This is a genomic window from Streptomyces sp. NPDC007905, from assembly GCF_042959345.1.
GTDB lineage: Bacteria > Actinomycetota > Actinomycetes > Streptomycetales > Streptomycetaceae > Streptomyces.
This window is the reverse complement of record NZ_JBIBKS010000038.1, coordinates 1-55223: the sequence shown is the minus strand read 5'-3', so window position 1 is coordinate 55223 and position 55223 is coordinate 1. Positions and strand designations below refer to the sequence as shown.

Genomic DNA, 55223 nt, shown 5'->3' with positions numbered 1-55223 from the left:
TCGCGGAGCGGCTGCTCGTCCACAGCCCGCACCTGGACCGGGTGTTCTTCGGCAACAGCGGCACCGAGGCGGTCGAGACCGCCCTGAAGTTCGCCCGCTACGCCACCGGCAGACCGCGGATCCTGTACTGCGACCACGCCTTCCACGGTCTGACCACCGGCTCCCTGTCGGTCAACGGCGAGGACGGCTTCCGCGACGGCTTCGCCCCGCTGCTGCCCGACACCGCAGTACCCCTCGGCGATCTCGACGCGCTGGCGAGGGAGTTGAAGAAGGGCGATGTCGCCGCGCTGATCGTCGAGCCGATCCAGGGCAAGGGTGTGCACGAGGCCCCACCCGGCTATCTGCGCGCCGCCCAGGAGCTGCTGCACCGGCACAAGGCGCTGCTCATCGCGGACGAGGTGCAGACCGGCCTCGGCCGCACCGGCGACTTCTACGCCTACCAGCACGAGGACGGCGTCGAACCGGACCTGGTGTGCGTGGCGAAGGCGCTGTCCGGCGGCTACGTCCCCGTCGGCGCCACCCTCGGCAAGGACTGGATCTTCAAGAAGGTCTACTCGTCCATGGACCGCGTGCTGGTCCACTCGGCGAGCTTCGGGTCCAACGCCCAGGCGATGGCGGCGGGTCTTGCCGTGCTGTCGGTCATGGAGAACGAGCAGATCGTCGCCGGAGTGCGCAGGACGGGCGAGCTGCTGAAGTCCCGGCTCACCGCGCTGATCGACACGTACGAGCTGCTCGCCGACGTCCGCGGCCGGGGCCTGATGATCGGCATCGAGTTCGGAAAGCCCAGCTCGCTGAAGCTGCGCGGCCGCTGGACCATGCTCCAGGCCGCGCGCAAGGGCCTGTTCGCCCAGATGGTGGTCGTACCGCTGCTGCAACGCCACCGGATCCTCACCCAGGTCTCCGGCGACCACCTGGAGGTGATCAAGCTCATTCCGCCGCTGGTGGTCGACGAGGCGGACGTGGACCGGTTCGTGGACGCCTTCACGGCGGTGATGGACGACGCCCACACCGGCGGCGGACTGATGTGGGACTTCGGCAAGACCCTGATCAAGCAGGCGGTGGCCAACCGCTAGCGCGACCCCCCGTCCTTTGCCTCTGAGGCAATAAATTTGCCGCAGAGGCAAATGCCCGGCTCAATGGAGACATGAACGCTCCTCCCGAGCCGGAGCCCGGCGACGAGCTGCCCGCCGTCGCCCCGCAGCTCCGCGCCCTGCGCCGACGCGCCGGCCTCACCCTGGAGGCCGCCGCCCGGTCCGCCGGGCTCTCGGCCGCCCACCTCTCCCGGCTGGAGACCGGGCAGCGTCAGCCCTCCCTGCCGATGCTGCTCGCGCTCGCCCGTATCTACGGTACGACCGTCTCGGAGCTGCTCGGCGAGACGGTCGCCGACCGGGACGCGATCGTGCGCGCCGCCGACATGGAACCGACCCACGCGGGTGGCTGGACCTACGTCCAGGCCGGAGCCCCCGGGCGCGGCATGCAGGCGCTGCGCGTCCGGGTGCCGTACGGCACCCAGGGCGACATCGTGCGCGTCCACCCCGGCGAGGAGTGGCTCTATGTGCTGAAGGGACGGCTCAGACTGCGCCTGGGGGACGCCGCGCATCTGCTCGCGCCCGGCGACAGCGCGCACTTCGACTCGCTCACCCCGCACCGCCTCGCCGCCGAGGATCACGACGGCGTGGAGCTGCTGTTCGTTCACACCCTGCTGCAGAGTCCCACGGCCACGCTGTGCCTGGGCCCCCTGACTGGAGAGCTGCCATGAGCAACTTCGAGGAGAAGTTCCCCCGCTCGCTGTGGATCCGGCTGATCATCTACATCGCGGTCGGCCACCTTTTCGCCGCGTTCCTCTACCTGCTGTTCACGGTGGGCGCCAAGGGCTGAGGGCCCTCAGTCCACAAGGCGCTCGCGCAGCCGCTCCCGGGTCTCGGGGCTGAGCCCGAGACCCTGTTCGAAGTAGGCGTCGACCCCGCCCCACGTGTCCTCGATGCTCTGGAACGCCGCCGACAGGTACTCGGCCCGCGCGTCGAAGAGCGGGCTCAGCAGTTCCATGACCTCCGGCGTGTACGCGGTGTCCGGGTTGCCGTTGCGGCGCACCTTGTAGCGGCGGTGCTTGGCGTTGGACTCCAGGTAGTCGGCGATGATCGCCTCACGTTCCACGCCCACGGCGAGGAGCGTGACGGCTATGGAGATGCCCGCGCGGTCCTTGCCGGCCGCGCAGTGCATCAGCGCCGGCACGCTGTCCCCGGCCAGCGCGTGCAGCACCCGGGAGTGCTCGGCGGTGCGCTCCGTGACGATCGTCCGGTACGAGGCGACCATCCGGCCCGCCCCCTTGCCGTCCGCGAGGATCGAGCGAAGCTGGTCGAGGTCGCCGTCGCGGACCATCTTCCAGAACTCGGCGCCGTCCGCCGGGTCGCTCAGCGGCAGGTTCACGTTCCGCACGCCGGGCAGCTCGACGTCCGGGCCCTCCAGCTTCTGGTCGGCCGCGTTGCGGAAGTCGAAGACCGTGTGCAGGCCCAGGGAGGCGAGGAAGGCCGCGTCCTTCTCGGTCGCGTGCGCGAGGTGGCCGCTGCGGAACAGCACTCCGTGGCGCACCCGCCGTCCGTCCACGGTCGGCAGCCCGCCCACGTCACGGAAATTGCGGACTCCGGCCAGCTCGGGTTCGGTCGACGGGACCTGCTGCGTCACGGGTGCTCCTTTCAGTCGGCCCCGCCGGCGCGGCTCGTCGACGGGCGCTGCGTCGACCATACGACATCGATTTCCTCGGGCAATGAGTTGTCCACAGGCGTTGCCACCAGGGGGCGACGGGCCTAATGATGTTCGCACTTGAGCGGATCTGTTGGCACCTGTGAGGTTCTCGATGGTGGACATCGCCGAAAACGGTCGTACGTGGCTCCTGTCGGGGCCCACCAGCAGCTATGCGCTGCATCTGACCGATACGGACGAGCTGCTGCACCTCCACTGGGGGCCACGGATCGCGCTCGCCGACGCCGAGGCGCTCGCGGTGAACCCGCTGCCCGCCTACTGGCCCTTCGAGTCCCCGCTCGACGGCCGCGAGGAGTACCCCGTCGAGGGCGGTCCCCGCTTCGTCCGCCCCGCCCTGTCCGTGCGCACCGAGGAGCGGCGCGGCACCGAGTGGCGCCTCGTGTCGTACGACACCGAGGGCGGCGCCGACGGCGACCAGCTGCGGCTGCGCTTCGACGACGACGGCATGGCGGTCACCCTGCACTACCGGATGCGCGGGGACGTCGTGGAGCGCTGGGTGACCGTGGCCAACGGCGGGCACGCGCGCGTGGAGCTGCTGCGCGCCGACGCCGCCACCTGGACCCTGCCCGACCGCGAGGGCTGGCGGCTGTCCCAGCTGCACGGCCGCTGGGCCGCCGAGTCCCTGCTCACCACCGCCCCCCTCACCCACGGTGAGAAGGTCATCGGCAGCCGCCGCGGCCACACCGGCCACCAGCACCTGCCCTGGGTCGCGCTGGACACCGACGCGACCGAGGAGCGCGGCGAGGTCTACGGCTGCGCGCTCGGCTGGTCCGGCTCCTGGCGCATCGCCGTCGCCCAACTCCCGGACGCGCGCGTGCAGATCACCGGCGGCGCGGGCTACGACGACTCGGGCCTGCTGCTCCTGGAGCCGGGGCAGTCGTACACCACACCCGTCTTCGCGGGCCTGTGGAGCGACGGCGGCTTCGGTGGGGCCAGCCGCACCTGGCACGCCTACCAGCGGGCGTACGTCATCCCGGACGCGGACCGGGACCGGCCGGTGCTGTTCAACTCCTGGGAGGCGACCAACTTCGACATCTCCGAGCAGCAGCAGACCGCCCTCGCCCGGCGGGCCGCCGCGATCGGCGTCGAGCTGTTCGTGGTGGACGACGGCTGGTTCGGCGCCCGCACCAGCGACCGGGCCGGTCTCGGCGACTGGACGCCCAACCCCGACCGCTTCCCGCACGGCCTCAAGCCCCTCGCGGACCAGGTGCACGGCCTCGGCATGCAGTTCGGCATCTGGGTCGAGCCCGAGATGGTCAACCCCGACAGCGAGCTCTACCGCGCCCACCCCGACTGGGTGCAGCACCAACCGGGGCGAAAGCGGACGGAACTGCGCAACCAGCTCGTCCTCAACCTCGCTCGCGAGGACGTTCAGGAATACCTCTGGAGGCAGCTGGACACCCTCCTGTCCAGCGCCCCGATCGACTACGTGAAGTGGGACTTCAACCGCTGCTTCACCGACGCCGGCTGGCCCGGGGAGCCGTACCCGCAGCGCCTGTGGGTCGACCACGTCCGCGCCCTGTACGCCCTGCTGGACCGGCTGCGCACCGCCCACCCCCAGGTCGCCTTCGAGTCCTGCTCGGGTGGCGGCGGCCGGATCGACCTCGGCGTGCTCAGCCGCACCGACCAGGTGTGGACCTCCGACAACACCGACCCGCTCGACCGGCTCGCCATCCAGCACGGCTTCAGCCAGATCCACCCCGCGCGGGTCATGGCCGCCTGGGTCACCGACAGCCCGAACACCCAGCTCAACGGGCGGGTCAGCCCGTTGCGGTTCCGCTTCGTCAGCTCGATGGCCGGGGTGCTCGGCGTCGGCGGCGACCTCACCGAGTGGACCGAGGAGGAGCTGTCCGAGGCCCGGCAGTGGGTGGAGCTCTACAAGGAGATCCGTCCGGTCGTCCAGCGCGGCGAGCTGTACCGGCTGCGGCCCCCGACGGGTGGCCTGAGCGCCGTCCAGTACGTGCTCGGGGGTGAGACCGCGGTCCTCGTCTGCCTCCAGGCGCAGAGCTACGGTGAGCCGGTGCCGGCGCTGCGGCTGCGCGGACTCGACCCGGCAGAAGCGTACGAATGCCGCGAAACGGGCGAGGTCCACCGGGGAGCGGTCCTGCTGCACCACGGTCTGCGCACCGGACTGAAGGGTGACCTGGATGCGAAAGTTATCCGGCTGCGCCGTATCTGAGGCTTCTGACCGAATTGCAGCCTTCATTGCAACTCGCTCTGGAATAGCACGGCATGGGGAGGCGGTGCGTGAGGAGCGTCATATTCGTGACCGTGTGTCGCGCGTCATGTGCACGTAATTCCCGTGGCGGCGGGGGTAATTGAAAGGGTGCAGGATTCGGGTATTCACGGAGGGTGACCGTACATTCCCGAATTCGATCAGCTGGAGCACTCACGCCGGGAAACTGCTGCTTGTCCGGGTGCGTCTCGCTCGCTTACGTTCGCCACCAATCCGGACGGAACGCCGAATCCTGCCGCCGCCCGGAGTCCCCACACACTTGACCCGTGTTCGGCAGGAGCGGGGGACCCACCAGGTATGACTGCCTGTCCCGGTCTCCGGGGCACAGGCTCGGGGTGCAGCCGCGCGTGGCGGCCGGGCAGCTCCAGCCCGAACCCGACAGCTCACCTCGCAGGCGCCGGAGAGGAACGAGCCATGCCCGCGAAGGGTAAGCACCGACGCCCGAAGACCCGGCGTCTCACCCGCTCGATCGCCGTCGCCGGGACCGGCGGTGCCGCATTGGCCCTGCCGCTCGTCGCAGCCGCCGGAGCGCACGCCGCCACCACGCAGTCCGTTGCCGGTAAGGCCGCGCAGTCCCTTCCGGCCGTGGACAAGACGGCTGAGAAGAAGGCCACCGCGCAGTCGAACGCGGGCGTGCGCAGCTACACGGTGAAATCCGGTGACTGCCTGGCGGCGATCGCCGACGAGCAGAACGTCAGCGGCGGCTGGCACCGGCTCTACGAGGACAACCGGCAGGCCGTCGGCGCCGACCCGTCGCTGATCCACCCGGGTCTGAAGCTGTCCCTCGGCGCGAAGGCGGCGACGACGCACACCGAGTCCGCCGAGCCCTCGCGGGCCTCCCGGAAGCCGCAGGCGACCCCGTCGGCCCCGGCGACCACCGCGACCGCGGCGGCGCAGACCCCCGCCCCCTCCACCGGCTACACCCTCCCGGTCACCGGCGCCACCATCGGCACCGGCTACCACGTGGCAGGCAGCATGTGGTCCAGCGGCTACCACACCGGCGTCGACTTCGTCGTGCCGACCGGCACCCCCGTCAAGGCCGTTGCCGCCGGCACCGTCGTCTCCGCCGGGTGGGGCGGCGCGTACGGCAACCAGGTCGTCATCAAGCTGAACGACGGCTACTACGCCCAGTACGGCCACCTCTCCCAGCTCTCCGTCTCGGCCGGCCAGACCGTGACCGAGGGCGGCCGGCTCGGTCTGTCCGGTGCCACCGGCAACGTGACCGGACCGCACCTGCACTTCGAGATCCGCACCACGCCCGACTACGGGTCGGACATCGACCCGGTCGGCTACCTCCGCTCGCACGGCGTCGCCGTCGGCTGACGACCACGCCGTAAACCTCTTGCCTGACACGCCGCCGACGGCCGGACCCCGATCCCCGGGTCCGGCCGTCGGCGTGTCGGGCCGGCTGGCGTATTCCCGGCCGAGGGTGTTGGGGAAGTGGCTTATCTCACCGTCCGTCAACCCTGAATTACGGTCGCGTAGGTCACATCCGAAGGTGAATCATGGTCCGACGTGGCAGACGATTCGAAGAATGACAGCAGATCAGTGATCGGGTCGTACGTGGCGGTGGGGGACAGCTTCACCGAGGGCGTCGGCGACCCCGGCCCCGACGGGGCCTTCGTGGGCTGGGCCGACCGGTTCGCGGTACTGCTCGCCGACCGGCGGCCCGAGGGCGACTTCGCGTACACGAACCTGGCGGTGCGTGGAAAGCTGCTCGACCAGATCGTGGCCGACCAGGTCCCCAAGGCCGTCGAAATGGCCCCGGACCTCGTCTCCTTCTGCGCGGGCGGCAACGACATCATCCGGCCCGGCACCGACCCGGACGAGGTGGCCGAGCGCTTCGAGCGCGCCGTGGCCCGGCTCACCGGGGCCGCGGGCTCGGTCCTGGTGACGACCGGCTTCGACACCCGTGGCGTTCCCCTGCTCAAGCACCTGCGCGGCAAGATCGCCACCTACAACGGGCACGTCCGCGCCATCGCCGACCGGTACGGCTGTCCCGTGCTCGACCTGTGGTCCCTGAAGTCCGTCCAGGACCGCAGGGCCTGGGACCACGACCGGCTGCACCTCTCACCCGAGGGCCACACGCGCGTGGCGCTGCGCGCCGGCCAGGCCCTCGGCCTGGACGTCCCGGCCGACCCGGAGCAGCCCTGGCCGCCGCTCCCGCCCCGGGGCACCCTGGAGGTCCGCCGCGACGACGTCCACTGGGCCCGCGAGTACCTCGTCCCGTGGATCGGCCGCCGGCTGCGCGGCGAGTCCTCCGGCGACCATGTGACGGCCAAGGGCACGCTGTCCCCGGACGACATCAAGCTGTGGATCGCGTCGGTGGCGTGAGGACCGCCATGGCCCCGTACCGCGAACCCGGCGGTGCGGGGCAGGCTCACGGGAGCGCCCCGGCAGGACGGCTCAGCGCACCCGCTCGGTCAACGCCTCCCGCGGCAGCCCGAGTTCCCGGGCCAGGGCGTCGTCCACCCACTGCTGGGCCCGGGACCGCGGCACCGCGCCCGGGTACGACGTCAGCTGCACCGCGAGCCCGTCGAGGAGCGCGGTGAGCCGCAGAGCCGCCCCCGCCGGGTCGGCGCACTCGAACTCGCCCGCTGCCACGCCCTCGGCGACGACCTCGGCGATCGCCGCCTTCCACTGTTTGTCCAAATCCCGGGTGACCTCGCGGAGAGCGGGTTCGCGCAGGGCCACCGCCCAGCCCTCGATCCACAGCCGCCAGCCCTTGGCCTGGCCCGTGGGCGCGTACCAGCGCACCGCCGCCCGCAGCCGGCGCAACGCCGAGGTGCGCCGGCCCAGCAGCGCCCGCAGACGCGCGAGATCGTCCTCGGCCGCATAGGTGAACGCGGCGGCGACCAGCTTCTCCTTCGTCGAGAAGTGATACAGCACCAGCGCGTTGCTCACACCGAGCGCGGAGGCCACGTCGGCGATCCTGACCGCCGCCACGCCCCGCGCCTCGATCTGCTCGATGGCGGACCGCAGCAGCTCCTCCCGCCGCTCCGCCACGCTCAACCGCACTCTCGCCACGCGGTCACCCTAATGCGTCGGTCAGAGCCCCGCCGAAGGGGCCTGCTTGCTCCGGCCACTTCGCGTGCCACCGGCCGGGCCGCCGTCAGCGGTACCAGCCGAAGCGCTCCGCGATCACCGGCAGGCGGTCCGTGACCAGGGCGTGGGCGGCGGCGCGCGGTGTCGTCCGGTCGGTCTCCGCGCGGGCGAGCACCAGATCGATCAGGGCGCGCATCGAGCGGCGGATGTGGGCGAACGCCTCGTCGGCGTCCGGGCCGATGTCACCGAAGAGCGTCCACCACCACCAGGCGTTCGTCGCGGAGTTGACCACCACGTCCGGCAGCACGGTCACCCCGCGGGCGGCCAGCAGCGCCTCCGCCTCGGGCAGCACGGGCATGTTGGCGGCCTCGACGATCCAGCGGGCGGTGATCCGCTCCTGCTCGGCCGTGCCGATCGCGTACGACACCGCCGCGGGCACCAGCACCTCCGCGTCGGCGGACAGCCAGGCGTCACCGGGCAGTTCACGGTCGCCGGGGCGCAGCGCTGAGCGGTCGACGGTGCCGTACCCGTCCCGCGCCGCGAGCAGCGCGTCCACGTCGAGGCCCTCCGGGTTGGCCATGGTCCCCTTGACGTCGGCCACGGCCACCACCGTGAGGCCCGCGCGCGCCAGGAAGCGCGCCGTGGCCCCGCCCATGGTGCCCAGCCCCTGCACGGCCACGCGGGTGCCCCGGTACGGCACCGACGCCCGGTCCAGGGCCGCCAGCACCGACTCGGCGACCCCGCAGCCGCCCGCCAGCTCGTCCAGGCCGATGCCGTCCACCTCGACGGCGAAGGCGTCCGCGAGCCGCCTCCTGGCCGCCGTCTCGTCGTCCAGCAGCGGGTACACCGCCTGGACGGAGGAGACCAGACCCGCCTCCGCCGCCGCGCGCTCCACCAGGTCCTGGGTGAGCCCCAGGTCCTCGCCGGTGGTCCAGAAGCTCTCGATGTACGGCCGCATGGCGCGCAGGTAGCGCACGAGCACCCCGTAGGCCCGAGGGTCCTGCGGGTCGCAGTCGATGCCGCCCTTGGCACCGCCGAGCGGGATGTAGCGGCCCTCGGGGTTGTAGTGCAGGGCCTCCTTCATCGTCATGCCGCGGGCGAGTCCGGCGACCTCCTCCAGCGTGCAGCCGGGCCGCATGCGCAGTCCGCCGCTGGCCACGCCCCGCACCAGCCGGTCGACGACCAGAAAGCCCCGGTGGCCGGTGATGTGGTCGGTCCACACGAGCGACATCAGGGGGGCGGTCATGGGATCTCCCGGAGGTTTGTTACTGAATCGTCGGTCAGTATTCGGAGGGGGCGGACGCTCTGTCAAAGCGCTGGAGCGATCTTGGAGGTGTGCGCGGGCACCGGCCCGCGGCCCGGACGGTCCGGGTCGGTCGGAGGGGCCGACCATAATGGAGGGCCTCAGCGACTCCACCTGGAGGTACCGTGACCGGTTTGCGTTCCCAGAGCTTCGGGCTCAGCGTGCTGCGGCCCGCGGCCTTCGGCGCGGATCCGGGTGGTGAGCGCCTCGCGCGCATCCGCCGTTCCCCCCACTTCAAGGACGGCGTCTTCCAGAACCCCGGCGGCACCGCCCGCACCCGGCCCTCCGGTTCCACGCTGGACTTCGCCAAGGTGTTCTTCGACAAGGACACCCGGCCCCTGCGCGCTCCCCGCGGCACCGTCCCGGTGCACGCCACCACCTTCGCAGACCTCGCCAAGCCGCCCACCACCGGGCTGCGGGTGACCTGGATGGGCCACTCCAGCGTGCTCGCGGAGATCGACGGACACCGCGTCCTGTTCGATCCCGTCTGGGGTGAGCGCTGCTCCCCGTTCCCCTTCGCCGGGCCCAAGCGGCTGCACCCGGTGCCGCTGCCACTGGCCGCGCTCGGCCCGGTCGACGTGGTGGTCGTCTCGCACGACCACTACGACCACCTGGACATGCCCACGATCAAGGCGCTGGCCGGCACGGACACGGTGTTCGCCGTGCCGCTCGGCGTCGGCGCACACCTCGAGCACTGGGGCGTGTCCCCGGACCGGCTGCGCGAACTCGACTGGCACGAGGCCACCAAGATCGGCGGGCTCACCCTCACCGCCACCCCGGCCCGCCACTTCTGCGGCCGCGGCCTGCGCAACACCCAGCACACCCTGTGGGCGTCCTGGGTCGTCGCCGGCGAGGAGCACCGGATCTACCACAGCGGCGACACCGGCTACTTCGACGGCTTCAGGGACATCGGCGCGGCCCACGGCCCGTTCGACGCCACGATGATCCAGATCGGCGCGTACAGCGAGTTCTGGCCCGACATCCACATGACCCCCGAGGAGGGCCTGCGCGCCCATCTCGACCTCCAGGGCGGAGCCCCGTACGGCGTGCTGCTGCCGATCCACTGGGGCACCTTCAGCCTCGCCCCGCATGCCTGGGCCGAACCGGGCGAGTGGACCAAGGAGGCCGCCGAGGAGGCCGGCCAGGCCGTGGCGCTGCCGCGCCCGGGCGAGCCCTTCGAGCCCGCGGGCAAGCTCCCCGCCGAGCCCTGGTGGCGTGGCGTGTCGGGAACCGTCCGCCGCACCTGGCGCGCACTCGGGGCGCTGGCCGCCGAGCCCGGCGTCCGTACCGGACTCGACCTGGAGGGCTGACGGCGCAGAGGACCTGCGCCGCACGACCTCGGTCCGGGGGGCGACGAGAACCAGTCCGCCGACCCGAACCAGACCTTCCTCAACCCGACTCCGTCGTACTCGCCGAACAGTTCTGCGCGCGCTGCACGGCGTACGTGGTCGCACCTGCACCGCGACGACCGCCTTCCACCCGTGTCCGACCTGCGGAACCAGCGACGACTACGCCTACTCCCGGCACCGCGTCGACGGGGCGAGGGCCAAGATCCTCGGCTTCACGCGAGTGGGGCGACGAGCCCGGCGGCTTCCGTCCGCCGTGGTCGGAGATGAAGCGGATCGTCCTGGACGTCGACGCCGGGCGGGTCCAGTTCCGCCTCACGACCCTCTGACAGCGTCCGACCAAGACCAGGCCAACGCTGACACTCTCCGTGACAATTGCAGGGAGGGGTGGGCCCTCACTCGGCGCGGGTGTCGGGTGGATCGCCGTACGGCTCGGGGGTGCGGGGGAGTCGGATGGGTCGTGGGCTCCTGGGGCGACGTCTCCCCGCCTGACCGCTTTTGACCAGGTCGTATCGATCTCTTTCGGGTCACTGTCATCGTCGTGGCGCGGTTATCGGTCTGTCGTACGAAGCCTCATACCAGAGCGGGACCCTGTCCGGGGGACTTTGTCAACTGCCCCCCGCACATGATGCGCAGGCGACTACGGTGAGTGTCCGGATGGCAGCCCGACGGACCAGTACGAGGACGCAGATGTCTCACCTCCGCGAACCGGCCGCCCGCGCCGACCGCCGCGAGGGCGGTCGACACGGACGACCGGTCGCCCGACCCGCTCCCGCACTGCCCGAGACACACATACGGCCCCAACTCATGCGGCTCGCCGTGCTCCCGCCCCTCGCGGTGGCGCTCAGCGCCAGCGCGGCCGTCCTGTTCAGCATCCGCTCCACCGGCGCACGCCCCGGGCCCACCCTGTGGGCCGTGCTCACCGGCGCGGTCGCCGTGACCGTCGCGGGCATCCTGATCGCCGCCGTCGCCGCGGACCGCGCCGCCCGCCTCGTGAGCGACCGTGTCGGCGCCCTGCGGCGCAGCGCCGCCCGGGTCGAGGCCGACCTGCGCGCCCTCGTCGAGGCGCTGCGCCACGGCGAGACCCCGCCGCAGCGGGGCCCGCGCCGCGGGCCGCCCGACGACGCCGACGACTTCGAGCTGCTCGCCGCCGACTTGGCCCGCGCGTACGACGGCGCCGTCACCGCCGTCGTGCAGGCGGCCCAGCTCTCCAGCCAGGCGGGCAGCGAGCAGAAGCTCGAGGTCTTCGTCAACCTCGCACGGCGGCTGCAGTCCCTGGTGCACCGTGAGATCTCGATCCTGGACGACCTGGAGAACGAGATCGAGGACCCCGACCTGCTCAAGGGTCTGTTCCACGTCGACCACCTGGCCACCCGTATCCGGCGGCACGCCGAGAACCTCGCCGTGCTCGGGGGCGCCGTCTCCCGCCGGCAGTGGAGCAACCCGGTGTCCATGACCGAGGTGCTGCGCTCGGCCATCGCCGAGGTCGAGCAGTACTCCCGGGTAAAACTGGTGCCGCCCATCGACGGCGAACTGCGCGGGCACGCCGTGGCCGACTTCATCCACCTGCTCGCCGAACTCGTGGAGAACGCCACGGTGTTCTCCGCCCCGCACACCCAGGTGCTGCTCCGCGCCAACCTCGTCACCTCCGGGCTCGCCGTGGAGGTCGAGGACCGCGGACTCGGCATGCCGGTCGGGGAGCAGACCAAGATGAACGCCCTGCTCGCCGACCCCGACCAGGTCAATGTCGCGAGCCTGCTGGCCGACGGCCGCATCGGCCTCTACGTCGTCTCCCAGCTCGCCCGCCGCCACGGCATCACCGTGCGCCTGCAGACCAACATCTACGGCGGGGTGCAGGCCGTACTCGTCGTGCCGCAGGCCTTGCTGGGTACGGCGCCGGGCCTGCCCGGTGCCGTACCGCAGCGTCAGGGCCCGGCGGGGACCGGCCCGTTGCCAGGGCCGCCGCCCCCACCACCGCACGCGCCCGGGGAGGTCCGGGCCGGCGGCGGAATCCCCCCGCAGAGCGGCGGGGCGGGCCAAGCGCCGGGTGTCACCACCGACTCCGGCACCGGAGAGGGGTGCCCTGGGACCGGGGAGGGGCGCCCTGGGACCAGGGAGGGGCGCCCAGTGATCAGAGAGGCGCGCCCCGGGTCCACCGAGAACCGTCCCGTAGCCGCGGCCGGCGCGCCGGGCGAAGGGCAGGACGGGACCGGCCAGGCCGCGGCCGGCGGCAGGCGGCGGCACGCGCAGCGCGGGTCAGGACGGAGCGGCGCCGCCCGGAACGGGGCCGCGCAGACCGGGGATACCCAGGAGCAGGGCCCGCCGCCCCCGCTCCCCGTGCGCGGCACCCACGAGCAGCGGCCCGACCCGGCCGAGGCCGTGCCCGGCGTCAGCGCGGAGGACCGGCCGGTGGTCGAGGCCCACGCGGGCACCCTGCCCACCCCGCGCGGCGCCGCCGTGCGCGGCACCATGGGCCGGCCTCAACTGCCCCGCCGCCGCGCCCAGGAGCACATCGTCCCCCAACTGCGCGGGGGCCCGGTTCCCCGCCAGGACGGCGACACCGTGCCGGGGCACGACCCCGGCCTGATGGCGGCCTTCCAGCGTGGGATCGGGCTCGCCGAGGCACAGCAGAAGATGGAGCCGACGCACGCGAATCCACCCGACGTGGATTGCGCACACACGGTGTCCGGACACCTTGATGGCGCCCCCATGGGCCTCGCCCACAGGGAATCCGTCGCCCCCGCCCACATGACACCGGCCACCATCTCGCCCCATGGGCGGTCCACACCCGCGGACGCCCGCCCCATGGACGCGAGCCCCTTGGAGTCGGCGCCCATACCCCCGACGCACGCGCACGCGCACGCGCCCGCGTCCGAGGGCACCGGCCGCCCCGACGGGAGCGCACCGGCCGGATGACCGCCCTCTTCAGTCCCGTACCCACCCTCACCCCCAGCGCTCCCGCAGACCTTCGTACCCCAAGGAGTCGATCCACCATGGCGAGCGATGCGCCGACCACGCAGGCATCCGACCTCGACTGGCTGCTGAGCGGCCTCGTGCAACGCGTACCGCACACCACCAGCGCGGTGCTCCTGTCCTGCGACGGGCTGGTGAAATCCGTGCACGGCCTCGACGCCGACAGCGCCGATCACATGGCGGCGCTGGCCTCCGGCCTGTACTCCCTCGGCCGCAGCGCCGGCGTCCGGTTCGGCGACGGCGGGGACGTCCGCCAGGTCGTCGTGGAACTCGCCTCGACGCTGCTGTTCGTCACCACCGCCGGTTCCGGCACCTGCCTCGCCGTGCTCGCCGGCCGGGAGGCCGACGCCGCCGTGCTCGGCTACGAGATGGCGATGCTGGTCAAGAGCGTCCGTCCGTACCTGGTGACAGCGCCCCGGCAGCACGCCGTCGAATCCACGGCGATGAGGCCTTGAGCGTGGCCGCAGTCGGCGACGGGCCCTGGCTGGACGACGCGGCCGGACGGCTGGTGCGCCCGTTCACGGTCAGCAACGGCCGTACCAGGCCCAGCATCGCCCTCGATCTGATGTCACAGGTGATGGCCACCGGTGTCACCCCGCTCGGCTACCTCGGCCCCGAGCACGCCCAGGCACTCGACCTGTGCCGTGCGCCCGTGTCGGTGGCCGAGATCGCCGCGCACCTGAAACTGCCCGCGGTGGTCACCAAGGTGCTGCTCTCGGACCTCGTCGACTGCGGGGCGCTGACCACCAAGCCCCCCGTCTTCCACCACACACCCACTGACCGGTCTCTGCTGGAGGCAGTGCTCGATGGACTACGACGACAGCTCTGACCCGTTTCCCACCGCGCTGAAGATCCTGGTGGCGGGTGGGTTCGGGGTGGGCAAGACGACCTTCGTGGGAGCGGTCAGCGAGATCGCCCCGCTCAGCACCGAGGAGCTGCTCACCACGGTCAGCGCCGCCACGGACAACCTCGACGGCATCGAGAACAAGGTCGAGACGACGGTCGCCATGGACTTCGGCCGGATCACCCTCGATCCGCAGCACGTCCTGTACCTGTTCGGTACGCCGGGGCAGGAGCGGTTCTGGTTCATGTGGGACGAGCTGTCGGAAGGGGCGCTCGGCGCGGTCATCCTCGCCGACACCCGCCGGCTGGAGGAGTGCTTCGCGGCCGTGGACTTCTTCGAGGAGCGCGGCCTCGCCTTCATCATCGCCATCAACGAGTTCGACGGCGCCTACCGCTACAACCCGGACGAGGTGCGCGCCGCCCTCGACCTCGACGCAGGGATCCCGGTCGTCCGCTGCGACGCCCGCATCTCCAGCTCCGGTGTGCAGACCCTGCTCACCCTCGTACGCCACCTGATCGCCCACGCCCCGGCGCCCGCGCCGAGCCACGGCGCCCACATGTGAACCAGCCATACCGCACACGGAGCCGCCATATGAGGTATGCCCACAGCGACGGAGTCCGGCCATGAGCTACGAGCCGCCCCGTCCGGTCCGGGGTCTGCTGCTCACCCCCGAGGACAAGGAGGCACCCGCCCGCATCTCCCGGCTGCGCCGACTCGGCCTGGGGAGTCGGCCCGAGCCCGCTCTCGACGCCTTCGCGGACCATCTCGCCCGGCTCACGGGGGCGCCGTACGCCATGGTCAACTTCGTCGGCGCGGACCACCAGTTCTTCGCCGGCCTGTGCACGCCGGTGATGGCGCCGGTGGTCCGGGAGGACGGCAGCAGGCCCGAGGTCGGCCGGGTCCTGCCGCGCGACCACGGCTTCTGCCCCCATGTGGTGGTCCGCCGCAAGGCCCTGGTGCTGGAGGACGTCCGCGACTACCCGCGCTTCGCCGGCAACCCGGTCGTGGACGAGTACGGCATCCGCTCCTATCTCGGTGCCCCGCTCATCGACAGCTCCGGCATGGCGCTCGGCACCGTGTGCGCCTTCGACGTCGCGCCCCGGGCCTGGGGGCGGTCGGGGCTGGAGACCATCAAGGCGCTGGCCGCCGACCTCGTCGTACACCTCGACCGGTCCGCGGACGACGGGCTGCCGATCTGAGCGACGGGGGCGTCACGCGACGGCTGAGGGGCGTGAAGGAAAGCTGAGGCGGCGGTTAAGAAAAGCTCGATGGACCCCGGCCCGCGCGTACGGCAGATTGCGGGGTGATTCCACCCCTCTCACCCGGTGCGGGCGCCTTCGGCATGCCCACGGCCGGGACCTCACCCACAGGAGCCGTAGCGTTGAAGGCGCTGGTCAAGGAGAAGGCGGAGCCCGGGCTCTGGCTCGCGGACGTCCCGGAACCCGCCCTCGGTCCCGGTGACGTGCTGATCAAGGTCATGCGGACCGGTATCTGCGGCACCGACCTGCACATCCGGGCCTGGGACGGCTGGGCGCAGCAGGCCATCCGCACCCCGCTGGTCCTCGGGCACGAGTTCGTCGGGCAGGTCGTGGAGACCGGCCGGGACGTCACCGACATCCGGGTCGGCGACCGGGTGAGCGGTGAGGGCCATCTGGTGTGCGGCAAGTGCCGCAACTGCCTGGCCGGCCGGCGCCACCTGTGCCGGGCCACCATCGGCCTCGGCGTCGGCCGGGACGGCGCGTTCGCCGAGTACGTCGCGCTGCCCGCGTCCAACGTCTGGGTGCACCGCGTCCCCGTCGACCTCGACGTCGCCGCGATCTTCGACCCGTTCGGCAACGCCGTGCACACCGCACTGTCCTTCCCGCTGGTCGGCGAGGACGTCCTGATCACCGGCGCGGGCCCGATCGGCCTGATGGCCGCCGCCGTGGCGCGGCACGCCGGCGCCCGCAACGTCGTCATCACCGACGTCAGCGAGGAGCGCCTGGACCTCGCCCGCAAGATCGGTGTGAGCCTCGCCCTGAACGTCTCCCGGTCCACGATCGCCGACGGACAGCGGGAGCTGGGCCTGCGCGAGGGCTTCGACATCGGCCTGGAGATGTCCGGCCGCCCCGAGGCCATGCGGGACATGATCGCCAACATGACGCACGGCGGCCGGATCGCCGTGCTCGGCCTGGCCGCCGAGGAGTTCCCGGTGGACTGGGCCCGCGTCGTCACCTCGATGATCACCATCAAGGGCATCTACGGCCGCGAGATGTTCGAGACCTGGTACGCGATGTCGGTCCTGCTGGAGGGCGGCCTCGACCTCGCCCCGGTGATCACCGGCCGGTACGGCTACCGCGACTATGAGGCGGCCTTCGCCGACGCGGCGAGCGGCACGGGCGGCAAGGTCATCCTCGACTGGACCGCGTAACTCCTCATACCCGCCGGCACTTTCAGGAGCCCCCCATGTTCGATTCCGTACGCGACGACCTGCGCGCCACCCTCGACGACATCCGCGCCGCCGGTCTGCACAAGCCCGAGCGAGTCATCGACACCCCGCAGTCAGCGACCGTCAACGTCAGCGCCGGCGGCCGCCCCGGCGAGGTCCTCAACTTCTGCGCCAACAACTACCTCGGCCTCGCCGACCACCCCGAGGTGATCGCCGCTGCCCACCACGCCCTGGACCGCTGGGGCTACGGCATGGCCTCCGTGCGCTTCATCTGCGGCACCCAGGAGGTGCACAAGGAGCTGGAGGCGCGGCTGTCCGCGTTCCTCGGCCAGGAGGACACGATCCTGTACTCCTCCTGCTTCGACGCCAACGGCGGTGTCTTCGAGACCCTGCTCGGCGAGGAGGACGCGGTCATCTCCGACGCCCTCAACCACGCCTCCATCATCGACGGCATCCGCCTGTCCAAGGCCCGCCGCCTGCGCTACGCCAACCGCGACCTCGCGGACCTGGAGGCCCAGCTCAAGGAGGCCCAGGACGCGCGCCGCCGCCTGATCGTCACCGACGGCGTCTTCTCCATGGACGGCTACGTCGCCCCGCTGCGCGAGATCTGCGACCTCGCCGACCGCTACGACGCGATGGTCATGGTCGACGACTCGCACGCCGTCGGCTTCGTCGGCCCCTCCGGCCGCGGCACCCCCGAGCTGCACGGCGTCATGGACCGCGTCGACATCATCACGGGCACCCTCGGCAAGGCCCTCGGCGGCGCCTCCGGCGGCTATGTCGCCGCCCGCGCCGAGATCGTGGCCCTGCTGCGCCAGCGCTCCCGCCCGTACCTCTTCTCCAACACGCTCGCCCCGGTGATCGCCGCCGCCTCACTCACGGTCCTCGACCTGCTGGAGTCGGCCGACGACCTGCGCGTCCGGCTCGCCGAGAACACCGCGCTGTTCCGCCGCCGGATGACCGAGGAGGGCTTCGAGATCCTCCCCGGCGACCACGCCATCGCGCCGGTGATGATCGGTGACGCCGCCAGGGCGGCCCGTCTCGCGGAGCTGCTGCTGGAGCGGGGCGTGTACGTGATCGGCTTCTCCTATCCGGTCGTCCCCCAGGGCCAGGCCCGCATCCGCGTCCAGCTGTCCGCCGCGCACTCCACCGAGGACGTCGACCGTGCGGTCGACGCCTTCGTGGCCGCCCGGGCGGAGCTGGACGCCTGACCAGCGTGGACACCTTGAGATAATTGGTCGCATGATCGAAGCGCGGCGGCTCCACATCCTCCGTGCGGTGGCAGACCACCGCACGGTCACGGCGGCAGCGGCCGCGCTGTATCTCACCCCCTCCGCCGTCTCGCAGCAGCTGACGGCCCTGGAGCAGGAGACCGGCCACCGCCTGGTCGAGCGCAGCGCCAAGGGCGTACGGCTCACCCCGGCGGGCGAGATCCTGCTCAGCCACACCAACGCGGTCCTCGCCCAGCTGGAGCGGGCCGAGGCCGAGTTGGCGGCCTACGGGTCGGGGGAGGCCGGTACGGTCACCGTGGCCGCGTTCGCGACCGGCATCGTCCAGGTGGTGGCGCCCGCCGTGGCCCGGCTCGCCTCTTGCGCGCCCGGCATCCGTATCCGGGTCCAGGACGCGGAGGGCGACGCCAGCCTCCCCATGGTCCTGGACCGGCAGGTGGACGTGGCCGTGGCCGTCGAGTACCGGGGCGCGCCGGCCGCCGGAGACCCCCGGCTCACCCACGTGCCCCTGTATGCCGAGCCCTTCGACGCGGTCGTACCGGTCGGCCACCGGCTCGCCGACGCCCCCGAGGTTCCCCTCGCCGAACTGGCCAAGGACCCATGGATCGGCCCGTACCCCGGGAACCCCTGCCACGACGTGGTCGTCCTCGCCTGCGAAAGCGCCGGGTTCCAGCCCCGCCTCGAACACTCCTCCGACGACTTCCGCGCCGTGGTCGCCCTGGCCTCGGCGGACGCGGGTGTGGCTCTCGTCCCCCGCTCGGCCCTGCGCGGCATGGACGTCACCGGCGTGGTCGTCCGCCCCGTGGACGGTGTGGCCCCGACCCGCCGGGTCTTCGCGGCCGTACGGCGAGGAGCCGAGGGACACCCCCTGATCCGCCCGGTGCTGGACGCACTGGGGGAGGCCGCGCACACGTGAGCCCGGCGTAACACGGGTGTCTCATATTCGGGATAGCGTCCCGAATATGAGAAGTGATCCCGACCCCGTCGATGCCCGGATCGGCGCCCGGCTGGCCGAACTCCGTGCCCAGCACGGCTGGTCGCTCGACGAGTTGGCCGAGCGCAGCGAAGTGAGCAGGTCGACGCTGTCACGGGCCGAGCGTGCCGAGATCAGCGCCACGGCAGCCGTCCTCAACCGCCTCTGCCACGTCTACGGACGCACCATGTCCCAGCTGCTCAGCGAGGTCGAGGCGGAACCGGCCCCGCTGGTACGGGCCGCCGAGCAGCAGGTGTGGCAGGACCGCGCCTCCGGTTTCACCCGCCGCTCCGTGTCCCCGCCGCACTCCGCTCTGCGCGGCGAACTGGTCGAGGGCCGGCTCACCCCGGGCGCCGACATCGCCTACGACCGCCCGCCCCTGCCCGGCCTCGAACAGCACCTGTGGGTCCTCGGCGGCACGCTGGACGTGACGGTCGGCGACACGAGCCACCACCTCGCCGCGGGCGACTGCCTGCGGATGCGCGTCTTCGGGCCGACGAGGTTCCGCAGCACCGGCTCGGCGGAGGCCCGCTATGTGCTGGCGGTGGTGCGGCCATGAGGGTGCTGCGCTGGAACGACGTCCAAGTGCGCCGCGGCAGCGAGGAGTTGGCGGGCCTGCTGGCCGACACCGTGGCGGGGGGTGCCTCGGTCGGCTTCCTCGGGCCGCTCGGGCGGGCGGAGGCGGCGGCCTGGTGGCGGGAGCGGGCCGACGCGGTGGCGACGGGCCGGCTGGCCGTATGGGTGGCCGTGGACGACATGGACCGAGTGGCGGGCACGGTGAGCCTGGCCCTGCCCGACAAGCCGAACAGCGGCCACCGCGCCGAACTCGTGAAGCTGATGGTGCACCGCTCCGCGCGGGGCCAGGGCCTCGGCCGCCGCCTCCTTGCCACCGCCGAGCGGGCCGCCACCGCCTCCGGCATCACTCTGCTCCACCTGGACACCGAAACCGGCAGCCCCGCCGAGCACCTCTACCGCTCGGCCGGCTGGACCCTCGCCGGCACCATCCCGGACTACGCGGCGAACCCGTCCGGCGAACTGCGCCCGACGACCCTCTACTACAAACGGGTGGGCTCGCCGGCCAGGTGACTGTCAGTGGCCCGGGCTACCGTGCGGGGCATGCCGGACGCAGAAGACGTACGCCGTATCGCCCTGTCCCTGCCGGACACCACGGAGAAGGTCGCCTGGAGCATGCCCACGTTCCGGGTGGCCGGGAAGATGTTCGCCACGCTGCCGGAGGACGAGACGTCCCTCGCCGTGCGCTGCCCGAAGGAGGAGCGCGACGAACTGGTGCTGGCCGAGCCCGGCAAGTTCTGGATCGCCGACCACGAGGCCCAGTTCGCCTGGGTGAGAGCGAGACTCGCCGCCCTGGAGGACGAGGACGAGCTGCGCGACATCCTGGCCGACTCCTGGCGCCAGGCGGCTCCGCCCCGACTCCTGGACGCCCACCCCGACTTGGGCCTGCCCGGCGGTCGCTGAAAGTCCCTCAGCGGCGGCAGGGGGGGCGTGGCATGATCCCGCGCGGCGGGAGCGGTGCGGGCGGGGGGACCGGCAGGGGAGTACACGGGATGACCGGCAGGGACGCACCGGGTGACACCGGCCGTGGGTGCGGACCGCGTCCTGCGGATCGCCGCCGTGACCGGTCCGGTGGTGCCCGCGGCCATGCTCACGGTCCCCGCGATCCGGGGGTGGTGCGATCCGACGGGCCGGCTCCCGCGCACGGAACGGGCCCCGCGCTCACGCTCGTACGAAGGTGACGATCCGCTCCCGCAGACTCCGTGCGTCGAGCCCGTGCGCGGCCACATGCTCCTCGATCGTCCCGTACCGGCGCAGCTCACGCCGCCCGACACCGAGGCCCAGCACCCGGTGCGGCACAGCGGCCAGCGCCTCGCTCACGGCCGTCGTCGACGTTCCGGCGAGGTAGGGCTCCACGAGCACGACGTCCGTGCCCGCCGCCTCGGTGGCCCGGCGCAGCCCGGCCGTGTCGAAAGGCCGTACGGTCGTCGCGTACAGCACGGTCAGGTCCAGCCCCTGGGTGGCCGCGAGGACGGTGTCCAGCACCGGTCCGACAGCCACGACCACACCGGTGCGGCCCTCGCGGACGGTCAGGAAGTGTTCACCGCCGACCGGTCGCCCCGCCCGGTTGGCCTGCACGGACAGTCGTACGTACACCTTGTCGTCCCCCGCGGCGACCGCGCGCCGCAGCAGCGTCTCGGCCTCGTCGGGATGCCCGGGCACATGGACGGTCCAGCCGTCCAGGGTGTCCAGCAGCGCCACGTCGCCGGGCGCCATGTGGGTGTGGCCGCCGGCCGGCCAGTCGAAGGAGGCGGCCGCGCTCACCAGCACCGCCCCGGTGTTCTGGTGTCCGAGGTCCAGCTTGACCTGCTCGAAGGGCCGCTCCACGAGAAAGCCGGCGAAGGTGTGCACGACCGGCCGCATCCCGGTGAGCGCGAGCCCGGCCGCCGCCCCGACCAGCAGCTGCTCGCGGATACCGACATTGATCACCCGGTCGGGATGCCGGCGCCGGGCCTCGGCGAAGCCGTCCATGCCGATCTCGGCGAGGACGACCGCGACGCGCGGGTCCTCGTCCAGCAGCCGGGAGACGACAGGGGCGAAACGGTCACGCATGGTGTCCATGAGGGTGTGCCCTTTCGGAAAGCGGGGGAGTCAGGCGTTCTTCGGTTCGACGCGGGCCACGACCACGTGCGGGCGCCCCGGATGCGGGGCGGTGAACGCGGTGTACAGGGCCTCGTGGTCGCGTCCGTCGACGGTCACCGCGGACCAGCCCGCGGCCTCGAACCGGGCGGCGATCCCGCCGGGCCGGGCGTGGCTCGCGGAGGCGTTGTCGACCACGACGGTGTGCAGCCGCTCGAGTCCGGCGGGCCCGGCGAAGGCGATCGCCTCGTGGTTGCTGCCCTCGTCGAGCTCGGCGTCCCCGATCAGCAGCCAGACACTCGGCTCGTGCAGCCCCTGCGCGCGCAGCCCCAGGGCGGTGCCCACGCCGATCGGCAGCCCGTGCCCGAGCGACCCGCTGCCGATCTCCACCCCCGGCACCAGCACCCGGTCGGGGTGATGCCCGAGCGGGGAGTCGTACGCCCCGAACCCCGGCAGCCAGTCGACCGGCACGAAACCCTTCGCCGCCAGCACCGCGTAGTACGCCATCGGCCCGTGCCCCTTGCTCAGCAGGAACCGGTCCCGGGCGGGATCCTCCCGCCGCTCCGGACCGACCCGGAGCACCCGGTCGTACAGCACCCAGAGCACGTCGAGCGTGGAGGTGGCCGCCGGACCGTGCTTCTCGTCACCGGTCATCAACCGCATCAGCCCGGGCAGGTCGCCGTAGCCGTAGGTGCGGTCCTCGTGCGCTGTGATGGTCATGCCGAAGATCGTGCAACCTCAACCATGCTTGAGGTCAACACAAAAGGCCTGCGCGACCACCGACCCGAGTGCGGTATTGTTTCCCTGCGCGTTTCGATCGGGGAAACCCCAGGTCAAACGGCGCCGGGACGTGGCGCAGCTTGGTAGCGCACTTGACTGGGGGTCAAGGGGTCGCAGGTTCAAATCCTGTCGTCCCGACCAGCTTCTACAGCGGTCGGAGGTCGTCTTCTCAGGGATGAGGAGACGACCTCTTGCTGTCGGTGCGAGCCGGTCCGCCCTGCCCTTCCCTCGTACCCTCCTCATCGGGGAGCAGCGGCAGGTGGTCACTGGTGGCGATCTTGGCCACCATCCCGGCGAGCTGACTGCAGGCTTCCGCGATCTCCCACTGGCTCCGGTTCCGCTCGCTGATGACTGCCGCGAGCAGCAGCGCGGTCAGTGCGGCGGAACCGTTGAACGCCTGCAGAGTGATCATGTTGGTGAGCAGGTCGTGACCGGCGAACGGGCCTGCTCGCTGGGCGGCTGCAATGATCGCGAAGGTCGACACGGCCAGTGCGCAGGGCGCGGCCCCGGCCAGCTGGAAGCGGAAGGCCGCCCAGATCAGCAGCGGGAAGCCGAGGAACAACAGCGGTGTGTGCGTGGTCTCGAGGAGACCGGCGCCGACCGTGGCAGCGACGAGCAGCAGCCCCTCCACCCACCGGGACGGTGGCACGTCCTTCGGCAGGCGTGCCGAGCGCAGGACGAGCAGAACCGGAGTGACCACCAGGACGCCCATCGCGTCGCCGGTCCACCAGACCGACCACGTCGGCCAGAAGTCGCCGGTGCTCAGCACACCGGCGAGGACCAGGGTCGCGCTGCCCAGCGTCGCGCTCACCAGCATCCCGGTGAACGCGCCGAGGAAGATCAGTGCGAGCGCGTCCCGCAGACGGTCCAGTTCGTTGCGGAATCCCGCACGGCGGAGCAGGGCGTAGGAGCACAGGGGCGCGAGGGTGTTTCCCGCCACGATCGCGAGCACGGCCGCGAGCGACGGCCCCAGCGAGACGTTGACCAGGAACGCGCCGAGGGCGATGCCGGGCCAGAGCCGCGGGCCGCGCAGGAGCAGGGCCGCCACCGCGATACCGCTCGGCGGCCACAGCGGGGTGACCTGGCCGCGCACCAGCTGCTGGAGCAGACCCGCCTCGGCCGAGCCGAAATACAGCGCGGCGAGGGCACCGCTCTCCAGGGCGGCCAGGGCACCGCGCCGGAGGCGTTCACGCCGCGCGACAGCCATCGGGCGACCTCCGTGTAGACATCGCCCCGAAGCCCATCATCCGCCGCAACGGCCGGATCCTCCACGGCACCGTCGAGCCGCGAGGCCGTCACCTCAGGACGGAAGGCCGGCCTGCCGGGTGGGCGGCGGGCGGGAGACGCGCCGGATCAGGCGCCCGGGGTGCGCACGGCGAGGATGGCCATGTCGTCGTGACCGTCGCTGGGGTGGTGATCGGCCAGTGCCTGGACGAACTCCGGCAGGGGGAGGGCGGCGTGCACCGCGGCGAGCGCGGCGAGATCGTTCAGGCTCTCGTCGATGGGGTGGGCGGGATGTTCGATCAGCCCGTCGGTGAAGAAGACCACGGTGGCGGCCGGGGGCAGGAAGCGCGAGTGGTTGGGGCGGGGCTGCTCCGTGTCGACGCCGAGCGGCAGGCCGGGCTCGGCGAGCAGGAATTCCACGGGCCGCTCGTGGGTGATCAGCAGGGGCGGGACATGGCCCGCGGTGCTCCAGCGGAGCCGCCAACCCGATCCCTCCGGTTCGATGCGGGCCAGGGCGGTGGTCGTGACGGGGTTGTTCGTGATGGCCGCCAGGGTCCGGTCGAGCTGGGCGAGGATCGCTCCGGGCGGATTGCCCTGGTCGAACAGCAGGGCGCGCAGCATGTTGCGGGTGGAGGCCATGGAGGCCGCGGCCTGCAGGTCGTGGCCGACCACGTCGCCGATGACCACCGCCACGACGTTGTCGGCCAGGGGGATGACGTCGTACCAGTCCCCGCCCAGCTGACTGGGCTCGGCGGCGGGCCGGTAGATGGCGGCCGCGGTGAAAGCCCCCAGGTCGGGCAGGGTCGGCAACAGGAGCCGCTGGAACTGCTCGGCTCCTACGCGGACACGTTCGAACAGGCGGACGTTTTCGATCGCGATACCGGCGGCGCTGGCCAGCGCGACGACCACGTTCTCGTCGTGGATGTCGAAGGGCTGCCCGTCGAGCCGCTCGGAGAGGTAGAGGTCACCGTAGATCTCGCCGCGCACGGTGATGGCGACGCCGAGCAGGGTGCGCAGGTGCGGGTGGCCGGACGGGAACCCGGCGGAGGACGGATGCGTCAGGATGTCGTCGACCCGCAGCGGTTCGGGGTAGCGGATCAGATGGCCGAGGACACCGAGGCCACGGGGCAGGCCGGCCTCGGCCAGATCATGGCGCTCCCGCTCGGTCAGACCGGCAGAGATGAACTGCTCCAGGTCCTCTCCGGACTCGCCGAGCACGCCCAGCGCCCCGTACCGGGCGCCGACCAGCTCCATGGCGGTGGTCACGATCCGGTGCAGCACCCCGGGCAGTTCCACCTCACGGCTGATGGCCACCACCGCATCCAGCAGGCCCTGCAGTCGGTCCATGGAGGAGAGCAGGGCGCGCAACTGCTCGTCGATCCGGCCCAGTTCGGAACGCAGGCGCACGTGCAGGTCGGGGAGGTGCGGCTCCCTCGGCGGCTTCCCTCCTCGCTTTCCTGCCATCGAGCCTCACCGCCGTCACGATCGCCTGGTGGCCTGATTCCTTCGATTGTGACATCGGCGTCCCTGGCTGGGTGCCCCTGCTCGGCATCCCTGCTCGGCGCCCGCGCCTCGGCGGCCCCTGGTGAGCGAGCCGCCGAGACGTGGGTGAGAGGGTTTCGCGGGCGCGGCGAGCACGGCCCTCTCCCGGGCTCCGGGCGGCTTCAGGCGGTCCGGACGTCCCGCCGGGACACCGTGAGGTAGCCGACCAGCCCGAGGATGGCCACGGTCCAGGACAGCGTCACCGGGCCGAGGCCCAGGCCCAGGCCGCCCCGGTGCGGCTCCAGGGCCATCCAGTCGGCGATCGAGGCGCCGAGGGGGCGAGTGATGACGTACGCCGCCCAGAACGCGCTCACCGCGCCCAGGCTGCCCGCCCGGTGGGTGAGGGCCGGGACACAGATCGCCAGGGCGAACAGGACGGCCGAGCCGAGGTAGCCGAGGCCGATGGTCGCGGTGAGGTCGCCGGCGGCGGTGCCGAGCGCGAACGTGGCGAGGACGGCCGCCCAGTAGAACGTCTCGCGGCGGCGGGTGCCGATGCTGTGGATCGACAGGGTCCGCTCGCTCGCGTACCAGAGGGCGAACACGGCGGCCAGGGCGACCATGAAGAGGGGCGTCGAGAGGGTGTAGGGGACGCCCATGCCGACGTGCAGGACGTCGGCCGCCATCGTGCCGAAGACGCTGACCATGACGATCGCCGTCCAGTAGATCCAGGCGACGTAGCGGCGGACGGCGAACTGGAGCAGGAGGGACGCCACGAAGGCGAGACCACCGAGACCGACGGCCGGGATCGGGCCGAGGAGGTGCGCCAGGAAGTCGGACGCGGTCTCGCCCATGCCGGTGGTGAGGACCTTGATGATCCAGAAGTAGACCGTGACCTCGGGCACCTTGTTCGCGGTGGCGCGGATGCGGTCACGGGCATGGCCGCCGGGCCGGCGGTCGAGGACGTGCTCTGTGCTCATGATCCGCACCCTCGCACGGCCGGCTGCCGAGCCCCCAGCCCCCTTTGCCATTGCTTTGGGGCTTCTGGTGCAGGTGTTGCCACGGGTTCCCGCGAGCCTGAAAGCAACCTGAACGCGTCGAAGAAAGCCCTGGTCGGCGACGGACCGGCCTGATAGACAGGCCAGTCACCCGCCACCGGTGTCAGGACACCAGACCCACGTGCGCGAGCGCCTGCTTCAGCAGCACCCCGTGCCCGCCCGGCATCTCGTTCTGCACGGCCGGCGAGGCGGCCTCCTGCGGGCTGAACCACACCAGGTCCAGCGCGTCCTGCCGGGGCCGGCAGTCGCCGGTCACCGGGACGATGTAGGCGAGGGACACCGCGTGCTGGCGCGGGTCGTGGTACGGCGTGATGCCGGCCGTCGGGAAGTACTCCGCGACCGTGAACGGCTGCAGCGAGGCCGGTACCCGGGGCAGCGCGACCGGACCGAGGTCCTTCTCCAGGTGGCGCAGCAGCGCGTCGCGGACCCGCTCGTGGTGCAGGACGCGACCGGAGACCAGGGTCCGGCTGACCGTTCCGTCCGGGCCCATGCGCAGCAGCACTCCGATGCTGGTGACTTCGCCACTGTCGTCCACGCGCACGGGCACAGCCTCGACGTACAGGATCGGCATACGGGCCCTGGTCATTTCCAGCTCGTCCGTGGTCAGCCAGCCGGGCGTGGTTTCGGTCATGTCAGACATTGCTTGATCATACTTTCCGGGTGGGCGCCCGCTCAGTCGCGGGCCGGATCGTTTTCGGGCAGTCCGTACAGTCGGCGGGCGTTGTCGCGGCCCGTCCAGGCCGCGACGCGCAGGGCGTCGGGCAGGCTCAACTCGTCGGCGTCCACCCGGGCTTGCAGCATTCCGGCCAGCCCCTGCCGGAAGGACAGCGCCCCCAGGTGGTGGAACTCGGCCACACCATAGGCGTCGGAGCTGTACAGCAGTTTGCGGAACGGGGTGATCTCCAGCGCCTCCTCCAGCACCGTCCGGGAGCGGGCCGGCCCGGTGTAGTGCAGGGCCAGGCCGACGTCCAGGTGGACCCGCTCGAACGCCGTGGCCAGGTAGGCGGCCTGGCGGTGGTACGGCCAGCAGTGCAGCAGCAGGACCGGGATCGTGCCGGCCGTCAGGTGCAGCCAGTCGGTGAGCAGGGCGGGGTCGGCGCGGTGCAGCCGTACGTCGGCGTCGCCGAAGCCGGTGTGCAACTGGAGCGGCAGGCCGAGGTCGACCGCGGTCCACAGCAGGTGCCGTACCAGGACCGGGTCCCTCAGGCGTCCGCCGTCCGTGAGCCAGTGCCGGGCGGCCTGCGTCACCTCCGCGCCCGTGGGGCACTCGGGGGCGAGGGCGAAGCCCGTGCGGTAGGCCGCCACCGACTTCACCGCGACCACGCCCGGCCGTCGCACGGCCTCCTCGGCGGCAGCCCGGAACACGGCTGGGTACTCACCCGCCTCCACGCCGCGTGCGGCCACCGCCTCGGCGACCTGCTCCAGCCGTACGACCTCGTACGCGGTGGCACCGGCGGCCTCGGCCAGTTCGGCGGGGGAGGTGACGGGGTGCGGGGCGTAGCCGGTGTCGACGCAGAACACCTCGGCTCCGGCGGCGGTCAGGAAGCGGCGGTTAACCTCGTGCGGGCCGAGGGCGGAGCGCCGGGCCAGGTAGTCGGCGGCGGGCACGTGCCGGGGCAGGTCCAGCAGGGGCGCGCAGTGCCGGCGTACCGCCACGCCGACCGGGCTGTCGAAGGGCGAGACGCCGGGCCAGGCCTCGCCCTCGGTGATCAGTGACTCGAACTGCCCGGGCGCGAGATCGGCCGTCACGGCGCCGTGGCAGTGGTGGTCGACCAGGGGCAGCGCGGCGAGGGCCTCGTGGACCGGGCCGGTGGCGGGCATGGTCAGTACTTCCAGCGGTAGGCGGCCGCCAGCTGCGCGTCGTCGAGGTCGTCCACGGCCGCCGCCTCCCCGAGCCGTACGGCGGTCACCGCGTCCGCAAGGACCGGGCCCAGCGCGGTGCGCAGCACCGGGTCGGCCCGGAACTCCTCGACGGCCTGCGGCAGCGAGCGCGGCAGCCGCCGTACACCGAGGGCGGCCGCCTCGTCCGGGCCGTAGCGGGCCGGGTCCCCGGTGATCTCCTCCGGCAGCGGCAGGGACGCCGTCGTCCCGTCGAGGCCGGCGGCGATGACGCAGCCCAGCGCGAGGTAGGGGTTGGCGGCCAGGTCGACCGGCTTGACCTCCATGTTCGCGTCCTGGTCCCGGCGGCCCGCCGTGCCGGTGACGATCCGCAGCGCGGCCTCGCGGGTCTCCCGGCCCCAGGCGGTGAACACCCCCGCCCACTGGGAGGGCTTGAGCCGCAGATAGCTGACCGGGCTGGGCGCGGTCACCGCCGTCAGTGCGGGAAGGTGGGCGAGCACCCCGGCCACGAACGACTCGGCCTCGGCCGTCATGCCGTACCGGCCCTCGCCGCCGGAGTGCAGGTTCACGCCGCCGCGCCAGCAGGACAGGTGCAGATGGCCGCCGTTGCCGACCCCCTCGGCGAGGACGGCGGGCGCGAAGGACACCCGCAGCCCGTGGCGCTGCGCCACCGCCCGGATCGTCTGTCGCACCAGCACGCTCCGGTCGGCCGCCGCCACCGGATCCAGCGCACCCACCGAGACCTCGAACTGGCCGGCCGCGTACTCGGGATGGATCTGGTCGACGTCCACGCCCTGCGCCGCGAACGCGGCCAGCAGGTCGGCGGTGTAGTCGCTCAGCTCCACCTGCCGGATGGCGCCGTACGCCGGCCCGCAGACCGCCGGGACGAAGTCCCCGCCGGGCGCCGAGCCGAGCCCGACCGCCCACTCGATCTCGACGGCTGCCCTGAAGAGGAGCCCGTGCCGTTCGGCGGCGTCCGTGACGGTCCGGCGCAGAAAGGTCCGGGCGCAGCCGGGGTGCCGCTCGCCCTCCTGTGTGATCCGGTCCACCGGCGCCCACGCCCAGCCGGGCTGCCCCGCCAGGGGCACCAGCTGGTCGAGGTCCGGGTAGAGCCTGAGGTCGCCGTCGGGGGAGCCGAGGACGTCGGTGGTGACGATCGAGTCGTCGGCGAGGAACGTGTCGAAGACCGGCGACATGCCGACCCCCCAGGCCACGGCCGCCTCCAGCCGTGCCGTGGGGATCGTCTTGACCCGGCCGACGCCCGCCGTGTCCACGTACGCGAGGACGATCCCGCGCACGCCCTGGGCGGCGAGGTCCGCGGTGAGCGCGGGATCGTCCTCAGGTCGCCGGGGCGCCCGCCGGGCACCGGGTCGGCAAGGGTGGTCATACGTCCTCCTCGACGGGCTCGGCGCCCCGCGTGCTCGGGGTCAGGGGGCGGGTTCGGCCCCGCGGGCTCAGGGTTTCACGGCCACCACGCCGTACTGGGGCACCGCGGCGGCATCGGCCTCGGCGCGCCACTGCGAGCACGGCACCAGACCCGGCTCGACCAGCTCGAGACCCTCGAGGAACGCGGCGATCTCGGCGCGGCTGCGAGCGGTGATCGGTGGGGTGGCGTTGGCGTTCCAGAACTCCATCGCGGCGAGGTTGCCCTCACCGCCCACCTCGGCGTCGAAGGTCGGGTGGGTGAGGACCAGGTGGCTGCCGGAGGGGACCGCCGCCATGATCCGCCGCACGATGTCCCGGGCCTCCTCGGTGTCCAGGACGAAGTTGAGGATGCCCAGCATCATCACCGCGACCGGCCGGTCCAGGTCCAGGGTTTCGGCGGTGCGCTCGACGATGGCGTCCGGGTCGTGCACGTCGGCGTCGATGTAGTCGGTCACGCCCTGGGGGGAGCTGGTGAGCAGGGAGCGGGCGTGCACGAGCACGATCGGGTCGTTGTCCACGTACACGATCCGTGACTCGGGCGCGATCCGCTGGGCGATCTCGTGGGTGTTGTCGACCGTGGGCAGCCCGGTGCCGACGTCGAGGAACTGGCGCAGCCCGCGCTCGGCGGCCAGGAAGCGCACCGCCCGCCCCAGGAAGTCCCGGTCCGCGCGGGCCACCGCCCGGATGACCGGGAACATGCCCGCGACGTGCTCGCCGACCCCCTGGTCGACCTCGTAGTTGTCCTTGCCGCCGATCCAGTAGTTCCAGACTCGCGCGTTGTGCGCCACGGAGGTGTTCAGTCGCGCCGATCCGGCCGTAGGGGAATGTCCCTCGGTCACGTGTCCGCCCTTCTCACGTGCGTTGTCCGTCGTCATTGTGCCGTCCCCCTGATCGCGCTGTCCCGGGAAACGCGTACCGTGACCGTCCGGGCACCCCCTCCGGGACGGCCCTGCGCATGAGGAACACTGGACGCCGTACCCCGTTCCCGACCGGAAGCAGGACATGCCCGCCACGCCCGCGTCCCTCCTGAATGCCCCCACCCTTCCCGCCGGCTCCGCCGACATCCGGCTCGTCGTCACCGACATGGACGGCACCCTGCTGGACGACGCCAAGCGGATCCCGGACGGCCTGTGGCCGATGCTCGCCGAACTGCGCCGCCGCGGTGTGCTGTTCAGCCCGGCGAGCGGCCGCCAGTACGCCACGCTGGCCCGGCAGTTCGCGGAGGTCGCCGAGGGCATGGTGTTCATCGCGGAGAACGGCACTTATGTGGTCCGCGACGGTGTGGAGCTGAGTTCCGACCCGCTGGACCGGTCCGTCGCCGCGGACATCGCCCGGACGGTACGGCGGCTGGTCGCCGGCGGCGTCGACGTGGGCGCCGTGGTCTGCGGCAAGCGGTCGGCGTACGTCGAGCGGAGCGACGAGGCGTTCCTGGCGGAGGTGCGCAAGTACTACGTCGAGCACCGGATCGTCGAGGACGTCACCGCCGTCGAGGACGACGTGATCAAGGTGGCGCTGTTCGACTTCGGGCCCGCCGAGCACACCACCGCCCCGGCCCTCGAGGCCTTCGCCGCCACCCACCAGGTCGTCGTCTCCGGCGAGCACTGGGTCGACGTCATGAACCGCACCGCCGACAAGGGCGCCGCCCTGCGCTGCCTCCAGCGCGAGCTGGGCATCACGCCCGCGCAGACCATGGTGTTCGGCGACTACCTCAACGACCTGGAGATGCTGGACGCCGCCGAGTGGTCCTTCGCCATGTCCAACGCCCACCCGGAGGTCGTCCGCCGCGCCCGCCACCTCGCCCCGTCCAACAACGACAACGGGGTGCTGCGGACGATCTCCCGGGTGATCGGGATACCGCTGTGACTCACCGGGGCGGCTTGCGACCCACCGCCCCGTACAGCGAGACCGGCCCTTCGGTGTCGGGGGCCTCCTCGGGCCGCCAGTGCGCCACCGACACGATCCCGGGCTCCAGCAGGTCGAGGCCCTCGAAGAACGTGCCCACCTCGGCGTGCGAGCGCGCCACCAGGGTGACCCCGCCGGCCGCGTAGGCGGCGATGCCCCGGTGGACGTTCTCCGGTTCGAGGTCGGCCGTCATCGTCGACAGCACCAGGCAGCTGCCCGGGGCCAGCGCCTCGACCAGCGTGGCGACCAGGTCGTGGGCGCCCTCGTCGTCGGCGACGAAGTGCAGCAGGGCGATCAGGGACAGGGCGACCGGACGGTCGAAGTCCAGGACGCGGGCCGCCTGTTCGAGGATGGCGCGCGGATCGCGGGCGTCGGCCTGGACGTACTCGGTCACGCCTTCGGGCGTGCCGCGCAGCAGCGCGTTCGCGTGGGCCAGCACGATCGGGTCGTTGTCGACGTAGACGACGCGGGCGTCGGGGCCGACGGACTGGGCGATCTGGTGCAGGTTGGGCTCGGTGGGTATGCCGGTGCCGATGTCCAGGAACTGGCGGATGCCCGTCTCCTCGGCCAGCGCACGCGTGGCCCTGCGCATGAACGCCCGGTTGGCCAGGGCGGCGCGCGGGGCACCCGCGTCGATCGCCGTGATGCTCCGGCCGAGTTCCTCGTCGACGGGGTAGTTGTCCTTGCCGCCGAGGAACCAGTCGTACACCCGCGCCGGATGCGGCCGGGTGGTGTCGATCTCGTGGGCGGCCGGCTCGGTCCCCGTCACGTGCTGCTCCTCCGTTCGACCGGCCCCCGTGGTCATCCGGCGGCGTGCGAGCAGTCCGACACGATCATGAGGCGTGACGGAGACAGTCTTCGGCCACCCGCTTGTCCAGGCCGGCCCGGACCAACGCGGTCGCCAGCACGGCGGGTTCGGTGTCCCCGGCGAGCCCGGTCAGCCGGTCGGGGTCCTTCGGCAGGCCGAGCCGCCCCGCGCCGTCCAGCGCCTTGCCGTCGAGGTACGGTGCGACATCCGGCCACACGCGCTGCGCCTCACGCAGGAAGATGTCGGCGCCGGCCGGCCCGATCCCGGGTTCCTCCTGGAGCAGCCGCTTCAGCTCGCCGGTGTCGCCGTCCGCCTCCTGGTGCAGCCGACGCAGGTCCCCGCCCCAGCGTTCGGTCAACAGCTCGGCGCCGTCGCCGAGTTGGGTGGCGGTGCGCTCGTCGTAGCGCCGGTAGCCGCCCCGGCCCAGTGCGTCCACCCGCTGCTGCCAGTCGGCCTCGGCCATGCGGCGCGGGCTGTCCAGCTGGTCCTCGTGCAGGGCCCGGGCGGCGGCCACCGCGACAAAGGCGCGGATCCGCGCACTGAGCAGGAGGGACAGCACGAGCAGCCGGTACAGCGGCTGCGGGGTGTCCTTCAGACGGATGCCCGCCTCCTCGGCGTACGTCCGCCCGTACTCCGACAGCAGCGCGCGGACGACCCGTTCGTCGCGGTCCATGGCTAAGGCTTCAGCGGGTCGTGGCCCAGTGTCATCAGCCGGTGCCGGCGGCGGGTGTCCTCGGGCGTGGTCTCCGGCTCGGGTTCGTTCTCCATGTCGACCAGGTCACCGACCGTGTCGACCACCTTGTGCATCACCCGGACGTCGGCGTCGGTGAGGTCGGTGCGGCGCTTCTGGAGGATCGCGAGGACGTGCCGTCCGGTGGGCGTGCCCGCCTCCTCCGGCAGGGGCTCGGCCTCCTCGTCCGCGTCCCGGACCCTGAGCCATGCCGCGAGTTCCTGGGAGGTCATGTTCACCACGCGGTGGAAGTCCTCCCACAGTGCGTCGAGTTCGAGTGCGTCGGCCATGGGTGTCCCTTTCCGTGCGGGAGGGGTGTGCGTACCTGCTGCCCGGGTGGGGTCACTTGCCGTCGAGGGGCCAGTTCTCGGCCTCGAACATCCAGCGCTGCTTCTCCAGGTCGGCGGTGATGGAGATCAGCAGGTCCTGGGTGACGGGATCGGGCTTCTCGGTCGCCGCGATCCGCTCGCGCAGCCGGCCGATGGCCGCCTGCAGCGCCGACACCATCAGCTCCACCACCTCGGTGTCGCGCAGCCAGCCGTCCTTGGCGCCGGGCAGCGCGAAGGACGCGGCGACGGTCTCCGGCCGGCCGTCCGGCGGAACGCCCAGCGCGGAGGCGCGTTCGGCGACCGTGTCGGAGTGGGCGCGGGCCGTCTGGACGACCTCGTCCAGCTGGAGGTGGATCGACCGGAACCGCGGCCCCACGACGTTCCAGTGCGCCTGCTTCCCGACCAGCGACAGTCCGAGCAGGTCCACCAGGGTCTCCTGCAGAGCGGTCCCGGTGACGCCGAGCGCCTCTGCGGACAGCGTGCTCCTCACCACGGTCATGATGCGTACGTCCCCTTCGTTGAAGTTCGTCGAATCTCGTCGAATCCCGTCGCGTTCCGTCATGCGACCGAGGTTGCGTTCGGTGACGCGGGTGCCCGGGGCGAAGCGGGGCAAACGTGCCTGATCAGCCGGGGAGCACCCCGTCGAGGAAGCGGATCACCTCCGCGAAGACCGCTGCCCTGTCCGTCTCGTGGAACACCTCGTGCCGCGCACCGGCGAAGATCCGCTCGGTCGCCCGGCCACCGCCGAGCCGCTCCACCCCGACCCGGCTCCCGGGCATCGGTACCAACCGGTCGTCGTCCCCGTGCAGCCACAGCAGCGGGAGCGCGCCGACGTCCCCGCCCTCGGCGACGGTCTCCAGGGCTCGTACGAACGCCTCGAGTGTCGGCCGCTTCATCGGGCCGTGCCAGACCAGCGGGTCGGCGACGTACGCGGCGCCCACAGCGGGGTCGCGGGAGAGCGCGGCCGGGCTGATCGGGGCGTCGGGGATCTCGTCCAGGGCGAGCAGTCGTCCCGGCAGCTCCCAGACGCCGATCACCGGCCCGGACAGGACCAGTGCACTCAGTTCGGCGCCGTGGCGCTGGGCGTACCGGGCCGCGATCAGGCCACCCATGGAATGGCCGATCATGACGAGCGGCAGGCCCGGATGTGCGGCGCGGGCCAGGTCGGCCACGCGGTGCACATCCGTGACCACGTCCTCGAAGTCCTCGATCACCACCCGGTCGCCGGCCGACCTGCCGTGCCCGGCGTGGTCGGGCCCGTACACGGCCGCCCCGTGATCGGTGAGGACGCCCGCCAGTTCGTCGTACCGGCCCGCGTGCTCCCCGTACCCGTGCACCACGAGGGCCAGGTAGCGCGGATCCGGGTGCGGCCACTCGCGTACGGCGATCCCGGCGAGGAGGTGCTCGCGGACCTCGGTCATGTCTCCTCCAGCTGCCTCGGTGAGGGTTCCGTGGGATCTTCCCAGGGAGCCCCACGGAGGTCTATAGTCCAAAACTAGCAGTGCTAATTAAGTAGCTCTGCCGCACCACCGTAGGTCCGTGCTGATCCACAGCGTCGTCGGTCAGGAGTCCATGCCGTGCGTCCCGTCCACTTCGCGGCCGCCCGCCGCACCCCCATCGGCAAGCTGCGCGGAGCCCTGTCCGCCGTGCGGCCCGACGACCTCGCGGCGACCGTGATCCGCCACCTGGTCGGCGACGTGCCGGCACTGGACCCGGCCCGCGTCGACGACGTCTACTGGGGCGCCGCCAACCAGGCAGGGGAGGACAACCGCAACGTCGCCCGCATGGCCGCGCTGCTGGCCGGCCTGCCCGAGTCGGTGCCCGGCGCCACCGTCAACCGGCTGTGTGCCTCCGGCCTCGAAGCGGTCACCACCGCGGCGCGCACCATCGCCGCGGGCGAGGCCGACATCGTGATCGCGGGCGGCTCCGAGTCGATGAGCCGCGCCCCCTTCGTGCTGCCCCGCCCCGACGAAGCCCTGCCGCAGCGCATCGAGACCCACGACACCCGGCTCGGCTGGCGCCTGGTCAACCCGGCCATGAAGGATCTGCACGGCCTGCTCTCCATGGGCGAGACGGCCGAGGAGGTCGCCGAGCGGTACGGCATCTCCCGCAGCCGGCAGGACGAGTTCGCGCTGCGCAGCCATCAACTGGCCGCTGCCGCCCGCAAGAACGGTCACTTCGACGACGAACTCCTGCCCGTCGAGCGCCCGGACGGCATCACGGTCGAGCAGGACGAGTGCGTCCGCGAGGACACCTCCCTGGAGAAGCTGTCCCGCCTCAAGGCGGTCTTCCGCGCGGGCGGCACGGTCACGGCGGGCAACGCCTCGCCCATGAACGACGGTGCGGCAGGGCTCCTGCTGGTCAGCGAGGAGGCACTGAACGGGCTGGGCCTGGAGTCCCTCGGCCGGTACGTCGCCGGTGCCTCGGCGGGCGTTCACCCCGACGTCATGGGCATCGGCCCGGTCCCCGCCACCCGCAAGGCGCTCGCCCGGGCCGGCTGGCAGATCGGTGACCTCCAGGAAGCCGAGTTCAACGAGGCGTTCGCCGCGCAGGCACTCGCGTGCGTCGACCAACTGGGCATCGACCCGGAACGGGTGAACCCCAGCGGTGGCGCCATCGCCCTCGGCCACCCCCTCGGCTGCTCGGGTGCCCGCATCCTCACGACGCTGCTGCACCGGATGCGGCGCACCGGGGCCGAGCGGGGGCTGGCGACCATGTGTGTCGGGGTGGGGCAGGGGAGCGCGGTGCTGGTCGAGAGGCACTAGGTCTTCCAACGGGGGCTCCCCACACGGGGATTCGGTACACGAGCCGCAGCAAGGAAACGGAGCAGCACCCCATGGCAACCCTGTCCGTCGCCGCCATCCTCGCCGAGAACGCCAAGCGGCGTCCCGACAAGACCGCCCTCGTCGAGGGGGACCTGCGGCTCACGTTCGCCGACGTGTGGCGCAAGGCGCTGGGCCAGGCGGGTGCGCTCACCGGCCTCGGTGTGCGGCCGGGCGACCGGGTGGCCCTCATGGCCCCCAACACCGCCGAGTTCCCGGTCGCCTACTACGCCGTCGCCGCGGCCGGCGGGGTCGTCGTACCCGTGCACCTGCTGCTGTCGGCCGGGGAGGTGGAGCACGTCCTGAAGGACAGCGGTGCCACGCTGCTGCTGGTCCATCCGGCACAGGCGGCGACCGGGCGGGCCGCCGCCGAGGCCACCGGTGTACAGGTCCGCACCCTGGGCGAGGAGTTCGAGAAGCTCGCGGCCGACGCCGAGCCCCTGCCCTCCTACGTCACCCGCGCCGCCGACGACCCGGCGGTGATCTTCTACACCAGCGGTACGACCGGCGTCCCGAAGGGCGCCGTGCTCAGCCACTTCAACCTGGTGATGAACGCGACCGTCAACGCCTTCGACGCCAACGACATCCGCGCCGACGACATCGCGCTCGGCGCCCTGCCCCTCTTCCACGCCTTCGGCCAGAGCGTGTCGCTCAACTCCACGTGGCGGGCGGGTGCCACCCTCGTCCTGCTGCCCCGCTTCGACGCGGCCCGCGCCATCGAGCTGATGGTGAAGGAGGGCGTGAACACCTTCCAGGGGGTGCCGACCATGTTCGTGGCCCTGGCCGCGGCCGCCCCGGCCGCCGACGCCCTGCCCGAGCTGCGCGTGTGCATCTCCGGCGGGGCCTCACTGCCGGTGGCCGTACTGGAGCGGTTCGAGGCCGTGTTCGGGACGAAGGTCTACGAGGGGTACGGGCTGTCGGAGACCTCGCCGACGGCCACCGTCAACCAGCCCGTCTTCGGCACCAGGGCCGGCACCATCGGCCACCCCCTGTGGGGCATCGACGTGGAGATCGCCCGCGCCGAGGTGGAGGGCCGCATCGAACTGCTGCCGCCCGGTGAGCTGGGCGAGGTCGTCATCCGCGGCCACAACGTCTTCTCCGGCTACCTCGGCCGCCCCGAGGCCACCGCCGAGGCCGTCGTCGATGGCTGGTTCCGCACCGGGGACCTCGGCACCAAGGACGAGGACGGCTTCCTCAGGATCGTCGACCGCAAGAAGGACGTCATCATCCGCGGCGGCTACAACGTGTACCCGCGCGAGGTCGAGGAGGTCCTGATGCGGCACCCCGGGATCGCCCAGGTCGCCGTCATCGGCGTGCCCGACGAGCTGCACGGCGAGGAGGTGTGCGCGGTCGTCGTACCGGCCGAGGGCACCGCCCCGGACGCCGCCGGCATCGCCGAGTGGTCCAAGGAGCACCTGGGCCGCCACAAGTACCCGCGGCGCGTGGAGTTCGCGGACGCCCTGCCGCTCGGGCCGAGCATGAAGGTGCTCAAGCGGGAGCTGCGGGCGCGGTACATCGGGCGTTGAGGCGGGCGCGGTGCACCGGGCGTCAGGACCGCCCTGCGAGACGGTCCTTACGGCGCCCGATGCGTGCGCATAGCATCGGTCCCCGCATGAACACGATGACGCTCTGGCACATATCCGGCCGGGAGTTCGCCGCCCTGGCCTTCGCGGCGCTGCTCGTGGGCTTCTCCAAGACCGCCGTCAGCGGGGCCAACACGGTCAGCCTCGCTATCTTCGCGGCGGTCCTGCCCGCCCGCGCCTCCACCGGCGTGCTGCTGCCGGTCCTGATCGCGGGCGACGTCCTCGCCGTCCTCACCTACCGGCGGCACGCCCACTGGCCCACCCTGTGGCGGCTGTTCCCGGCGGTGGCGGCCGGCGTAGTCGTCGGCACGCTGTTCCTGGTGTGGGCCGACGACGGGGCCGTACGCACCTCGATCGGCGCGATCCTGCTGCTGATGGCCGGTGTCACGCTGCGGCGGCGGCGCCGGGTCGCGGCGGAGGGCGAGCCGGACGCGGTGACCGGCCGGGCGGGCCGGATGAAGGCCCGCTCGTACGGCGTCCTCGGCGGGTTCACGACGATGGTCGCGAACGCGGGCGGCCCGGTGATGTCGATGTATCTCCTTTCCGCGGGCTTCCGCAAGCTGGGCTTCCTCGGCACGTCGGCCTTCTTCTTCCTCATCGTGAACGTGTCCAAGGTGCCCTTCAGCGCGGGACTCGGCCTGATCGACGGCCGCTCACTGCTCCTTGACGCCGCGCTCCTGGTGTTCGTCGTGCCCGGTGCGTTGCTCGGCAAGTGGGCTGTGAACAGGATCAACCAGCGGTTGTTCGAGCAACTGGTGATCGCCGCGACCATCGTGGGCGGCGTCCAGCTGCTACTGCGCTAGCCCCAGCAGCGCCGGAAGATCCGCGAAGGACTCCAGCACCTGGTCGGGCGCGCCACGCGCACCCTCGTGCGTCTCCGGCCGGTACTTGCCCGTCCTGACCAGAACACCCGTGATACCGGCCTGTTGCGCCGCCAGTACGTCCGACTCGATGTCGTCGCCCACCATCAGCGCCTGGTCCGCGACGGCCCGCGCGGATTCCATGGCCGGACCCTAACGACCCGGGCGGCGGATCGGCCCGTACCACCTCGTACGCTCACTCCTATGTCCCCGCACGTCCTGATCCTCGGCGGCACGACCGAGGCCCGCCGCCTCGCCGCCGAGCTCGTCATCCGCCCCGGCGTCCGGGTCACCACCTCCCTGGCGGGCCGGGTCAGCCGCCCGGTAGCCCTGGCGGGCGAGGTACGGATCGGCGGCTTCGGCGGCGCGGCGGGCCTCGCCGAGTGGCTGCGCGCGCACCACGTGGACGCCCTGGTCGACGCCACCCACCCCTTCGCCGGGTCGATCACGGCGAACGCGGCCCGCGCGGCCTCGGTCACCGGAGTTCCCGCGGTCTTTCTGCGCCGCCCCGGCTGGCGCCCGGGCCCCGGCGACCGCTGGCACGACGCCGATTCCCTGGCCGGCGCCGCCGAGGCCCTGCCCCGCCTGGGCCGACGGGTGTTCCTCACCACCGGCCGCCTCGGCCTCGCGGCCTTCGCCCATCTGACGGACCTGCACTTCGTCACGCGCTCGGTGGAACCCCCCGAGCCGCCCCTGCCGCCGCACACCGAAGTGGTCCTGGCGCGCGGTCCGTTCACCGTCGCCGGGGAAACCGAGCTGCTGCTCGCCCACCGCATCGAGGTCCTGGTGACGAAGGACAGCGGCGGCGAGGCGACGGCCGCGAAGCTGACGGCCGCACGGGAACTCGGCCGGCCCGTGGTCGTCGTACGCCGGCCCGAGCTGCCGGACGGTGTGACGGCGGTGCCGGACGTGGCAGCCGTACTCGACCGGCTGGGGTTCGCCGGCCCCTGACCACCGAGACCCGGCCCGAGTCCTCCCGTCGCCCGCCGGGGCGCACCGTCGCCGTGCCGGTCAGCCTTCCCCGGTGCCCGGATGCCTGCGCAGCAGGTACGTGTCCATGATCCAGCCCTTGCGCTCCCGCGCCTGCGCCCGCAGCCGCTCGATGCGGGGGCCGGCCTCGGCGAGCGGTCCGGAGACGAGGATCTCGTCCGGGGTGCCCAGGTACGCGCCCCAGTAGATGTCGATGTCCTCCGCGGCGTACTTCCGGAACGCCTGGTGCGCGTCCAGCATCACGACGACGTCGTCCACCCCCTCCGGAAAGCCCTCCGCCAGCCGCCGCCCGGTGGTGATCTGCACCGGCCGGGCCACCCGGTTCAGTCCCGTGCGGTGCCGCGCGACCAGCGAGGAGACGCTGCTGATGCCGGGCACCACGTCGTACTCGAACGCCACCGCGCCCCGCTCCAGCACCTCCTCCAGGATCCCCAGCGTGCTGTCGTACAGCGACGGATCCCCCCACACCAGGAAGGCCCCGGTGCCGTCCTCGCCCAGTTCCTCGGCGATCAGCCGCTCGTAGATCCCGGCGCGCGCGCTGCGCCAGTCCTCCACGGCCGGCGAGTACGAGGCGCCGCCCGCCCTGCGGTCCCGCTCCGGGTCACGGGCCGCCACCACCCGGTACCCGCCCTCGGGCAGGTGTGTGTCCAGCATGTCCCGGCGGAGCTGGGTCAGATCGCTCTTCACCTCGCCCTTGTCGAGCAGGAAGAACACGTCCGTGCTCCGCAGTGCCTTGACCGCCTGCAGGGTCAGCTGGTCGGGGTCGCCCGCACCGATACCGATGACATGAATCTTTCGCACGCCCCGAGTCTGCCGTATGCCACTGACCGTGAGTGCAGCGCCTCCGTCCGCCCCGGAGCAGCTCAGGGACCGAGCCGCGGCGCCTCGGTCCGGGCGTCGACGGGCCCCGCCCCCCGCTCCACCCGCCCGGCCAGCTCCCGCGCCCACCCGACCAGAGCGGCGAGAGGGATCCCGTACGGCCGGTCCTCCCCGCTGACGACCGCCCACTCCTCGATCGCGCCCCCGCCCCGCCGCAGCAGCCGCGCCCCGCCGGTGGCGTTGCCGCGGGCCGCGTGGGTGAGCCCCACCGCCAGCTGGGCCAGCCCCCGCCACAGCGCGCGCTCGTCGTCGGGACCCGACTTCCACGCGTCCTCGAACACCTCGTGGGCGTGGAAGGGCCTTCCCGCGTCCAGCAGCGCCTGCGCCTGCGCGACCGTCTCCCGGGGGGTCCGTACGACCCCTTCCGGCTGCCGCGCGACCCCATCCGCCCCGTACGGCAGCGGCCGCCCCAGGCCGTCCCGTGGCCGGGCGTTGCGCGCCCGCCCCGCCGTGTCCCGGTCCCGGCCGTCCGGCGACCTCCCCGCCGCTGCGCCTGCGTTCGTCATACGACCGATTGTCCCCGCCCCGCCCCCGGCCCTCTTCGGCGCACCCCCGCGCGTGGGGTAAAGTGCTGTTCGCGCGATCACGCGGATCACCGCGAGTGAGCGCATCGGGACGTGGCGCAGCTTGGTAGCGCACTTGACTGGGGGTCAAGGGGTCGCAGGTTCAAATCCTGTCGTCCCGACGTGCGGCAACGTCGGTCGAGGGGCCGTGTCGGTGGATCTGACACGGCCCCTCGGTCGTTCCCGGGGCCGGTCGGCGGTCCCGGACGTCAGCCGCCGGGCCGGATCGGCCGTCCGAGACCGGATCAGGCCGTCCGCTGCCGCCGGGCCGCCATCACCGCGTAGACGATGATCCCCACGAACAGGAACAGCACGCCCTGGTACACCGCGGCGTAGCCCGCGCCCGCGACGAGCCAGATCGAGAAGGCGGCTGCGGCCGCGGTGACCACGGCGTCCCGGGCGAGCCGTGCCCGGTCGACCGCCTGACCTCGCCCGGCGACGAGGTGGAAGATCTGCGCGGCCGTGGCCAGCAGGTACGGCACGGTCGCGGTGAACGTGGTGACCAGGACCAGGATCTCGAAGACCTTCGCCGAGCCCGACACGTAGTTGTAGACGGTGAGCAGCGAGGCGAGGACGACCGTGACACCGACGCCGACGGTCGGCACGCCCCGCCGCCTGCGCGTGAAGGCGGCCGGGAACAGGCCGTCCCGTGCGGCGGCGTACGGGGTCTGGGCGCTCAGCAGCGTCCAGCCGTTGAGGCAGCCGGTCATCGACACCAGTGCGGCGAGCGCGACGGCCCAGCCGCCCCAGGTGCCGCCGAACATGGCGTTCACGGCGTCCGAGAAGGGCGCGGTGGACGTCACCAGACGGTCGTGCGCGACCGTGCCGAAGACGGACAGCGTGCCCACCAGGTACACGAGCGCGGCGGCCGCCGTGCCGATGACGGTGGCGCGGCCCACGTTGCGGCGGGCGTTCCTTACCTCGCCGGCGCTGACGGCGGCGGACTCCACGCCGAGGTAGGAGAAGAGCAGCAGGGCGGCGGAGGCGGACACCGCGCCGACGGCGCCGCCACCGGTGGCGTTGAACGGACCGAGCTTCGCCGGGTCGAAGAAGAACAGCCCGCCGACCGCGACGAGGAGCAGCGGGACGAACTTCAGCACGGTCGAGACCAGTTGGACGGCTCCCACGTAGCGGGTGCCGGCGAAGTTGGCGAGCGCGGGCAGCCACTGCAGCGTCAGCGCGGCCAGGCACGCGGTCCAGCGGTGGCCGCCCACCGGGATCAGTACGTCGAGGTAGCCGACGGCGGCCACGGCGAGCGCGGCGTTCGACACCCAGGTGGTGATCCAGTACGCCCAGGCGGCGAGGAAGCCGGCGAAGTCACCGAAGGCCTCGCGGGCGTAGACGTAGGGGCCGCCGGTGCGCGGGTCGCGTTCGGCGAGTCGGCCGAACACCAGGGCGAGCGCGATGGCGCCGACGGTCAGCACACCGAAGGCGACCAGGCTGACCGTGCCGTAGGCGGCGACGGAGGCCGGGAGCAGGAAGATGCCGCCACCGATGATGTTGCCCATGACCAGGGCGGTGGCGACGGGCAGACCGAAGCGGCGGGCGTGCCTGCCGGCGTCGCCGTGGGGGTCCTCGGCGGGAACCTCGGGGGTTCCCGAGGGGGCCGGAGCCGACCGCGGCGCGGTTCCGGTGACGTGCATGGGGGTGGGCCTCTCATCGAACTGACATTCCCAGGATCGCCGGGACGAGCCAATGGTCGGATATGCCCCGAGCCATCGCCAAATCGCCGTTTCTTGTCTCGTCGGGGGCGCCCAGTCATGCAAAAAATGCTCCACAGGGCCCTTGGGCTGGGAGAAATTGCGGACCAGGCGGGTGAGGAGGTCCGGCTCACCGGCCGCCGCGAAGCCGTGGCCGTGGGCGGACCGCCGCGGCCCGCTGCCCGGGCCGCCGAGCCCGCGCCGACGCGGACCCGACCGGGGAGCAGCGGGCCCGGCTCGACGCCGTTCACTGACCGCGCGGCTCCCGCACCGCCGCCACGTCCACCGGGGCCACGGTGACGGAGCCGGACGACGCCTTGCCGGTGAGGAGGTCCGTGGCGCCCGGTATCACCGGCACCGATGCGCCGTGCCCCGCGTGGTCGACGACGAAGAGGTAGTCCGCCTCCGGGGCCGTGCCTGCGGGCCACCTCCACACCGGGCGGGGCGGTGCGCACCGCCCCGCCCCCCCGCCTCGGTGCGGACGCAGTCCAGGAGGGCGGTCAGCGTGGCCGGGTCGGGCAGCGTGGCCAGGTACCAGGCCGCGCCGGTGCGGTACGCGTGCCGGGTGACCGCCGGGCGCCGGCGAGCACGCCGTCCGCGTACGCGGCGACCGCCTCGGCGCCCTCCAACCGCAGCCGCTCCGACCACAGCGCGCCCGTGGAGCCCTCGGGCACCGCGCCGCTCAGACCGACCCGCTCGGCGGGGAGGAGGGGGAACGCTTGGTCGGAGCGTACGCCCAGCACCTCCCGGAACGCCCCCGGGTAACCGCCCAGTCGCACGTGGCAGTGTGGCCACCTTCGACGCCCTCGACTACGGGCGCTGGGCACCGGAGCTGGACATCGTTGCCACCTGATGTCCACCGACCCCGTGCCACATGGCGACGGCCGGATGGTCCGCGTACCGCTCGGCCGGCGCGCCCGCGATGCGCAGGGCGGCCTCGCGGTAGGCGGGGCTGGACGGGCAGAACGTCTGGCGGCTGCCGTAGGAGACGGTACGGCCGTCCCGGTCGACCGGCAGTGCCTCGGGGTGGGCGCGGAAGAACCACGCCGGAGGCGCCGCCGTGGGCGTGACCAGGTCGGCGGCGATGCCGTTCCCGTGCAGCCGATCGAGGATCCGGTCCATGCGCGAGAAGTCGTACACGCCCTCGGACGGCTCCAGCAGCGCCCAGGAGAAGATGCCGACGCTGACCAAGGTCACCCCGGCCTCCCGCATCAGGCGCATGTCCTCGGCCCCCACCTCCTCGGGCCACTGCTCGGGGTTGTAGTCGCCGCCGTGGGCGAGGCCGGGGACGGACAGGGTGCGTTTCAGCGTTTTTTCTTCGTCCCCTTTCACGGGGTCGGCCGAGATACGGCCGAAAGGGATAGCAGGGTCTCTTGATGCCTGTTCATGCCTGTTCATGCCTGTTCGTAAGGGGTTCCTTCAACGATCGCTCACGATCTTGAATGCTGGGAGGCGACGACCTGCACGGTCGCCGTCTCATTTAGGGTGTCCGATGATCTGTACGGTCAGCGGGGGCTATCCGTACATTCCCGAGGCATGAGCGGACTTCTCGCGGGCTACGCCCGCTGTTCGACCGCCATGCAGGACCTGACCGCCCAGCGGGAGATCCTGATCAGCCTCGGCGTCCCCGAAGATCGGATCTACTTGGACAAGAGGATGACCGGTACCAACCGCGACCGGCCCGGTCTGGACCAGGCCCGCGCCTCGGTTCGCGCCGGGGACACCCTCGTAGTGCCGAAGCTCGACCGACTGGCGCGCTCCGTGCCCGACGCGCGCGACATCGGCGACTCCCTCGTCACCCGCGGCGTCAAGCTGTCGCTGGGCGGTACGATCTACGACCCGGCTGACCCGATGGGGAAGATGTTCTTCAACATCCTGGCCACCTTCGCCGAGTTCGAGGTGGATCTCCTGCGCTTGAGGACGCGCGAGGGCATGGCCGTCGCGCGGGCGAAGGGGAAGCTGAAGGGCAAGCAGCCCAAGCTGACCGCTCGCCAGCAGGCCCACCTCGTCAAGGAGCACGCTTCGGGCGAGCACACCATCGCCGACCTCGCCGAGATCTTCTCCGTCAGCCGCGCGACGGTGTACCGGGTCCACGAACGCGCCAGGACCGTCGGCTGACACCGGGTCCATAATTCATCGCTGCTGGTCAGCGATATCCGGTGGTTTTGCGGCGGACGCTACGGCGACCCCTCGAGACAAAGGCCCAGTACGAGGCGGGGACTTCGATCCGCGCCCTCGCTGAATCCACCGGCCGCTCATACGGAGGGGTCCACGGCCTCCTCGCCGATGCCGGAGTGGTGTTCCGCTCGCGCGGCGGCGTGGTGCGTGACGTTGCGGCTTCGCCGGACGCGGTGTGAGTCGGTCGGCCTGTAGGAGGCGTTGATGGTGGGGATGCCGACTCCCGGTGATGTGCAGTGGGTGCGGGCGAAGCAGTTGGAGGAGGCCGCGGCAGAGAACGAGCGGAACCGGCTGGCCAAACAAGCGCGCAAGGCCCGCCTCGCGCTGCCGCCGGAGGAACGCCTGGCGGCGCGGGCTGCGAGTATCGAGGCGAAGTGGGCGATGCCCGCCGAGGAGGTCAAGGCCGCGCAGCAGGCAGAAGTAACGCTCGTTGCAGAGGTAGAAGAGAGTGGCTGAGCTCCCGGGGATAACTGAAGGCCTGGCGGATCCTTACCAAGCTCCGCACCGACCCCCGCCGCGCCACCGCCCTCCTGTGTTCTCCTCGTCCTGACGAACCTCGAAGCCGGACGATGACGGACGATCAAGACCGCAGACTCCCGCCCGCCACCAGCACGAGCACCCCCCGGCCGAGCGCCACGCCGAGCGCCTACGTCGACCGGACCGCAAGAGGTGACACCTGACCGCAGGACACTCGCGATGGGACTCACCCGTCACCGCGGAGTTCAACAGCCTCGAGGGCCGCGAACGGGTGAACCGCTCGCTTGTCCCGCTGTCAACTGTATGTAATCGGTAAGTCGCTCCTTATGCTCCTCGCGTCGCGGCCATGCAGTCGAGGCCAACGGCACATAGTCGACAGAGGGAGACAAGATGAGGTACGCGTCACTGCGGAGACCGGCCATGGTTGTCGGCCTGGCCGCGAGCCTGGCTGGCTTTCCGTCCATCGCACACGCCGCCACATTTCACATCAGCTGTGGCGATACCGCCGGGCTGCGCAATGCCATCACGGCACTCAACAACCCGACTGGCGGCACCATCGAGTTGGAAGAGCGGTGTACGTACACATTCACCGACTCGGTCGACGGGAATAACGCGCTGCCGCAGATCACGGGGAAGATCACCATTGTCGGTGACGACACGACCATCGCGCGGGGCAGCAGCGGGGGTAACACGGAGGATCTCTTCCGACTGTTCGAGGTCGATGGAAGCGGCGACCTCACGTTGCGCGGAGTCACGGTCAGCGGCGGTCACGTCAATGCAGACCCCAACACGGGCGACGGCGGCGGCATCAAGACCGAGGGACGGCTGACGCTGGTGAACAGCGCCGTCACCGGCAACACCATCGACGGCGCAACCGACGGCGGCGGCATCCAGATCGAAGGCGGAACGACGACACTGCGCAACAGCACCGTCGCCAACAACACCGCCCCCGATGTCGGCGCCGACGGCGGCGGCATCAGCGTGAACTCCAACGGGGCCCTGACCCTGAAACACACAAGGGTCACCGGCAACAGCAGTCGCGAGGACGGCGGCGGTGTCATCAGCCAGGGCACCGTAAAGATCGAGGACGACAGCGTCATCAGCCACAACAGCGCTGGGGATGACGGCGGTGGCATCCAGAACAACAAGGGCACCCTGCGGATCGAGGACAGCGTCCTCAGCGACAACACCGTTGCAAGCGCAATCTGCACGGAACCGCCCTGCGTGGCAGGGGACGGCGGCGGCATCAACAACGGCGGGACCCTGACGCTGAAGGGGACCAAGATCACCCATAATTTCGCCGGCCGCGACGGCGGCGCCATCAACAACGATCAAGGCGGTTCGCTCGACAGCGATCGCACCACTGTCTCGGAGAACGTCGCTGCTCGAAGGGGTGGTGGCATCAACAACGAGGGGCAGGCGAAAGCCAAGGAGACCAAGATCGAGGAGAACTCCGCGGGCGGCGACGGCGGAGGCATCTACAACGAAAATGCGCTGTCGCCCACCACCTTCGAGCTCGACGACAGCACGGTCACACGGAACCGGGCTGCCGGCAACGGCGGCGGCATCTTCAACGAAACAGGCGCCGTCATCAGGCTCAACGAGACCACGGTCAAGAGGAACAAGCCCAACAACTGCTTCCCCACGGGTTGCACGGGCTGACCGAGCAAGGGCGTCCTCTGCCGGACGAGCAGAGCCCCTGGTACCTGTCGGGCCGTAGCGCCGTCGACCTGCAGGGCGGTCACGGCGAGGACTTGGCGCACGCCACGCAGGGGCATGGCCGTTGCCACTGCCCGGTGGCGTCCGCCGGCGCACTGAGTGCGGGGCCGACAGCACCGAACGCCTGCGACCTGCGCCGCCACCGGCTCGGCCGCCGTTTCGGCAGCGAGCTGTTCGGCCATCCGATGCCAGACCCGTTCGGCGACGGCGAGTTCGTCGCGCTCGGCCCTCACTCCGCGAGTTGCTTGGCCAGCTGGTCTTCAAGCTCGTCCAGTTCCGCTCGCCGCGCGTCTACGCAAACTCGGCCTGTCTCTGGCCCGCGAGCGAGGGAGAGACGCACCCGCCCGTACTGCTCCCGTCTACGAGCGATCACCGCGTAAGGTGATGAAGCCGTCGGCCCCGGACACTGCCCCCGTGGGGCACCGCCGGGGCCAGCTGCTGCTGTACGCAGGGGGTTCTCACGCCTTAGCCCGCTGTTCATCCTCTGCCTCGAACTCGACGTCCAGGTGCGGGTCGAACGCATCGGGCCGCGCCGTCAGCTCGGTGGTGGCGTACGAACCGAACCGCATGATGTGGTCGGTCAGGTACGGGCTGATCGCGGCCAGGTCCTCCCCGGTGATCTGCCAGCCCTCCGCCTGGAGCTCGCGGACCACATCCATAAGGTCCAGGGTCGTATGGAAGATCACGCAGTTGGCGAGCAGAGATGTCAGCTTCACCGCCTTCTCCTGCTCGACCGGGTCGTTCTCGGCGATCACCCCGCCGTTGCAGAACGCCAGCCAGTCGGTGAAGTTGTTGAAGGACTTCACCTTGTTGGTGGCCGCCGTCACCCGGCGGCGCAGCGAGGGGTCCGAGATGCACTTGAGCAGCTGCACGGTGGCGACCGCCCGGCCGACCTCGCGGAAGGCGCGGTAGATCTGGTTGCGGTGGGAGTTGCTGCCCAGACGCCGCAGCAGCAGTGGCGAGGCCAGGGTGCCCTCCCGGATCGCGATCGACACGCGCATGAGATCGCGCCAATGGGCCTCGATCAGCCGCCAGTCGATGACGTTGCGCCCGCCCTGATCGAACAGGACGTCGATGTGCCGGTAGCGGGCGCTGGCGGAGGGCCGGTAGAAGGTGCGGTCCTTCCAGTTCCGTATCCTCGGCATCAGCTCAAACCCCATCAAATGGGCCAGACAGAAGACCGGGAACGACTGGCCCTGCGTATCCGCGTGGATCGTGTCCGGCTTCATCTCGGAGGCGTTCTTCAGCAGCCCGTCAATGATGTACACGGCCTCCCACACGCCACAGGGCACGAATCTGGAGAAGAGCGCGATGTACTGATCCGATATGTGGTGGTACGCGATTCCGCCGAATCCTCCGTACCGAATGCTCGACTCGGCGAGCAGGTTGTCGATGAAGGTGTCCATCTGGGTGCCGTCTGCCGCCACGCTGGTTCCGTCGCCCCACGCCTTGACCAAGTCCAGGCGCATGAACGCGTTGACCACGTCGGTGATCGCCTCGTTGATCTTGTCGACGCTCAAGTGCCGGTTCGTGAGCGCGCCCAGCTCGTGCGCGGACACCCCCGAGATGTGCCGCGCGGCCTCGGCGAACGTCATGTTGATGCCACCCACGAAGGTGGTCAGCACGTACCGGCCGAACGGGTCCTTCAGCTTCGGGTCGCTGCCGGAGGCCGGGCCGAACCGGCGCCACCACTCCACCCAGTACGCCGTGCGCGACAAGATGCCCAGCAGGGTGCGCTCCGGCATCCGCGCCTTGACCTCGGCCTCCAGCGCCTCCGCCATCGCGCTGACGCCCTTGGCCCGCTGCTTGCGCAGCACCGGAACCCCATTCTCGTCGATGACCAGGTCCGCGTTGTCCGGATACCCGGAATCCACCTCCGCCGCGGTCCTCTCCAGCCGCTCACGCAGGGCCGCGGTGAACCCCGCAGCCGTGTCCGGCAGACCGGTCTCCTCGCACAACTGCGCCAGCTTCGGCCCGCACTCCTCCCAGTCGGGCAGCTGCTCCAGCCAGTTGAAGGTGTCCGAGCCGGTGATGGCCACATCGCCGGTCCGCAGGTGCTCGGCCAGGTAGGTGAACACCAGCGTCTCGAAGCGCCGACGGTCCAGCATGCCCGGCCTGCGGCGGTCCCTCACGGCCCGCTGCCAGTTCTGCGACGCGAAACCCAGGTCCAGCGGCTGGCCCTCGTACAGCTCCGAGATGTACTCGCGGGTCGCGCTCTGGTGGACCCGCGCGTGCGCCAGAGCGTCCAGGACCCGCCGGTCCTCACTGACCGCCTCGAACTCCAGGGTGCCCACCAGGTCGAACATCGGCGCCCGGTCCCGCTTGTAGAAGCGGGCGACGAGCACCTCGTGGTTGTTGCCGTGGTGCGCGGCCACCGCCTCGATGTCAGCGAACTCCGCCGCGAACGAGCCCGAGCTCTGCACCGCCGTCTGCGCCAGCGCCAGCGCGGCGGCCCGCTTCGCGGCCAGCGCCCGCGCCGTCCTGCGGCGGGCCTTCTTCCCCGCCGGGAACGGCACCGGCACCCCATCCGCACCGCGCGGTACGAGGTCGGCGGGGTCGATCCGCTCCAGCACCGTCCGGTAGGTGCCGATCATCCGCTCCACCAGCGCCTGCTGCTGCTTGCGGATCTCCTCCAGCTCGTCCTTCGCGTTCTTCAGCTTGGCCGCCACCCGCTTGCAGAACATCTCCGAGAGGTCGTCCCGAGCCCGCCGACGGGCCGCGTGCACCAGACAGGCCAGCAGCGCGATGAGCTTGCCCGTCTCGTAGTCCCGCAGCTCCGCCGCGTCCAGCGCACCGGCCTCGGCCGCGAAGTCGGCGATCTTCCCCGGCGCGATCCCCTCCAACCACGTATCGGTGTCCCCAAGCCCGTCCACCCACTGAAGCTGCTTGTGCTGCTCCTTCAGATGACTCCAGCTCGGGCGCTTCGCGGGCTTCTTCAGCCGGTTCAGCCCGCTCTTGCGGTCCAGCCCGCCCACCTCCAGCAGAGCTTGCACGCGGCCCGGTCCTCCATGGTCATGCGGGACTTGACAGTGGCGAAGATGTCCTCGTTCACCTCCCGACGGACCCGGGCAGCCATCTCGTCCAGCGTGCGGAACGCCGGCAGCTCACAGGTCGCCCGGACAAGCTCCTCCAGCGCGACGTTGATCAGGTCCGGCGGGTTGTTCTTCACCAGCGCCGCCCGCCGGATCGCCTCCTCGGCGATCCGGCGGGCCCGCTCCTGGTCGTAGGAGATGCCCTGCCGCTCGCGCACCAGCTTGCGGTGCAGCTTGGCAGTGTTGGCCGACTCATAGTGCGGCCCGGTGCCCTCGGGCAGCTCCAGCGCGCCGCGCACGTGCTCCACCACCGTCTCGGGAACCTCGGCGGCTTTCGGGAAGTAGCCCAGCTTCTGGTAGCACTTCAGCGCCAGGGCCAGGGCGAGCAGGTGATCCTCGGAAGGGTCCGCTCCTGTACCCAGTCGATCTCCTCGCGCTTCGGGGTGAAGAAGACGTGCATCTCGCGCGCCGACATCAGCCGCTTGAACCGCGGGTACGCGGTCCGTTCTATCGAGGTCACGCCGCCGGTCCCCGCCCCATACGAAAACGATCACTTCCGCGCGGGACCGTACCAGGGCGATCACCAGCCGATACGACTGCCCCGGACAACCCCGCTGCTATCCCTTTCGGCCGTATCTCGGCTGACCCTCTTTCACGTGCGTGCTGCTCAGCCCTTGCTGGAGCCCAGGGTCAGGCCGCTGACGAACTGTCGCTGGAGCACGAAGTACACGACCAGCGTCGGGATCGCGGTGAGCAGGGCGCCCGCGGCGACCAGGTTGGGGTCGGTGAAGTACTGGCCGGAGAGGTTGTTCAGGGCCGAGGTGATCGGCATGTTCTGGCCGGTCGAGATCAGCACCAGGGCCCAGAAGAAGTCGTTGTAGATCCAGATCGACAGCAGGGTCGCCAGGGCCGCCATCGCCGGCTTGCACAGCGGCAGCGTGATCTGCCAGTACAGCCGCCACACCGAGGCGCCGTCGACCAGCGCGGCCTCGGTCAGCTCGTGCGGCAGGGAGCGCATGTAGTTGCTCAGCACGAACGCGCAGAAGCCGGACTGGAACGCCACGTGGATCAGCACGAGCCCGAGCGCGGAGTCGTACAGCTTGCCGCTCGCCGTGACGCCGGGCAGGTTCGTCAGCAGGTACAGCCGGTACAGCGGGGTGATGATGACCTGCTGCGGCAGCAGGTTGCCCGCCGTGAAGACCAGCAGCAGCGCCAGGTTGACCCGGAAGTCGAAGCGGCTGACGTAGAAGGCGACACAGGAGGACAGGAACAGCGTCAGCAGCACGGCCGGTACGGCGATGATCAGTGTGTTGCCGAAGTAGTGCAGCATGTCCGACTGCTGGAAGGCGTTCGTGAAGTTGTCCAGGTTCAACGTGTCCGGCCAGGACACGTAACCCTTCGCGCTGGTCTCGCTGTACGGGCGCAGCGCCGAGAAGATCGCCCACAGCAGCGGGGCGAGCCACGCCAGGGCCGTCCCCGCGAGGAAGACGTGCAGCAGGACCCGGGCGGGGCGGACCGGAGCGCGCCGCTTCAGCGGGAGAGTGGTGCTGCTCATGCGCGCCGCTCCTTCCGGAAGGTGGCGATCAGATACGGGATGATCACCGCGAGGGAGATCACGAGGAGGACGACGGCGATGGCCGACCCGTAACCGATGCGGCTGGACTCGCCGATGATGTTGTTGGTCACCAGGATCGACAGCAACTCGGTGCCCTGCGCGCCCTTGTTGAAGACGAAGACCAGGTCGAAGGCGCGCAGCGCCTCGATGATGGTGACGACCAGGACGACCGTGTTGGTCGGGCGCAGGGTCGGGAAGATGACGTTCTTGAACGTCTGCCACTCGCCCGCGCCGTCCAGCGCCGAGGCCTCGCGCAGCGACGGGTCGACGCTCTTCAGGCCGGCCAGGTACAGGATCATCATGTAGCCGGTGTGCCGCCAGGACGCGGCGATCAGGACCGCCCACAGGTTGAGTTCGGGGTCGCCGATCCAGTCGATGTAGTGGCCGGGCCTGTTGGCGCCGATGATGCTGTTGATCAGGCCTGTGTCCGGGTTGTAGACGAGCTGCCAGACGAAGCCGATGCAGGCCATCGAGATGACGACCGGCAGGAAGAACGCGGTCTGGTAGACCCTGCTGAACCGGATCTTCTTGTCCAGCTGCACGGCCAGCAAGAGGCCGAGCGGCGTCGGGATGAGGATGAGCACCACGAACCAGATGACGTTGTGCTCGACGGCGGGCCAGAACTGCGGGTTGTCGTTGAAGAGCTGCTTGAAGTTGTCCAGGCCCACCCACTTGATCGAGTCGAACCCGATGCCGTCCCAGGTGGTGAAGGCGAGGAAGAGCGAGGCGATGGCGGTGACCCAGACCAGGGCCACGTGCAGGACCGTGGGCACGCCCGCCATCAGGGCGAGCGTGAACCGGTCGCGGCGGGTCAGCAGGCGCCGGTGCCCCTGCGTGGCCCGCTTTTTCCCGAGCGCGGTGTCCGGAGGCGGCACGGCGGCCGCCTTCGGGGTCTTCGTCGTCGTATCGGTGGTCATGAGGCTGCTCACGAGGACGTGAAGATCTGCTTCTTCTGGCGCTCGATGGACGACAGCAGGCCGTCCACGCCCTTGGGGTTCTGGAGGAACTGCTGCAGCCCGGGCTGCATCACCGTGGAGGTGAAGTCCGGGCGGGAGTCGCGGTCCATGAACTGGGTGAGGCTCTTGGCGCCGCTGATCATCGTGAACGCCTTCTTCTGCAGGGCCGAGTACGACGAGGTGTCGGCCTTGCTGGAGGCGGCCACCACACTGGAGTCGGCCTTGAGGTAGATCTGCTCGGCCTCCGGCGTGCCCAGGTACTCGAGGAGCTTCACCACACCCGCGTGGTTCTTCGGGGCCTTGCTGACCATGAAGCCGTCGGTGGGCGCCTCGACGGTGTCCTGGCCGTACGCGGAGTTGAGCTCCGGGAAGGCGAAGAAGTCCAGGTCGTCCAGGTCGGCCTTGTTGGTGAACTGCTGGGCGACGAAGGAGCCGAGGAGGTACATGCCGGCCTTCTTCGCAACCAGCGACTGGGCGGCGTCCTGCCAGGTGCGGCCCATGAAGCCGTCCTGGTGGTAGGGGAGGATCTCGGCCCAGTGGTCGAAGGCGGCCTTCACCTTGGGGTCGGTCCAGGCGGCCTTGCCCGCCATCAGGTCCACGTGGAAGTCGTAGCCGTTGAGACGGAAGTTGATCTGGTCGAAGGTGCCCATCGCCGGCCAGGCGTCCTTGTCGCCGAAGGCGAGCGGGACCAGGCCGTCCTTCTTCATCTGCTTGCACAGGGCGACGAACTCGTCCCAGGTGGTGGGGACTTCGTAGCCGTGCTGCCGGAAGACGCTCTTGCGGTAGAAGATCGCCCACGGGTACGTGTACAGCGGCACGAAGTAGTACTTGCCGTCCTCGCCCTCGCTGAGCTTCTTCATCGGGTCGGGGAAGTTGTCCCCGATCTTCGCCCACACGTCGTCGATCGGCGAGGCGAGCTTCTTGGCCGCGAAGAACTGCATGCGGTACCCGGCGAACCAGTTGAACACGTCGTCCGGCGTGCCCTGGAGGTAGGAGTTGATCTGCTCCTGGAAGGTGTTGTGGTCCTTGGTGTTGACGTCGACCGTGATGCCGGACTGCTTCTTGAAGGCCGCGTAGATCTCGGCGAACGCCTTCTTCGGCACCGCGTCCGAGGCGTTGGAACCGAGAGTGACGGTCTTCGGGTCGGAGGACGAGCCACTGCCGCCACAGGCGGACAGCAGGGGTATGCCGGCACCGGCGAGGAGAGCGGCACCGCCCGCTCCGCGCAGCAGCGAACGACGGCTGGGACCCGGGACGGAAAGACCGGAGGGGGAGAGGCGCATGGCGGCTCCTGAGGAATGCAGGGTTCGGTCAAGGGGATGAGCCGATCCCCGAAAGGTCCTCGAAACCGATCAGAAACCAACTCGACCGAACAGCGTGGGCGTAATAACAGCCTCACATCCGCTCATGAGTCAATAGGTCTGGGCGTACTGGGATGTCTCTTGCCCGAAACGTAATCGTCACCGTCACCTGCAACTTTGTTGAAGACAGAGGGCGGCGTTCCGCTTCAGGGCCTGACCAGCAACTGGAAGTCGAAGGCGTAGCGCGAGGCCCGATAGACATGGGTGCCGTACTCCACCGGCCGGCCGGTGTCGTCGTAGGCGGTGCGCCGCATGGTGAGCAGGGCCGCGCCTTCCCTCTCGTCCAGCAGGGCGGCCTCGGCGGCCGTGGCGTTGCGGGCGCCGACGGACTGGCGGGCGCTGTGCAGCGTGATGCCCGCCGAGCGCATCATCCGGTACAGGCCCGTCGACTCCAGGCGCTCGGTGCCGAGTTCGAGCAGCGCCGAGGGCAGGTAGTTGCACAGGAACGCCACCGGCCGGCCGTGGGTGCAGCGCAGCCGTTCCAGCACCGTCACCTCGGTGCCCTCCGCGACGGCGAGCGCCGCGGCGACGTCGGCGGTCGCGGGGACGCGCTCGTTGCGCAGCACCCGGGTGGTCGGGGCCTGTCCGGCCGACTCCAGGTCGTCGTAGAGACTGCTCAGTTCCAGGGGCCGTCTGACCTGACTGTGCACCACCTGCGTGCCGACGCCGCGGCGGCGTACCAAGAGCCCCTTGTCGACCAGGGACTGGATGGCCTGGCGGACGGTGGGCCGGGACAGGCCGAGGCGGACGGACAGGTCGACCTCGTTGCCCAGGAGAGTGCCCGGGGCGAGGATCCCGTGTTCGATGGCCGCCTCCAACTGCTGGGCGAGCTGGTAGTAGAGCGGCACCGGACTCGTGCGGTCCAGGACGAAGTCCACGGAGTCGACAGCGCGGACGGTCGCCGGACGTGAGGGATTGCGGGGCCTCGTCACCGGGACACCTCCTTCCAGAGCGCGGACGGTGGGGAGTTCACAGGTGCCGGCGGCGGCCGGCGACCTGGCGTTCGCAGTCCTCGCGGGGGCGTACGGCGGCCCCGTTATGTTTTCTGCGGTCCTGCAACGGGGCCGCTGGCCTCCGGGCCCGGCATGGCTGTTGCCCCCTGTCGATCGGATGACCTGGGGGGTG

54 protein-coding genes, 2 tRNA genes, 2 pseudogenes and 1 riboswitch (1 of these 59 running past the window's edge) are annotated in these 55223 nt (G+C 71.4%); of the genes and pseudogenes, 29 read left to right on the top strand and 29 right to left on the bottom strand.

Features of this window, described 5'->3' with window-relative positions; genetic code table 11:
- The 3 genes from ACFZDC_RS38990 to ACFZDC_RS38980 form a co-directional block, all read left to right on the top strand.
- Positions 1-1073, top strand: partial view of an aminotransferase class III-fold pyridoxal phosphate-dependent enzyme gene (locus ACFZDC_RS38990; protein WP_391331459.1) — the 3' portion only. The gene continues 313 nt to the left of window position 1, outside the view; 1073 of the gene's 1386 nt are visible here — the last part of the coding sequence; its start codon lies off the left edge, out of view; it ends in the stop codon at positions 1071-1073.
- 71 nt (positions 1074-1144) lie between these two features.
- Positions 1145-1759: a helix-turn-helix domain-containing protein gene (locus ACFZDC_RS38985; protein ID WP_391331457.1), complete on the top strand. Its 615-nt coding sequence runs from the start codon at positions 1145-1147 to the stop codon at positions 1757-1759.
- Positions 1756-1878, top strand: coding sequence for a DUF6126 family protein (locus ACFZDC_RS38980; protein WP_391331455.1), 123 nt, complete (start codon positions 1756-1758; stop codon positions 1876-1878). The genes ACFZDC_RS38985 and ACFZDC_RS38980 overlap by 4 nt, the downstream gene beginning before the upstream one ends.
- Positions 1879-1884: 6 nt before the next feature.
- Here the strand turns inward: ACFZDC_RS38980 and ACFZDC_RS38975 are convergent, their stop codons facing one another.
- Positions 1885-2682 carry a tyrosine-protein phosphatase gene (locus ACFZDC_RS38975; RefSeq protein ID WP_391331453.1) on the bottom strand — a complete coding sequence of 266 codons (798 nt, stop codon included), beginning with the start codon at positions 2680-2682 and terminating at the stop codon, positions 1885-1887.
- A gap of 172 nt (positions 2683-2854) precedes the next feature.
- On the opposite strand from ACFZDC_RS38975, the gene ACFZDC_RS38970 reads away from it, so the two are divergent.
- From ACFZDC_RS38970 to ACFZDC_RS38960, 3 genes are all read left to right on the top strand, one after another.
- Positions 2855-4939 carry an alpha-galactosidase gene (locus tag ACFZDC_RS38970; RefSeq protein ID WP_391331471.1) on the top strand — a complete coding sequence of 695 codons (2085 nt, stop codon included), beginning with the start codon at positions 2855-2857 and terminating at the stop codon, positions 4937-4939.
- 303 nt (positions 4940-5242) lie between these two features.
- Positions 5243-5408, top strand: a riboswitch (cyclic di-AMP (ydaO/yuaA leader).
- A 2-nt stretch (positions 5409-5410) separates the two neighbouring features.
- Complete coding sequence (locus tag ACFZDC_RS38965) at positions 5411-6319, top strand: peptidoglycan DD-metalloendopeptidase family protein (RefSeq protein ID WP_391331452.1); 909 nt, start codon at positions 5411-5413, stop codon at positions 6317-6319.
- A 225-nt stretch (positions 6320-6544) separates the two neighbouring features.
- Complete coding sequence (locus ACFZDC_RS38960; RefSeq protein ID WP_391331470.1) at positions 6545-7330, top strand: GDSL-type esterase/lipase family protein; 786 nt, start codon at positions 6545-6547, stop codon at positions 7328-7330.
- Positions 7331-7402: 72 nt separating this feature from the next.
- Here the strand turns inward: ACFZDC_RS38960 and ACFZDC_RS38955 are convergent, their stop codons facing one another.
- Both ACFZDC_RS38955 and ACFZDC_RS38950 read right to left on the bottom strand, forming a co-directional pair.
- Positions 7403-8023, bottom strand: a complete 621-nt coding sequence (locus tag ACFZDC_RS38955; RefSeq protein ID WP_391331451.1) for a TetR family transcriptional regulator C-terminal domain-containing protein — start codon at positions 8021-8023, stop codon at positions 7403-7405.
- A gap of 85 nt (positions 8024-8108) precedes the next feature.
- A complete protein-coding gene (locus ACFZDC_RS38950; protein WP_391331449.1) occupies positions 8109-9287 on the bottom strand; it encodes a Glu/Leu/Phe/Val dehydrogenase dimerization domain-containing protein in 1179 nt (392 codons plus the stop codon).
- A 182-nt stretch (positions 9288-9469) separates the two neighbouring features.
- On the opposite strand from ACFZDC_RS38950, the gene ACFZDC_RS38945 reads away from it, so the two are divergent.
- The 12 genes from ACFZDC_RS38945 (at position 9470) to ACFZDC_RS38890 (ending at position 20613) form a co-directional block, all read left to right on the top strand.
- Entirely contained in the window at positions 9470-10654 is a 1185-nt protein-coding gene (locus ACFZDC_RS38945) for an MBL fold metallo-hydrolase (protein WP_391331448.1), read from the top strand.
- A 726-nt stretch (positions 10655-11380) separates the two neighbouring features.
- Positions 11381-13606, top strand: a complete 2226-nt coding sequence (locus ACFZDC_RS38940; RefSeq protein WP_391331446.1) for an ATP-binding protein — start codon at positions 11381-11383, stop codon at positions 13604-13606.
- Positions 13607-13683: 77 nt separating this feature from the next.
- Positions 13684-14118 carry a roadblock/LC7 domain-containing protein gene (locus ACFZDC_RS38935; protein ID WP_391331444.1) on the top strand — a complete coding sequence of 145 codons (435 nt, stop codon included), beginning with the start codon at positions 13684-13686 and terminating at the stop codon, positions 14116-14118.
- A 2-nt stretch (positions 14119-14120) separates the two neighbouring features.
- Positions 14121-14492, top strand: coding sequence for a DUF742 domain-containing protein (locus ACFZDC_RS38930; protein WP_391331442.1), 372 nt, complete (start codon positions 14121-14123; stop codon positions 14490-14492).
- Positions 14470-15069 carry an ATP/GTP-binding protein gene (locus ACFZDC_RS38925; protein WP_391331440.1) on the top strand — a complete coding sequence of 200 codons (600 nt, stop codon included), beginning with the start codon at positions 14470-14472 and terminating at the stop codon, positions 15067-15069. Before ACFZDC_RS38930 ends, ACFZDC_RS38925 begins: the two co-directional genes overlap by 23 nt.
- 61 nt (positions 15070-15130) lie before the next feature.
- Complete coding sequence (locus ACFZDC_RS38920) at positions 15131-15706, top strand: GAF domain-containing protein (RefSeq protein ID WP_391331439.1); 576 nt, start codon at positions 15131-15133, stop codon at positions 15704-15706.
- 182 nt (positions 15707-15888) lie between these two features.
- The gene (tdh, locus tag ACFZDC_RS38915; RefSeq protein ID WP_391331437.1) at positions 15889-16917 is read left to right on the top strand and encodes an L-threonine 3-dehydrogenase; all 1029 of its coding nucleotides are present in this window, start codon (positions 15889-15891) and stop codon (positions 16915-16917) included.
- 35 nt (positions 16918-16952) lie between these two features.
- Positions 16953-18146 (top strand): glycine C-acetyltransferase, encoded by a 1194-nt coding sequence (locus ACFZDC_RS38910; RefSeq protein ID WP_391331435.1) that lies wholly within the window; start codon positions 16953-16955, stop codon positions 18144-18146.
- A gap of 31 nt (positions 18147-18177) precedes the next feature.
- Positions 18178-19080: a LysR substrate-binding domain-containing protein gene (locus ACFZDC_RS38905; protein ID WP_391331434.1), complete on the top strand. Its 903-nt coding sequence runs from the start codon at positions 18178-18180 to the stop codon at positions 19078-19080.
- A gap of 46 nt (positions 19081-19126) precedes the next feature.
- Positions 19127-19696: a helix-turn-helix domain-containing protein gene (locus ACFZDC_RS38900; protein ID WP_391331432.1), complete on the top strand. Its 570-nt coding sequence runs from the start codon at positions 19127-19129 to the stop codon at positions 19694-19696.
- Complete coding sequence (locus tag ACFZDC_RS38895; protein ID WP_391331431.1) at positions 19693-20223, top strand: GNAT family N-acetyltransferase; 531 nt, start codon at positions 19693-19695, stop codon at positions 20221-20223. The genes ACFZDC_RS38900 and ACFZDC_RS38895 overlap by 4 nt, the downstream gene beginning before the upstream one ends.
- Before the next feature lie 30 nt (positions 20224-20253).
- Positions 20254-20613, top strand: coding sequence for an MmcQ/YjbR family DNA-binding protein (locus ACFZDC_RS38890; RefSeq protein ID WP_391331428.1), 360 nt, complete (start codon positions 20254-20256; stop codon positions 20611-20613).
- Positions 20614-20871: 258 nt separating this feature from the next.
- On the opposite strand, the gene ACFZDC_RS38885 is transcribed toward ACFZDC_RS38890, so the two are convergent.
- A complete protein-coding gene (locus ACFZDC_RS38885) occupies positions 20872-21771 on the bottom strand; it encodes a transketolase family protein (protein ID WP_391331427.1) in 900 nt (299 codons plus the stop codon).
- Positions 21772-21801: 30 nt separating this feature from the next.
- Positions 21802-22509: a transketolase gene (locus tag ACFZDC_RS38880; RefSeq protein WP_391331425.1), complete on the bottom strand. Its 708-nt coding sequence runs from the start codon at positions 22507-22509 to the stop codon at positions 21802-21804.
- A 124-nt stretch (positions 22510-22633) separates the two neighbouring features.
- Between ACFZDC_RS38880 and ACFZDC_RS38875 the strand changes: the two genes are divergently transcribed.
- Positions 22634-22710: transfer RNA gene (locus tag ACFZDC_RS38875), tRNA-Pro, on the top strand.
- Positions 22711-22738: 28 nt separating this feature from the next.
- Here ACFZDC_RS38875 and ACFZDC_RS38870 read toward each other — a convergent pair.
- The 7 genes and pseudogenes from ACFZDC_RS38870 to ACFZDC_RS38840 all read right to left on the bottom strand — a co-directional run bounded on the left by ACFZDC_RS38870 (position 22739) and on the right by ACFZDC_RS38840 (position 30433).
- On the bottom strand, positions 22739-23776 hold the full coding sequence (locus tag ACFZDC_RS38870; RefSeq protein WP_391331424.1) for an MASE1 domain-containing protein: 1038 nt from the start codon (positions 23774-23776) through the stop codon (positions 22739-22741).
- A gap of 146 nt (positions 23777-23922) precedes the next feature.
- Positions 23923-25257: a SpoIIE family protein phosphatase gene (locus ACFZDC_RS38865; RefSeq protein ID WP_391331422.1), complete on the bottom strand. Its 1335-nt coding sequence runs from the start codon at positions 25255-25257 to the stop codon at positions 23923-23925.
- 200 nt (positions 25258-25457) lie between these two features.
- Positions 25458-26252 carry a hypothetical protein gene (locus ACFZDC_RS38860; protein ID WP_391331421.1) on the bottom strand — a complete coding sequence of 265 codons (795 nt, stop codon included), beginning with the start codon at positions 26250-26252 and terminating at the stop codon, positions 25458-25460.
- A 181-nt stretch (positions 26253-26433) separates the two neighbouring features.
- Positions 26434-26970 carry a DUF4916 domain-containing protein gene (locus ACFZDC_RS38855; RefSeq protein WP_391331419.1) on the bottom strand — a complete coding sequence of 179 codons (537 nt, stop codon included), beginning with the start codon at positions 26968-26970 and terminating at the stop codon, positions 26434-26436.
- A gap of 32 nt (positions 26971-27002) precedes the next feature.
- Entirely contained in the window at positions 27003-28151 is a 1149-nt protein-coding gene (locus ACFZDC_RS38850) for an amidohydrolase family protein (RefSeq protein ID WP_391331418.1), read from the bottom strand.
- A 2-nt stretch (positions 28152-28153) separates the two neighbouring features.
- Positions 28154-29556: pseudogene (locus ACFZDC_RS38845) on the bottom strand (glutamine synthetase family protein).
- A gap of 67 nt (positions 29557-29623) precedes the next feature.
- Positions 29624-30433: an SAM-dependent methyltransferase gene (locus ACFZDC_RS38840; RefSeq protein ID WP_391331469.1), complete on the bottom strand. Its 810-nt coding sequence runs from the start codon at positions 30431-30433 to the stop codon at positions 29624-29626.
- Positions 30434-30596: 163 nt separating this feature from the next.
- Between ACFZDC_RS38840 and ACFZDC_RS38835 the strand changes: the two genes are divergently transcribed.
- Positions 30597-31457 carry a Cof-type HAD-IIB family hydrolase gene (locus ACFZDC_RS38835; protein ID WP_391331416.1) on the top strand — a complete coding sequence of 287 codons (861 nt, stop codon included), beginning with the start codon at positions 30597-30599 and terminating at the stop codon, positions 31455-31457.
- 1 nt (position 31458) lies between these two features.
- Here the strand turns inward: ACFZDC_RS38835 and ACFZDC_RS38830 are convergent, their stop codons facing one another.
- The 5 genes from ACFZDC_RS38830 to ACFZDC_RS38810 all read right to left on the bottom strand — a co-directional run bounded on the left by ACFZDC_RS38830 (position 31459) and on the right by ACFZDC_RS38810 (position 34784).
- The gene (locus tag ACFZDC_RS38830) at positions 31459-32265 is read right to left on the bottom strand and encodes an SAM-dependent methyltransferase (protein ID WP_391331415.1); all 807 of its coding nucleotides are present in this window, start codon (positions 32263-32265) and stop codon (positions 31459-31461) included.
- Between the two features lie 64 nt (positions 32266-32329).
- Positions 32330-32977 carry an endonuclease gene (locus tag ACFZDC_RS38825; RefSeq protein WP_391331413.1) on the bottom strand — a complete coding sequence of 216 codons (648 nt, stop codon included), beginning with the start codon at positions 32975-32977 and terminating at the stop codon, positions 32330-32332.
- Between the two features lie 2 nt (positions 32978-32979).
- The gene (locus ACFZDC_RS38820; protein ID WP_391331412.1) at positions 32980-33324 is read right to left on the bottom strand and encodes a DUF3140 domain-containing protein; all 345 of its coding nucleotides are present in this window, start codon (positions 33322-33324) and stop codon (positions 32980-32982) included.
- A gap of 52 nt (positions 33325-33376) precedes the next feature.
- Complete coding sequence (locus tag ACFZDC_RS38815) at positions 33377-33862, bottom strand: ferritin-like domain-containing protein (protein ID WP_391331467.1); 486 nt, start codon at positions 33860-33862, stop codon at positions 33377-33379.
- A 124-nt stretch (positions 33863-33986) separates the two neighbouring features.
- Positions 33987-34784 (bottom strand): alpha/beta fold hydrolase, encoded by a 798-nt coding sequence (locus tag ACFZDC_RS38810; protein ID WP_391331411.1) that lies wholly within the window; start codon positions 34782-34784, stop codon positions 33987-33989.
- A gap of 156 nt (positions 34785-34940) precedes the next feature.
- Here ACFZDC_RS38810 and ACFZDC_RS38805 point away from each other — a divergent pair, with 156 nt between their 5' ends.
- From ACFZDC_RS38805 to ACFZDC_RS38795, 3 genes are all read left to right on the top strand, one after another.
- The gene (locus tag ACFZDC_RS38805; RefSeq protein ID WP_391331409.1) at positions 34941-36128 is read left to right on the top strand and encodes an acetyl-CoA C-acyltransferase; all 1188 of its coding nucleotides are present in this window, start codon (positions 34941-34943) and stop codon (positions 36126-36128) included.
- Between the two features lie 71 nt (positions 36129-36199).
- Positions 36200-37711, top strand: a complete 1512-nt coding sequence (locus ACFZDC_RS38800) for an AMP-binding protein (protein ID WP_391331407.1) — start codon at positions 36200-36202, stop codon at positions 37709-37711.
- Positions 37712-37797: 86 nt separating this feature from the next.
- Positions 37798-38571, top strand: coding sequence for a TSUP family transporter (locus tag ACFZDC_RS38795; protein ID WP_391331405.1), 774 nt, complete (start codon positions 37798-37800; stop codon positions 38569-38571).
- On the opposite strand, the gene ACFZDC_RS38790 is transcribed toward ACFZDC_RS38795, so the two are convergent.
- A complete protein-coding gene (locus tag ACFZDC_RS38790; protein WP_391331403.1) occupies positions 38560-38772 on the bottom strand; it encodes an HAD hydrolase-like protein in 213 nt (70 codons plus the stop codon). The genes ACFZDC_RS38795 and ACFZDC_RS38790 overlap by 12 nt on opposite strands.
- Positions 38773-38832: 60 nt before the next feature.
- Between ACFZDC_RS38790 and ACFZDC_RS38785 the strand changes: the two genes are divergently transcribed.
- Positions 38833-39579: a cobalt-precorrin-6A reductase gene (locus tag ACFZDC_RS38785; RefSeq protein ID WP_391331402.1), complete on the top strand. Its 747-nt coding sequence runs from the start codon at positions 38833-38835 to the stop codon at positions 39577-39579.
- A 60-nt stretch (positions 39580-39639) separates the two neighbouring features.
- Here the strand turns inward: ACFZDC_RS38785 and cobF are convergent, their stop codons facing one another.
- Both cobF and ACFZDC_RS38775 read right to left on the bottom strand, forming a co-directional pair.
- On the bottom strand, positions 39640-40419 hold the full coding sequence (gene cobF / locus ACFZDC_RS38780) for a precorrin-6A synthase (deacetylating) (RefSeq protein ID WP_391331401.1): 780 nt from the start codon (positions 40417-40419) through the stop codon (positions 39640-39642).
- Positions 40420-40481: 62 nt separating this feature from the next.
- Complete coding sequence (locus tag ACFZDC_RS38775) at positions 40482-41003, bottom strand: DUF309 domain-containing protein (RefSeq protein WP_391331399.1); 522 nt, start codon at positions 41001-41003, stop codon at positions 40482-40484.
- A gap of 105 nt (positions 41004-41108) precedes the next feature.
- Between ACFZDC_RS38775 and ACFZDC_RS38770 the strand changes: the two genes are divergently transcribed.
- Positions 41109-41182, top strand: a tRNA-Pro gene (locus tag ACFZDC_RS38770).
- A 123-nt stretch (positions 41183-41305) separates the two neighbouring features.
- Here ACFZDC_RS38770 and ACFZDC_RS38765 read toward each other — a convergent pair.
- Together ACFZDC_RS38765 and ACFZDC_RS38760 are read right to left on the bottom strand one after the other, a co-directional pair.
- Positions 41306-42703: an amino acid permease gene (locus tag ACFZDC_RS38765; protein ID WP_391331397.1), complete on the bottom strand. Its 1398-nt coding sequence runs from the start codon at positions 42701-42703 to the stop codon at positions 41306-41308.
- Between the two features lie 304 nt (positions 42704-43007).
- A pseudogene (locus ACFZDC_RS38760) lies at positions 43008-44068 on the bottom strand (beta-galactosidase).
- A gap of 228 nt (positions 44069-44296) precedes the next feature.
- Here ACFZDC_RS38760 and ACFZDC_RS38755 point away from each other — a divergent pair.
- From ACFZDC_RS38755 to ACFZDC_RS38740, 4 genes are all read left to right on the top strand, one after another.
- Positions 44297-44878, top strand: a complete 582-nt coding sequence (locus ACFZDC_RS38755; protein ID WP_391331395.1) for a recombinase family protein — start codon at positions 44297-44299, stop codon at positions 44876-44878.
- Positions 44879-44919: 41 nt separating this feature from the next.
- Entirely contained in the window at positions 44920-45117 is a 198-nt protein-coding gene (locus ACFZDC_RS38750) for a helix-turn-helix domain-containing protein (RefSeq protein WP_391331393.1), read from the top strand.
- 25 nt (positions 45118-45142) lie between these two features.
- On the top strand, positions 45143-45394 hold the full coding sequence (locus ACFZDC_RS38745; protein ID WP_391331391.1) for a hypothetical protein: 252 nt from the start codon (positions 45143-45145) through the stop codon (positions 45392-45394).
- Positions 45395-45835: 441 nt separating this feature from the next.
- On the top strand, positions 45836-47077 hold the full coding sequence (locus ACFZDC_RS38740) for a hypothetical protein (protein ID WP_391331390.1): 1242 nt from the start codon (positions 45836-45838) through the stop codon (positions 47075-47077).
- 515 nt (positions 47078-47592) lie between these two features.
- On the opposite strand, the gene ACFZDC_RS38735 is transcribed toward ACFZDC_RS38740, so the two are convergent.
- The 7 genes from ACFZDC_RS38735 to ACFZDC_RS38705 form a co-directional block, all read right to left on the bottom strand.
- The gene (locus ACFZDC_RS38735; RefSeq protein ID WP_391331389.1) at positions 47593-50127 is read right to left on the bottom strand and encodes a Tn3 family transposase; all 2535 of its coding nucleotides are present in this window, start codon (positions 50125-50127) and stop codon (positions 47593-47595) included.
- Positions 50079-50516 carry a DUF4158 domain-containing protein gene (locus ACFZDC_RS38730; protein WP_391331466.1) on the bottom strand — a complete coding sequence of 146 codons (438 nt, stop codon included), beginning with the start codon at positions 50514-50516 and terminating at the stop codon, positions 50079-50081. Before ACFZDC_RS38730 ends, ACFZDC_RS38735 begins: the two co-directional genes overlap by 49 nt.
- A gap of 14 nt (positions 50517-50530) precedes the next feature.
- The gene (locus ACFZDC_RS38725) at positions 50531-50686 is read right to left on the bottom strand and encodes a hypothetical protein (RefSeq protein ID WP_391331473.1); all 156 of its coding nucleotides are present in this window, start codon (positions 50684-50686) and stop codon (positions 50531-50533) included.
- Positions 50687-50833: 147 nt separating this feature from the next.
- Positions 50834-51721 carry an ABC transporter permease subunit gene (locus tag ACFZDC_RS38720; RefSeq protein ID WP_391331387.1) on the bottom strand — a complete coding sequence of 296 codons (888 nt, stop codon included), beginning with the start codon at positions 51719-51721 and terminating at the stop codon, positions 50834-50836.
- Complete coding sequence (locus ACFZDC_RS38715; RefSeq protein WP_391331464.1) at positions 51718-52698, bottom strand: ABC transporter permease subunit; 981 nt, start codon at positions 52696-52698, stop codon at positions 51718-51720. The genes ACFZDC_RS38720 and ACFZDC_RS38715 overlap by 4 nt, the downstream gene beginning before the upstream one ends.
- A gap of 8 nt (positions 52699-52706) precedes the next feature.
- A complete protein-coding gene (locus ACFZDC_RS38710; RefSeq protein ID WP_391331385.1) occupies positions 52707-54020 on the bottom strand; it encodes an extracellular solute-binding protein in 1314 nt (437 codons plus the stop codon).
- 224 nt (positions 54021-54244) lie between these two features.
- Positions 54245-55030 (bottom strand): UTRA domain-containing protein, encoded by a 786-nt coding sequence (locus ACFZDC_RS38705; protein WP_391331383.1) that lies wholly within the window; start codon positions 55028-55030, stop codon positions 54245-54247.
- Positions 55031-55223 lie beyond the last annotated feature (193 nt).

Excerpts from the sequence above, each read along its gene's own strand:
- ACFZDC_RS38985 (WP_391331457.1), top strand. The coding sequence starts at position 1,145 with ATGAACGCTCCTCCCGAGCCGGAGCCCGGCGACGAGCTGCCCGCCGTC.
- ACFZDC_RS38980 (WP_391331455.1), top strand. The coding sequence starts at position 1,756 with ATGAGCAACTTCGAGGAGAAGTTCCCCCGCTCGCTGTGGATCCGGCTG.
- ACFZDC_RS38970 (WP_391331471.1), top strand. The coding sequence starts at position 2,855 with ATGGTGGACATCGCCGAAAACGGTCGTACGTGGCTCCTGTCGGGGCCC.
- ACFZDC_RS38965 (WP_391331452.1), top strand. The coding sequence starts at position 5,411 with ATGCCCGCGAAGGGTAAGCACCGACGCCCGAAGACCCGGCGTCTCACC.
- ACFZDC_RS38950 (WP_391331449.1), bottom strand. The coding sequence starts at position 9,287 with ATGACCGCCCCCCTGATGTCGCTCGTGTGGACCGACCACATCACCGGC.
- ACFZDC_RS38940 (WP_391331446.1), top strand. The coding sequence starts at position 11,381 with ATGTCTCACCTCCGCGAACCGGCCGCCCGCGCCGACCGCCGCGAGGGC.
- ACFZDC_RS38935 (WP_391331444.1), top strand. The coding sequence starts at position 13,684 with ATGGCGAGCGATGCGCCGACCACGCAGGCATCCGACCTCGACTGGCTG.
- ACFZDC_RS38925 (WP_391331440.1), top strand. The coding sequence starts at position 14,470 with ATGGACTACGACGACAGCTCTGACCCGTTTCCCACCGCGCTGAAGATC.
- ACFZDC_RS38920 (WP_391331439.1), top strand. The coding sequence starts at position 15,131 with ATGAGCTACGAGCCGCCCCGTCCGGTCCGGGGTCTGCTGCTCACCCCC.
- ACFZDC_RS38910 (WP_391331435.1), top strand. The coding sequence starts at position 16,953 with ATGTTCGATTCCGTACGCGACGACCTGCGCGCCACCCTCGACGACATC.
- ACFZDC_RS38905 (WP_391331434.1), top strand. The coding sequence starts at position 18,178 with ATGATCGAAGCGCGGCGGCTCCACATCCTCCGTGCGGTGGCAGACCAC.
- ACFZDC_RS38900 (WP_391331432.1), top strand. The coding sequence starts at position 19,127 with ATGAGAAGTGATCCCGACCCCGTCGATGCCCGGATCGGCGCCCGGCTG.
- ACFZDC_RS38895 (WP_391331431.1), top strand. The coding sequence starts at position 19,693 with ATGAGGGTGCTGCGCTGGAACGACGTCCAAGTGCGCCGCGGCAGCGAG.
- ACFZDC_RS38890 (WP_391331428.1), top strand. The coding sequence starts at position 20,254 with ATGCCGGACGCAGAAGACGTACGCCGTATCGCCCTGTCCCTGCCGGAC.
- ACFZDC_RS38885 (WP_391331427.1), bottom strand. The coding sequence starts at position 21,771 with ATGGACACCATGCGTGACCGTTTCGCCCCTGTCGTCTCCCGGCTGCTG.
- ACFZDC_RS38880 (WP_391331425.1), bottom strand. The coding sequence starts at position 22,509 with ATGACCATCACAGCGCACGAGGACCGCACCTACGGCTACGGCGACCTG.
- ACFZDC_RS38870 (WP_391331424.1), bottom strand. The coding sequence starts at position 23,776 with ATGGCTGTCGCGCGGCGTGAACGCCTCCGGCGCGGTGCCCTGGCCGCC.
- ACFZDC_RS38865 (WP_391331422.1), bottom strand. The coding sequence starts at position 25,257 with ATGGCAGGAAAGCGAGGAGGGAAGCCGCCGAGGGAGCCGCACCTCCCC.
- ACFZDC_RS38860 (WP_391331421.1), bottom strand. The coding sequence starts at position 26,252 with ATGAGCACAGAGCACGTCCTCGACCGCCGGCCCGGCGGCCATGCCCGT.
- ACFZDC_RS38855 (WP_391331419.1), bottom strand. The coding sequence starts at position 26,970 with ATGTCTGACATGACCGAAACCACGCCCGGCTGGCTGACCACGGACGAG.
- ACFZDC_RS38850 (WP_391331418.1), bottom strand. The coding sequence starts at position 28,151 with ATGCCCGCCACCGGCCCGGTCCACGAGGCCCTCGCCGCGCTGCCCCTG.
- ACFZDC_RS38835 (WP_391331416.1), top strand. The coding sequence starts at position 30,597 with ATGCCCGCCACGCCCGCGTCCCTCCTGAATGCCCCCACCCTTCCCGCC.
- ACFZDC_RS38825 (WP_391331413.1), bottom strand. The coding sequence starts at position 32,977 with ATGGACCGCGACGAACGGGTCGTCCGCGCGCTGCTGTCGGAGTACGGG.
- ACFZDC_RS38820 (WP_391331412.1), bottom strand. The coding sequence starts at position 33,324 with ATGGCCGACGCACTCGAACTCGACGCACTGTGGGAGGACTTCCACCGC.
- ACFZDC_RS38815 (WP_391331467.1), bottom strand. The coding sequence starts at position 33,862 with ATGACCGTGGTGAGGAGCACGCTGTCCGCAGAGGCGCTCGGCGTCACC.
- ACFZDC_RS38810 (WP_391331411.1), bottom strand. The coding sequence starts at position 34,784 with ATGACCGAGGTCCGCGAGCACCTCCTCGCCGGGATCGCCGTACGCGAG.
- ACFZDC_RS38800 (WP_391331407.1), top strand. The coding sequence starts at position 36,200 with ATGGCAACCCTGTCCGTCGCCGCCATCCTCGCCGAGAACGCCAAGCGG.
- ACFZDC_RS38795 (WP_391331405.1), top strand. The coding sequence starts at position 37,798 with ATGAACACGATGACGCTCTGGCACATATCCGGCCGGGAGTTCGCCGCC.
- ACFZDC_RS38790 (WP_391331403.1), bottom strand. The coding sequence starts at position 38,772 with ATGGAATCCGCGCGGGCCGTCGCGGACCAGGCGCTGATGGTGGGCGAC.
- ACFZDC_RS38785 (WP_391331402.1), top strand. The coding sequence starts at position 38,833 with ATGTCCCCGCACGTCCTGATCCTCGGCGGCACGACCGAGGCCCGCCGC.
- ACFZDC_RS38775 (WP_391331399.1), bottom strand. The coding sequence starts at position 41,003 with ATGACGAACGCAGGCGCAGCGGCGGGGAGGTCGCCGGACGGCCGGGAC.
- ACFZDC_RS38765 (WP_391331397.1), bottom strand. The coding sequence starts at position 42,703 with ATGCACGTCACCGGAACCGCGCCGCGGTCGGCTCCGGCCCCCTCGGGA.
- ACFZDC_RS38755 (WP_391331395.1), top strand. The coding sequence starts at position 44,297 with ATGAGCGGACTTCTCGCGGGCTACGCCCGCTGTTCGACCGCCATGCAG.
- ACFZDC_RS38745 (WP_391331391.1), top strand. The coding sequence starts at position 45,143 with ATGGTGGGGATGCCGACTCCCGGTGATGTGCAGTGGGTGCGGGCGAAG.
- ACFZDC_RS38740 (WP_391331390.1), top strand. The coding sequence starts at position 45,836 with ATGGTTGTCGGCCTGGCCGCGAGCCTGGCTGGCTTTCCGTCCATCGCA.
- ACFZDC_RS38720 (WP_391331387.1), bottom strand. The coding sequence starts at position 51,721 with ATGAGCAGCACCACTCTCCCGCTGAAGCGGCGCGCTCCGGTCCGCCCC.
- ACFZDC_RS38715 (WP_391331464.1), bottom strand. The coding sequence starts at position 52,698 with ATGACCACCGATACGACGACGAAGACCCCGAAGGCGGCCGCCGTGCCG.
- ACFZDC_RS38710 (WP_391331385.1), bottom strand. The coding sequence starts at position 54,020 with ATGCGCCTCTCCCCCTCCGGTCTTTCCGTCCCGGGTCCCAGCCGTCGT.